This window comes from Rhodococcus sp. 008 (genome assembly GCF_001682295.1).
Classification (GTDB): Bacteria; Actinomycetota; Actinomycetes; order Mycobacteriales; family Mycobacteriaceae; genus Rhodococcus_F; species Rhodococcus_F qingshengii.
In genome coordinates this window covers 1,660,324-1,717,994 of sequence record NZ_CP012749.1, presented here as the reverse complement: position 1 = coordinate 1,717,994, position 57,671 = coordinate 1,660,324, and the positions used below count along the sequence as shown (strand labels likewise).

50 protein-coding genes (2 of these 50 only partly in view) are annotated in these 57,671 nt (G+C 62.2%); 29 read left to right on the top strand and 21 right to left on the bottom strand.

Annotation, left to right across the window (positions count from 1 at the left end):
• The 3 genes from AOT96_RS08150 to AOT96_RS08140 form a co-directional block, all read right to left on the bottom strand.
• Positions 1-1,076, bottom strand: the 5' portion of a protein-coding gene (locus tag AOT96_RS08150; protein WP_231917407.1) for an MFS transporter. Its footprint begins 421 nt before the window's first position; only the first 1,076 of its 1,497 coding nucleotides appear in the window; it begins with the start codon at positions 1,074-1,076; the stop codon falls past the left edge of the window.
• Positions 1,077-1,230: 154 nt separating this feature from the next.
• On the bottom strand, positions 1,231-2,694 hold the full coding sequence (locus tag AOT96_RS08145; protein WP_065352787.1) for a benzaldehyde dehydrogenase: 1,464 nt from the start codon (positions 2,692-2,694) through the stop codon (positions 1,231-1,233).
• Positions 2,695-2,787: 93 nt separating this feature from the next.
• Positions 2,788-3,678, bottom strand: coding sequence for a LysR family transcriptional regulator (locus tag AOT96_RS08140; protein WP_003943104.1), 891 nt, complete (start codon positions 3,676-3,678; stop codon positions 2,788-2,790).
• Positions 3,679-3,802: 124 nt separating this feature from the next.
• Here AOT96_RS08140 and AOT96_RS08135 point away from each other — a divergent pair, with 124 nt between their 5' ends.
• The 4 genes from AOT96_RS08135 to AOT96_RS08120 all read left to right on the top strand — a co-directional run bounded on the left by AOT96_RS08135 (position 3,803) and on the right by AOT96_RS08120 (position 8,452).
• Positions 3,803-5,170, top strand: a complete 1,368-nt coding sequence (locus tag AOT96_RS08135) for an NAD(P)/FAD-dependent oxidoreductase (protein WP_003942969.1) — start codon at positions 3,803-3,805, stop codon at positions 5,168-5,170.
• Positions 5,171-5,219: 49 nt separating this feature from the next.
• A complete protein-coding gene (locus AOT96_RS08130; RefSeq protein ID WP_003943227.1) occupies positions 5,220-5,972 on the top strand; it encodes an IclR family transcriptional regulator in 753 nt (250 codons plus the stop codon).
• A gap of 98 nt (positions 5,973-6,070) precedes the next feature.
• A complete protein-coding gene (locus AOT96_RS08125) occupies positions 6,071-7,261 on the top strand; it encodes a 4-hydroxybenzoate 3-monooxygenase (RefSeq protein WP_007730544.1) in 1,191 nt (396 codons plus the stop codon).
• A gap of 321 nt (positions 7,262-7,582) precedes the next feature.
• Positions 7,583-8,452: a TIGR03619 family F420-dependent LLM class oxidoreductase gene (locus AOT96_RS08120; protein ID WP_065352786.1), complete on the top strand. Its 870-nt coding sequence runs from the start codon at positions 7,583-7,585 to the stop codon at positions 8,450-8,452.
• Between the two features lie 43 nt (positions 8,453-8,495).
• Here AOT96_RS08120 and AOT96_RS08115 read toward each other — a convergent pair whose 3' ends face one another.
• Positions 8,496-9,818, bottom strand: coding sequence for a ClC family H(+)/Cl(-) exchange transporter (locus AOT96_RS08115; protein WP_065352785.1), 1,323 nt, complete (start codon positions 9,816-9,818; stop codon positions 8,496-8,498).
• 114 nt (positions 9,819-9,932) lie between these two features.
• Positions 9,933-10,553, bottom strand: coding sequence for a LysE/ArgO family amino acid transporter (locus AOT96_RS08110; protein WP_042451547.1), 621 nt, complete (start codon positions 10,551-10,553; stop codon positions 9,933-9,935).
• 75 nt (positions 10,554-10,628) lie between these two features.
• On the opposite strand from AOT96_RS08110, the gene AOT96_RS08105 reads away from it, so the two are divergent.
• The 5 genes from AOT96_RS08105 to AOT96_RS08085 all read left to right on the top strand — a co-directional run bounded on the left by AOT96_RS08105 (position 10,629) and on the right by AOT96_RS08085 (position 17,815).
• Positions 10,629-11,522, top strand: coding sequence for a LysR family transcriptional regulator ArgP (locus tag AOT96_RS08105; RefSeq protein WP_065351554.1), 894 nt, complete (start codon positions 10,629-10,631; stop codon positions 11,520-11,522).
• Between the two features lie 132 nt (positions 11,523-11,654).
• Positions 11,655-13,127 (top strand): class I adenylate-forming enzyme family protein, encoded by a 1,473-nt coding sequence (locus AOT96_RS08100; RefSeq protein WP_042451673.1) that lies wholly within the window; start codon positions 11,655-11,657, stop codon positions 13,125-13,127.
• Positions 13,128-13,212: 85 nt separating this feature from the next.
• Positions 13,213-15,060, top strand: a complete 1,848-nt coding sequence (locus AOT96_RS08095; protein WP_065351553.1) for a DUF3556 domain-containing protein — start codon at positions 13,213-13,215, stop codon at positions 15,058-15,060.
• On the top strand, positions 15,057-16,490 hold the full coding sequence (locus AOT96_RS08090; protein WP_065351552.1) for a phytoene desaturase family protein: 1,434 nt from the start codon (positions 15,057-15,059) through the stop codon (positions 16,488-16,490). The genes AOT96_RS08095 and AOT96_RS08090 overlap by 4 nt, the downstream gene beginning before the upstream one ends.
• Entirely contained in the window at positions 16,487-17,815 is a 1,329-nt protein-coding gene (locus tag AOT96_RS08085; protein ID WP_442978602.1) for a PucR family transcriptional regulator, read from the top strand. Before AOT96_RS08090 ends, AOT96_RS08085 begins: the two co-directional genes overlap by 4 nt.
• 97 nt (positions 17,816-17,912) lie before the next feature.
• Here the strand turns inward: AOT96_RS08085 and AOT96_RS08080 are convergent, their stop codons facing one another.
• On the bottom strand, positions 17,913-19,217 hold the full coding sequence (locus AOT96_RS08080) for an HNH endonuclease signature motif containing protein (RefSeq protein ID WP_065351551.1): 1,305 nt from the start codon (positions 19,215-19,217) through the stop codon (positions 17,913-17,915).
• Between the two features lie 116 nt (positions 19,218-19,333).
• Between AOT96_RS08080 and AOT96_RS08075 the strand changes: the two genes are divergently transcribed.
• The 7 genes from AOT96_RS08075 to AOT96_RS08045 all read left to right on the top strand — a co-directional run bounded on the left by AOT96_RS08075 (position 19,334) and on the right by AOT96_RS08045 (position 30,825).
• The gene (locus AOT96_RS08075; RefSeq protein ID WP_039973158.1) at positions 19,334-20,641 is read left to right on the top strand and encodes an SWIM zinc finger family protein; all 1,308 of its coding nucleotides are present in this window, start codon (positions 19,334-19,336) and stop codon (positions 20,639-20,641) included.
• Positions 20,638-22,122, top strand: coding sequence for a DUF5691 domain-containing protein (locus AOT96_RS08070; protein ID WP_065351550.1), 1,485 nt, complete (start codon positions 20,638-20,640; stop codon positions 22,120-22,122). The genes AOT96_RS08075 and AOT96_RS08070 overlap by 4 nt, the downstream gene beginning before the upstream one ends.
• Positions 22,119-23,252, top strand: coding sequence for an ATP-binding protein (locus AOT96_RS08065; RefSeq protein ID WP_065351549.1), 1,134 nt, complete (start codon positions 22,119-22,121; stop codon positions 23,250-23,252). The genes AOT96_RS08070 and AOT96_RS08065 overlap by 4 nt, the downstream gene beginning before the upstream one ends.
• Positions 23,249-25,435, top strand: a complete 2,187-nt coding sequence (locus AOT96_RS08060) for a DUF5682 family protein (RefSeq protein WP_083197594.1) — start codon at positions 23,249-23,251, stop codon at positions 25,433-25,435. Before AOT96_RS08065 ends, AOT96_RS08060 begins: the two co-directional genes overlap by 4 nt.
• On the top strand, positions 25,432-26,595 hold the full coding sequence (locus AOT96_RS08055; RefSeq protein WP_047269390.1) for a VWA domain-containing protein: 1,164 nt from the start codon (positions 25,432-25,434) through the stop codon (positions 26,593-26,595). Before AOT96_RS08060 ends, AOT96_RS08055 begins: the two co-directional genes overlap by 4 nt.
• 42 nt (positions 26,596-26,637) lie before the next feature.
• Positions 26,638-28,260 carry an MFS transporter gene (locus AOT96_RS08050; protein WP_042446444.1) on the top strand — a complete coding sequence of 541 codons (1,623 nt, stop codon included), beginning with the start codon at positions 26,638-26,640 and terminating at the stop codon, positions 28,258-28,260.
• Between the two features lie 237 nt (positions 28,261-28,497).
• Positions 28,498-30,825, top strand: a complete 2,328-nt coding sequence (locus AOT96_RS08045) for a putative bifunctional diguanylate cyclase/phosphodiesterase (RefSeq protein ID WP_065351547.1) — start codon at positions 28,498-28,500, stop codon at positions 30,823-30,825.
• 1 nt (position 30,826) lies between these two features.
• On the opposite strand, the gene AOT96_RS08040 is transcribed toward AOT96_RS08045, so the two are convergent.
• Both AOT96_RS08040 and AOT96_RS08035 read right to left on the bottom strand, forming a co-directional pair.
• The gene (locus AOT96_RS08040) at positions 30,827-31,951 is read right to left on the bottom strand and encodes a GGDEF domain-containing protein (RefSeq protein ID WP_231917406.1); all 1,125 of its coding nucleotides are present in this window, start codon (positions 31,949-31,951) and stop codon (positions 30,827-30,829) included.
• A 121-nt stretch (positions 31,952-32,072) separates the two neighbouring features.
• A complete protein-coding gene (locus AOT96_RS08035; RefSeq protein WP_030536080.1) occupies positions 32,073-33,512 on the bottom strand; it encodes an amino acid permease in 1,440 nt (479 codons plus the stop codon).
• A gap of 178 nt (positions 33,513-33,690) precedes the next feature.
• On the opposite strand from AOT96_RS08035, the gene AOT96_RS08030 reads away from it, so the two are divergent.
• Entirely contained in the window at positions 33,691-35,223 is a 1,533-nt protein-coding gene (locus AOT96_RS08030) for a PucR family transcriptional regulator (RefSeq protein WP_231917405.1), read from the top strand.
• On the opposite strand, the gene AOT96_RS08025 is transcribed toward AOT96_RS08030, so the two are convergent.
• From AOT96_RS08025 to AOT96_RS08015, 3 genes are all read right to left on the bottom strand, one after another.
• Entirely contained in the window at positions 35,199-36,635 is a 1,437-nt protein-coding gene (locus tag AOT96_RS08025) for an aldehyde dehydrogenase family protein (protein WP_065351544.1), read from the bottom strand. The two genes, AOT96_RS08030 and AOT96_RS08025, sit on opposite strands and share 25 nt — an antisense overlap.
• On the bottom strand, positions 36,632-38,005 hold the full coding sequence (gene gabT / locus AOT96_RS08020) for a 4-aminobutyrate--2-oxoglutarate transaminase (RefSeq protein ID WP_065351543.1): 1,374 nt from the start codon (positions 38,003-38,005) through the stop codon (positions 36,632-36,634). The genes AOT96_RS08025 and gabT overlap by 4 nt, the downstream gene beginning before the upstream one ends.
• 118 nt (positions 38,006-38,123) lie before the next feature.
• The gene (locus tag AOT96_RS08015; protein ID WP_065351542.1) at positions 38,124-38,930 is read right to left on the bottom strand and encodes an alpha/beta fold hydrolase; all 807 of its coding nucleotides are present in this window, start codon (positions 38,928-38,930) and stop codon (positions 38,124-38,126) included.
• A gap of 75 nt (positions 38,931-39,005) precedes the next feature.
• On the opposite strand from AOT96_RS08015, the gene AOT96_RS08010 reads away from it, so the two are divergent.
• The gene (locus AOT96_RS08010; RefSeq protein ID WP_003943067.1) at positions 39,006-39,767 is read left to right on the top strand and encodes a DUF2127 domain-containing protein; all 762 of its coding nucleotides are present in this window, start codon (positions 39,006-39,008) and stop codon (positions 39,765-39,767) included.
• Here AOT96_RS08010 and AOT96_RS08005 read toward each other — a convergent pair.
• Positions 39,751-40,890: a cation:proton antiporter gene (locus tag AOT96_RS08005; RefSeq protein WP_065351541.1), complete on the bottom strand. Its 1,140-nt coding sequence runs from the start codon at positions 40,888-40,890 to the stop codon at positions 39,751-39,753. The genes AOT96_RS08010 and AOT96_RS08005 overlap by 17 nt on opposite strands.
• Positions 40,891-40,897: 7 nt before the next feature.
• The gene (locus AOT96_RS08000) at positions 40,898-41,260 is read right to left on the bottom strand and encodes a hypothetical protein (RefSeq protein WP_042446474.1); all 363 of its coding nucleotides are present in this window, start codon (positions 41,258-41,260) and stop codon (positions 40,898-40,900) included.
• Positions 41,261-41,532: 272 nt separating this feature from the next.
• Here AOT96_RS08000 and AOT96_RS07995 point away from each other — a divergent pair, with 272 nt between their 5' ends.
• Complete coding sequence (locus tag AOT96_RS07995; RefSeq protein ID WP_003943263.1) at positions 41,533-41,979, top strand: cupredoxin domain-containing protein; 447 nt, start codon at positions 41,533-41,535, stop codon at positions 41,977-41,979.
• Between the two features lie 81 nt (positions 41,980-42,060).
• Positions 42,061-43,851, top strand: a complete 1,791-nt coding sequence (locus AOT96_RS07990; RefSeq protein WP_065351540.1) for a CocE/NonD family hydrolase — start codon at positions 42,061-42,063, stop codon at positions 43,849-43,851.
• Between the two features lie 33 nt (positions 43,852-43,884).
• On the opposite strand, the gene paaI is transcribed toward AOT96_RS07990, so the two are convergent.
• The 4 genes from paaI to AOT96_RS07970 form a co-directional block, all read right to left on the bottom strand.
• Positions 43,885-44,253: a hydroxyphenylacetyl-CoA thioesterase PaaI gene (gene paaI / locus AOT96_RS07985; protein WP_047269444.1), complete on the bottom strand. Its 369-nt coding sequence runs from the start codon at positions 44,251-44,253 to the stop codon at positions 43,885-43,887.
• Between the two features lie 66 nt (positions 44,254-44,319).
• Positions 44,320-44,631: an EthD family reductase gene (locus AOT96_RS07980; protein ID WP_007730606.1), complete on the bottom strand. Its 312-nt coding sequence runs from the start codon at positions 44,629-44,631 to the stop codon at positions 44,320-44,322.
• 6 nt (positions 44,632-44,637) lie between these two features.
• A complete protein-coding gene (gene paaZ, locus AOT96_RS07975; protein ID WP_065351539.1) occupies positions 44,638-46,680 on the bottom strand; it encodes a phenylacetic acid degradation bifunctional protein PaaZ in 2,043 nt (680 codons plus the stop codon).
• A gap of 88 nt (positions 46,681-46,768) precedes the next feature.
• A complete protein-coding gene (locus AOT96_RS07970; RefSeq protein WP_007730612.1) occupies positions 46,769-47,380 on the bottom strand; it encodes a TetR/AcrR family transcriptional regulator in 612 nt (203 codons plus the stop codon).
• Between the two features lie 107 nt (positions 47,381-47,487).
• On the opposite strand from AOT96_RS07970, the gene AOT96_RS07965 reads away from it, so the two are divergent.
• The 9 genes from AOT96_RS07965 to paaK all read left to right on the top strand — a co-directional run bounded on the left by AOT96_RS07965 (position 47,488) and on the right by paaK (position 55,155).
• Positions 47,488-48,216, top strand: a complete 729-nt coding sequence (locus tag AOT96_RS07965) for an enoyl-CoA hydratase/isomerase family protein (RefSeq protein ID WP_007730615.1) — start codon at positions 47,488-47,490, stop codon at positions 48,214-48,216.
• A complete protein-coding gene (locus AOT96_RS07960; protein WP_065351538.1) occupies positions 48,213-49,070 on the top strand; it encodes a 3-hydroxyacyl-CoA dehydrogenase family protein in 858 nt (285 codons plus the stop codon). The genes AOT96_RS07965 and AOT96_RS07960 overlap by 4 nt, the downstream gene beginning before the upstream one ends.
• 27 nt (positions 49,071-49,097) lie before the next feature.
• Entirely contained in the window at positions 49,098-49,883 is a 786-nt protein-coding gene (locus AOT96_RS07955; protein ID WP_029256503.1) for an enoyl-CoA hydratase-related protein, read from the top strand.
• A gap of 92 nt (positions 49,884-49,975) precedes the next feature.
• Positions 49,976-50,944, top strand: coding sequence for a 1,2-phenylacetyl-CoA epoxidase subunit PaaA (gene paaA / locus AOT96_RS07950; protein WP_042921543.1), 969 nt, complete (start codon positions 49,976-49,978; stop codon positions 50,942-50,944).
• Complete coding sequence (gene paaB, locus AOT96_RS07945; RefSeq protein ID WP_007730622.1) at positions 50,941-51,258, top strand: 1,2-phenylacetyl-CoA epoxidase subunit PaaB; 318 nt, start codon at positions 50,941-50,943, stop codon at positions 51,256-51,258. The genes paaA and paaB overlap by 4 nt, the downstream gene beginning before the upstream one ends.
• A 28-nt stretch (positions 51,259-51,286) precedes the next feature.
• Positions 51,287-52,204, top strand: a complete 918-nt coding sequence (gene paaC, locus AOT96_RS07940) for a 1,2-phenylacetyl-CoA epoxidase subunit PaaC (protein ID WP_065351537.1) — start codon at positions 51,287-51,289, stop codon at positions 52,202-52,204.
• 65 nt (positions 52,205-52,269) lie between these two features.
• Entirely contained in the window at positions 52,270-52,728 is a 459-nt protein-coding gene (paaD, locus tag AOT96_RS07935) for a 1,2-phenylacetyl-CoA epoxidase subunit PaaD (protein ID WP_047269445.1), read from the top strand.
• Between the two features lie 4 nt (positions 52,729-52,732).
• On the top strand, positions 52,733-53,812 hold the full coding sequence (gene paaE / locus AOT96_RS07930) for a 1,2-phenylacetyl-CoA epoxidase subunit PaaE (RefSeq protein ID WP_064687859.1): 1,080 nt from the start codon (positions 52,733-52,735) through the stop codon (positions 53,810-53,812).
• A gap of 41 nt (positions 53,813-53,853) precedes the next feature.
• Positions 53,854-55,155, top strand: a complete 1,302-nt coding sequence (gene paaK, locus AOT96_RS07925) for a phenylacetate--CoA ligase PaaK (RefSeq protein ID WP_007730627.1) — start codon at positions 53,854-53,856, stop codon at positions 55,153-55,155.
• A 2-nt stretch (positions 55,156-55,157) separates the two neighbouring features.
• Here the strand turns inward: paaK and AOT96_RS07920 are convergent, their stop codons facing one another.
• The 4 genes from AOT96_RS07920 to galK form a co-directional block, all read right to left on the bottom strand.
• Positions 55,158-55,781 carry a LysE family translocator gene (locus AOT96_RS07920; RefSeq protein ID WP_042446415.1) on the bottom strand — a complete coding sequence of 208 codons (624 nt, stop codon included), beginning with the start codon at positions 55,779-55,781 and terminating at the stop codon, positions 55,158-55,160.
• A gap of 92 nt (positions 55,782-55,873) precedes the next feature.
• The gene (locus AOT96_RS07915) at positions 55,874-57,067 is read right to left on the bottom strand and encodes a globin domain-containing protein (protein WP_065351536.1); all 1,194 of its coding nucleotides are present in this window, start codon (positions 57,065-57,067) and stop codon (positions 55,874-55,876) included.
• Positions 57,068-57,098: 31 nt separating this feature from the next.
• Positions 57,099-57,548 (bottom strand): RrF2 family transcriptional regulator, encoded by a 450-nt coding sequence (locus tag AOT96_RS07910; protein WP_003943059.1) that lies wholly within the window; start codon positions 57,546-57,548, stop codon positions 57,099-57,101.
• Between the two features lie 119 nt (positions 57,549-57,667).
• Positions 57,668-57,671: the 3' portion of a galactokinase gene (gene galK, locus AOT96_RS07905; RefSeq protein WP_042446406.1), read on the bottom strand. It continues 1,127 nt past the right edge of the window; only the last 4 of its 1,131 coding nucleotides appear in the window; its start codon lies beyond the right edge, outside the window — the gene reads right to left on this strand; it ends in the stop codon at positions 57,668-57,670.

Sequence of the window (57,671 nt, the reverse complement as noted above, 5' to 3'; positions counted from 1 at the left end):
CGTGGCCCACGCACTCTGATGAGCCGCCCACCGATCGGTGCTGCGATCAGCGAGGCAATCGCACCCGGCAGCAGGAATTCCACCGACGCACGCAGAATGCTGGCGTCGAATCCGTATCCCGTGAGGGCGTGGGGAAGCTGCACGAGATAGGAGATGCCCAGGAAGTTGGCGAACATTCCGAAGCCCAGCATGACCCCCGCCAGATTCGCCATCATCACGGGCCGGTGGACGAACATTCGCATGTCGACCAGTGGTTCGTCGACGATCTTCTCGATCCAGACCCAGACTGCGAACATCACGATCGAGCCCAGGAAAACACCGATGGTCACGGGTGAGAACCAACCCCATTGGTGGCCTTGCGAAATCGACAACAGGAGCAGAAGGAGTGCAGCGCCCAGGCTCAGCGCGCCGATGACGTCGACGCGCCCGCCGCTCTTGTGCTTGGTTGCCGGAACCAGCGTGACGACGGCGACGAGGGCAAGCAACGCGAACCCGGTGGCCATCCAGAAGGCGTTGCGGTAGTCGGCATCCGGAGCCGATGTGAGAAGTCCGGTGGCTACGAGGGCGAGCCCGCTGCCGAATGCGAGAGTTCCGCTGACCAATGCCATCGCGCCGGGAAGCTTGTGTGGGCGGACCTCTTCGCGCAGGACCGACAGAGCCAGCGGGAAGATGGCGGTGGCGGTCCCCTGGAGGACGCGTCCGAGGATGAGAAGTGGCAGATTGTGTGCCAGTGCGGCGACGATCGAACCGATGACCATGACGACCAGAACGCCGACCAGCGTGCGCTTCTTGCCGTGCTGATCGCCGTAGCGGCCCAACAGGGGAGTGAAAACGGCGGCCGACAGCAACGTCGCCGTCGTCACCCAACTGATGCCGGCCGCGGATGCGCCCAGATCGGACTGAATACGCCCCAAAATCGGGACGGGCAGTGTCTGCATCATCGAGACGATCATCGCGGCCAGGCTGAGCGCCCCGATGATGACGGCCTCGCGGCGCGGCGATGTTACGACGGATACATCCGGGGTGTCGTGGACCGTTGGCTGCGCAGCGCTGTCGGTCGTCACTGAATTCGTCAAGTGGGTCCTTCTCGGGAATTACAAGAGAAATTGCTTAATGTGCCGAAGTAATTTTCTCTGGATGGTAAGTCCGCGAGATCGATCCCGTCAATGCTGGTCAGTGAGCCCCTGGGGCCAGCTCGGTGTATTCAGGACCAACTCGGCGTGTTCCGGACTAGAAGGGGTAGACCGGGAGTGCGCTCTGCGCAGTCACCCACTGCGTTTCGGTGAAGGCGTCGAGGTTTGCGCCGATACCGCCGACGCGGCCACCGTTACCCGAAGACGCCATACCGCCGAACGGGATGACTGCTTCGTCGCCGACGGTCTGATCGTTGATGTGTACGAGGCCGGTGGGGATTTGTTGGGCGAGCTCGAGCCCGCGCATGGCGTCGGAGGTCAGAATGCCCAGTGACAGTCCGTACTCGGAATCGTTGGCCATGGCGACGGCCTGTTCGACGGTGGCGAAGGAGGTGACCGGTGCGACTGGCCCGAAGACTTCGTCGGCGAATGCCGGCGCGGTGAGTGGGGTGTCGGCCAGCACGGTGGGTCGGTAGAAGAGATCCTCGTAGGTGCCGCCGGCCGCCAGTTTTGCTCCGGCCGCGATACTTCCGGTGACCAGGGAGTGGATGTGGTCGCGTTGTTTGGCGTCGATGATGGGTCCGAGTGCGACCTGACCGGTGAACGGGTCGCCTACCGGAAGCTTGTCGGCGTGTTCGGCAAGGAGTGCGGTGTAGTCGGCGGCGATGCTTTCGTGGACGAGCTGGCGGCCGGTGGTCATGCAGATCTGCCCCTGGTGCATGAAGGATCCGAAAGCGCCTACAGATGCGGCCTTTTCGAGGTCGACGTCGTCCATGACGATCAGTGCGTTGTTTCCCCCGAGTTCGAGGTGTGCTCGTTTGAGATGGCGGCCCGCCAGTTCACCGACAGCGCGTCCTGCCCGGGTCGACCCGGTGAATGCGATGACGCGAACGCTCGGATGAACCACGATTGCCTCACCGGCGTCAGCGCCACCCGGCAGCATGCCGAACACTCCGGCAGGCAAACCGGCTTCTTCGAAGATGCGGGCAAGAACCACACCGCCACAGATCGCCGTGCGCGGATCAGGCTTGAGGATCACCGAATTGCCCAGTGCCAGTGCGGGAGCGACTGCACGGATCGACAGAATGATCGGGAAGTTGAACGGTGCGATGACGCCGACGGTGCCGACGGGGACGCGACGAGAGAAGCTCAGCCGCGGTTGCTCCGAGCGCAGCACCTCGCCGATGGGGTGTGCGGCCAAAGCTGCTGCGTTGTAGCACTCTTCGGCAGCGGTGTGGGTTTCCAGTCCGGCTTTGGCGGGAATGCTGCCGGCCTCGCGGATTACCCATTCGCCGATTTCGTCGGCGTACTGCTCGAACAGTTGACCGGCGCGGCGTAGAACGGCGGCTCGTTCGGTGTACGGCCTTGCTGCCCAATCCTTCTGAGCGGCAGTAGCTTTTGTTGCAGCGGCTGCCACGTCGTCTGGTGTTGCCATGCCGACCGTCGTCAACTGCTTGCCGGTGGCCGGCTCGACGACAATACGATCGTCGGCGCTACCGCGAACCCATTCGCCGTCGAAGATCTTCGATTCCCACACAGGTTCGCTCAGCAAACGCGTCATGGCCGCTCCTCGGTAAAGGGATGCAACCGCGCGCCGCATCACATGGTTGTGCACCACGTTGCTCCGTGAGGGGAGTCGATCGCCATCGCACTTTCACTCAGTGAAAGACGGATTCATGGCGTCCTTGAGCGCTTGGATCAGATCGGCGAACTCGGTCGAGTGGGTGGCGCCGCTGCGGGTCACTCCCGAGACGGGAATTCGCAAGCGGCCGTGCGATTCTCGCATGAAGCTGATGCCGGCGCGCGGAGATTCGCCTGCGGTGATCGAATACAGGAGGGTCCAGGCGCGCGGGTTGGTGATCACGTCCAGCGTGGCTGTGTGATCGCTCGGAATTGCAGGGCCCAGTTGGACGCGTCGATCTATCTCGCGGAACGCGTCCTCGACCACCTTGTGAATGAGCACCTGGCTTTGGCGCGGCGGCAGGAGCAGGGGGTATGCGGCCAGATCATTGAGGTCGACGCTTTGCTGGCCGGCCAGGGGGTGCCGGCTCGACATTACGACCAGCAGATCTTCGACGCCGAGGTCCAAGGGTTCGAGTCCGGGGCGGTCGACGCCGCCGCGAATCAGCGCGATGTCGGCGTCACCGGAGGCCACGGCGTCCATGCGGTGGGCAAAACTCTTGATGACGAACTCGACGTCCAGGTCCGGATGAAGTTCGCGCACGTGTGCGATGGCGTCCAGCGTCTGAGCGGCGAAGCTCATGTTTCCGGTGATCCGGATCCGGGCTCGTGGGTCGCGTGCGACGGAGTAGGCCATCGTTTCGAGGCTGAGGACTTGCTGCGCGATGGGCACGAGTCGCGATCCTGCCGGGGCAAGGCGAACCGCTCGGGTCGAGCGTTCGAAGAGTGTCGCGCCAAGCTCCTTCTCCAGTCGGGCGACCTGATGGCTGATCGCCGACTGCGAGATGAAGCAGCGCTCGGCAGCGCGACTGAAGCTCAGTTCCTCGCTCACGACGAGGAAGTACTTGAGTTGGCGGAAGTCCATGAGGACAGCTTACTTATGAGCAATCGAGATAACAGTCTTGCGAATACTCCAGCTAGCTGGACCCGACCCATGATCAGTCCATACCGTAATAGTCATACTTTCAATTTGGTTGAGGAGATTTGTTGTGGATAGAACAGCTGCGGGTCGCGCTGACATCGACGCGACTGGACACGAGCAGACTCAGGTAGTCATCGTCGGTTCGGGATTCGGAGCCCTCGCCGCGGCCAAGACCCTCGCGAAGTCCAAGACGCCGTTCGTCCTCATCTCCGCCACCACCGAGCACCTCTTCCAGCCGCTGCTCTACCAGGTGGCGACGGGCGTTCTGTCGGCAGGCGAAGTTGCTCCGCCCATCCGCACGATCCTGCAGAAGTACCCCAACGCCGACGTGCGTCTCGGTCGCGTCGTCGAGGTCAACGCCGAAGAGAACACCGTCGTCTACGAGGCTTCGGGCACCCGCCACACTCTCGGATACCGCTCGCTCATCGCAGCCACCGGTGCCACCCAGGCGTACTTCGGTCATGACGAGTTCGAAAAGGTCACCTACAAGCTCAAGACCGTCGAGGATGCCGAGGTCCTGCGTAAGCAGATCCTGCGTTGCTTCGAAGAGGCTCACACCACCAACGACGCGCTGGTTCGCCGCAACCTGCTCAGCTTCGTTGTCGTCGGTGCAGGCGCGACCGGCGTCGAGCTCGCCGGACAGATCAAGGAACTGGCGCGTCGCTACTTCGCCAAGTCCATCAACAACATCAGCGCCGACGAGGTCACGGTCACCATGGTCGAGGGCGCGGGCGTTGCGCTTCCGGCCTTCGGCGGCAAGCTCAGTGAGTACACACAGGCCTCGCTCGAGAAGTCGGGTGTCGAGGTTGTTCTCAACACTATGGTCACCGCCATCGACGAGCACGGTGTCACCGTCTCTTCGGCAAAGACCAAGGAAGAGAAGCGCATCGACGCCGAGACCGTCATCTGGTCGGCCGGTGTTCGCGCCAACGACTTCGCAGCAGTGCTCGGCGAGGCGACCGGTTGTGAGAGTGACCGTGCAGGTCGTCTGCTCATCAATCCGGACTTGACCGTCGGCGGGTTTGCCAACGTCTTTGCCATCGGCGACATGACTTCGCTGAACGGTCTGCCTGGTCAGTCGCCCGTTGCAATGCAGGGTGGACGTCACGCAGCGAAGACTGTGAACGGAAAGGTCAAGGCCGGAACGCCTTTCAAATACTTCGACAAGGGCAGCATGTCGATCATCAGCCGATTCAGCGCTGTGTGTCGCGTCCGCAAGGTCGAGTTCAAGGGCACGATCGCCTGGTTCATGTGGCTGGCCGTGCACGTGATGTATCTGGTGGGCTTCCGCAACCGGTATGTCGCTGTGATGTCGTGGTTCGGTTCGTTCATCGGTCACCGTCGTCCGCACTTCCACTACGCGCAGGAGCCGATGAAGATCGAGGCCACGCCGCCGGTGACCGAACGCGAACCGGAATTGGCGCACTCCGCGTAGCTCCGCACCGCCTGAACACGTTTCGCCTGATGTCAGTCACACTGTGTGAATGGCATCAGGCGAGCGTTCGTTGATCGGCCGGGCATTTATCGTGCTCGGTGCCTTCGACGCGAAATCGCCGCGGTTGACGCAGTCGGAGATCAGTCGTCGCAGCGGTTTGCCTCTGCCCACCGTCCATAGACTGTGTGGGCAGTTGGTGGCTGAGGGCGCACTCGAGCGTCGGAGTGACGGCAAGTACCAGGTCGGAGTCCGGTTGTGGGAGATCGGCGCTCTCGCTCCCGGCGCTCACGGCCTACGGCAGGTGGCGTTGCCGTTCCTCGAGGACCTGTACGAGGTCACCCGAGAGAACGTGCAGTTGGTCGTTCGTGAGGGCACCGAGGCTCTGTACCTCGAGCGCTTGTCCTCGCGTAGCGCCGTCACCGTGGTCGGCCGTGCCGGCGGAAGATTGCCGTTGCACGCGTCCAGCGGTGGATTGATTCTCCTCGCGCACGGCGGAACCGAGCTTCTCGACGACGTCCTTCGCGCCGGCCTCGAGTCGTTCACTCCCAAAACCATTACTTCCGAGCGGATTTTGCGAGCAACTCTCGACGAGATCAGGCGCGCCGGATTCGTGGTCTGTCGCGAGTATCTGAACGTCGGAACCCTTGCCGTCGCCGCTCCTGTCCGCGAAGCCGGGGGCAGTGTCGTGGCAGCGGTCTCGACAGTTGTTCCGGTGGAGCAGGATCCGGCTCCTTTACTGCCGGCGTTGGTCGCGGCCGCCCGTGGAATATCACGCGGGCTTGGTAGCGGTGGGTTTCGATAGCTCGTTTCGGTCTTTCACTGAGTGAAATTGCAGCTGTTCAGAGGAGTGATCGTGGTCGAGGGTGGTCTCAATCGTCACTCACCTCAGGAGCTCTCTGTATGTCTTCTTCACGCACCCAGGTCGGAATCGTCGGTGGTGGTCCCGCCGGGTTGATGCTCTCGCATCTGTTGCATCTGAAGGGAATCGATTCGGTTGTCCTGGAATGCCGCACCCGCGAAGAGGTAGAAGGCACCATTCGTGCCGGCGTGCTCGAACAGAACACGGTTGATCTCATGGTCGAGACCGGACTCGGTGATCGACTGAAGCGGGAGGGCCTCGAACATCACGGAATCGAGTTGCGATTCGGTGGACGAGGGCACCGAATCGCGTTCGACGAACTGACCGACGGGCGAGCAGTCACGGTGTATCCGCAACACGAGGTGCTCAAGGATCTGATCGCGCGGCGTCTCGCTGACGGCGGGGACATTCGATTCGGAGTGTCCGACGCGCAAGTACACGATCACGAATCGGATCGCCCGAGTATCACTTTTGTCGACTCGGACGGAAATGATCAGAAGCTCGAGTGCGCCCTGGTGGCCGGTTGCGACGGTTCACGCACCGGAACGCGAAAGCTGATTCCCGAACCGTCGATCCGAACGGATCATTTCCGCCAGTATCCCTTCGCGTGGTTCGGCATCCTGGCCGAGGCGCCGCCGTCGTCCGAAGAACTGATTTATGCCAACCATGAGCGCGGGTTTGCACTGATCAGCACACGGACGCCCGAGGTACAGCGTCATTACCTTCAGGTCGATCCGGACGACTCCGTGGACAACTGGTCCGACGATCGAATCTGGGACGAGCTGCACATGCGCGTCGACGGTGAGGGGGCGGAGATCAAGGACGGCAGGATCTTTCAGAAGTCGATCCTCCAGTTCCGCAGCTTCGTGTGTGAGCCGATGCAGCACGGCAACCTGTTTCTTGCAGGGGATGCGGCGCACACCGTGCCGCCGACCGGCGCGAAGGGAATGAATCTCGCGATCGCCGACGTCTACGCACTGGCGAAGGCAATGGACGGTTTCTTCACCTCGTCCGACCGAAAGATGCTGGACGGGTACACCGAAACGGTGTTGCCGCGTGTGTGGCGGACGCAGCACTTCTCGTGGTGGATGTCGTCGATGCTCCATCGCTTGCCAGACGACAGCGGTTTCGGGCATCGCCGACAGTTGGCCGAGTTGGACATGGTCACGCGTTCGGTGGCGGGACGAACGCTGATCGCCGAGAACTACGTCGGAACTCCCTTGCATCAGTAGGCCGATTCGCAGGTTGCACGGTGCGAAATCAGGGGGAGTGGGGTGCCAGGTGTCACCAGGACCCCGAAGTTCTTGGTATGTGTCCGCCTGGCGGGAAGCCGCCGAGCCGAAGTAGCGGGAGCTTTGTAACCTCGAACACGTCCTTGTCCAACCGAGGGTGGCTGATGCTTCGACCGCACTGCGGGGGAGTTGTCGTATGACTGAGCGTTGCAAGAAGTGACTGTTCAGGATCCACTGTCTCCCAAGCCGATCGGTGCGAACCGACTTCGAGTCATCGAGGCACTTCAGTCGCTCCGGCCAACTGAACAGAGGGATCTTCCGATGAAGTTCAGCCTCGCCGTGGCTATGATTCCCCTCTCTCAACTCGTTGCACTTGCGAAAGTGGCCGAAGAATGCGGCTTTTCTTCGATCACGATGCCCGACTCACTGTTCTTTCCCGAGCGGGGCGCTACCGGGTATCCGTATACCGCTGACGGTGTGCGGATGTGGGACGCGAAGACACCATTTGTAGACCCCATGATTGCCGCGGCCTTCATGGGACCCGGAACGTCGAAGATTCGCTTTTATCCGCAGGTGCTCGAGCTCAGCTCACGCAATCCTCTGCTGCTGGCAAGCCAGGTGGGGTCGGTCGCGAATCTGACAGGAGGCCGCTTCGGTCTCGGGGTCGGTGTGGGCTGGGCGCCAGAGGAATTCGAGTGGTGCGGCGCTTCCCCCAAGGATCGAGGCCCGCGAGTCGACGAGATGCTCGAGGTACTGCGACTGGTTCTAGGCGGCGGTATGGTCGAACATCACGGCAAGTTCTTCGACTTCGACAGGCTGCAGATGAGCCCGGCGCCGGTCGATCCCGTCCCCATCTACATCGGAGGACATTCCGCGGCCGCATTGCGCCGTGCAGCGCGAGTGGGTGACGGTTGGACCTCGGCTACAGTCTCTTTCGCTGATCTGCAAGCTCTCATCGCGAGGATCGGCGTCCTGCGGGTCGAGTACGGGCGCGCCGAGTCCCCGTTCGAAATTCAGGCCGTCTGCGCCGATCGCTTCGGTCTCGACGGCTCCCTGGAACTGGCCGATAGCGGAGTGACGGAATCGATCGTCATTCCTTGGGCCATGTACGGCCTCGGGTTCGACTGCGACCTGGAAGCGAAGAAAGATTCGGTACGCAGGTTCTCCGAGGAAGTCATCTGCAAATTCTGAATTCACGTAGCGCACCCGTGCTGCAATGACCCGTGTGCGGGGATCAATCCGTATGCGGGCGTTGCGGCTCCAACATCCGTTCGCGCAGACTGTCGTAGATAGGTGCCGACCCTGCCGACGTGGTGACGAATACCGCTGCCGCAGTGGCAGCGAGCATCGGGACCAGCGTCGACGTCACCGCGGTCATTTCGACCACGATCACGATGCCGGTGAACGGTGCGCGTACTACGGCGCCGAAGAAGGCCGCCATACCGACGGTGGCCATAGTGACCGTGAGCCCGGCGTCCACTCCGGGCACGAAGCTCGACAGTCCGGTGAAGATCGACCCCCAGAGCGCGCCGAGAGCGAGTAAGGGAGCGAACAGTCCGCCGGGAGTTCCAGCGGCATACGAGAGCGGGCCGGTGAAGAACCGAACCACCAAGTACAGCAGCAGGATCGGCAGTACGAAGGTCCTTCCGCCGACGATCATCTGTGCAAGAACGTCGCCGCCCCCACTGGCCAACGGGTCGAGGAACAGCGTCAGGCCGATGACGGCGCCGATCGTTGCGCCGATGACAGTCGGTGGGATCTTGTCGAGCCGTGCCACGATGTCGAGTAGTCCTAGAATCAGGCGGTTGTACGCAATACCCAGTAGCCCCGTGAGGATTCCGAAGACGACGAACAGTGGCAAGAATGCGAGTTGCGGTGTCGGGACGGTGCCGACCTCGAAATCGGGTTGATCACCGATGACGATCCGTGCACAGCCCACCGCCACTGAAACACCGAAAAGCGTTGGCAGCACGGTGCGCAGCCGGAACGAGTGCGTCACCTCCTCGCAGACGAACAGTGCCCCCGCGATCGGCGCGTTGAATGCGACAGCGAGACCTGCTCCGGCCGCGGATGTTTGCAGCATGGCGACGTCGGGTTCGGTGAGGCGGGCTCGCCGTCCCGCTTCTGCTCCGATCGCCGCACCCATGTGTACGGTGGGGCCTTCACGGCCGAGAACCAGACCGGAGCCGATCGCCAAGAGGCCGCCGATGAATCTGGCGGGCACGAGATTGATTCCCGGCGGTTTCGCTTCACCGCGGGACACCGCCTCGACGTGCTGGATGCCGCTTCCCTTTGCGAGGGGCACTCGTCTGACGATCAGTACGGCAAGTACGGTGCACAGGGCCACCAGGAGGACCGGCACGAGCCACCCGACGTACGGAACGTGATGCGCCCAGTTCACGATCGCCTGACGAAGTTCGTCGGCCCTGATCAGACACCAACGGAACGCGCCGCCGACAAATCCGACCCCGACGCCGGCGACCGCAGCGAGTAGACACAGCAAACCCAGTCCGCGGTCGGAGTCACGCGGTTCGGTGCCGCCATCGTCCTCGGTCATCGTGATCAGCCCTACCTGATGGTCACAACTCGCGACAGGTGAATTGAGCTTCCTCACCTTGGACGGTAACCCATCGCGCTACCCGCAGGGTCGGATCGAGGTTGTGCAGCCTGGTCACAATTCGACAAGCAGGCTGATTCCGAGAACTGCCATCATCACGGCGATCAGAGCATCGAGAACCCGCCACGCGTTGGGTTTCGCAAAAAGCGGCGTCAGCAGACGTGCGCCGTAACCGAGGGCGCCGAACCAGACCACACTTGCCGTGATGGCACCGGCGGCAAACCACCAACGTCCGATCTCGCCGCGACCGTTGGCGATAGAACCCATGAGCACCACGGTGTCGAGGTACACGTGTGGATTGAGCCAGGTGAGAGCCAATGCCATCGTGACGGCGGCAAGCCTCGACCCGTTGCCATGTCGATCCGGCGCCAACGTCTGGGGGTGAAGTGCCCGCTTGGCGGCGAAGAGCGCATAGCTGAGGAGGAAAACGGCGCCGGCGATACGAACGAACGTGATCATCGACGGTGCGTGTTCGAGGAGGGTCCCGATTCCGCTGACGCCCGCGAGGATGAGAATTGCGTCTGACAACGCGCACACTGCGACGATCGGGAGTACGTGTGATCGCGTCAGGCCTTGACGAAGAACAAACGCGTTCTGGGCGCCGATTGCGACGATCAAAGACAGTCCGACCCCGAAACCGACGAGGGCCGACGCAGGGTCGTTGGTGCTGAGCATGTCGTCGAGCCTGCCGCTCGGATTTCAGTCAGTCCAGCTAATGATTCTTAGGATGCATCAGAGTAGCTTCAGATTATGTTGGATTTCGAGCAACTGAGGGCATTGCACGCCGCGGTCGACGAGGGAACCTTCGAGGCGGCGGCGCGGAAGTTACACATCACGCCTTCGGCGGTCAGCCAACGAATCAAAGGTCTCGAGACCTCGGTTGGCCGGATCCTGGTGCAGCGCACCAAGCCCATCCGGGTCACCGATTCGGGGAGAGAAGTCCTGCGTCTTGCACGTCAGATAGACGCTTTGTCGCGTGACACCGTGCGAGAGCTCGGCCTTGAAAATGGTTCAGGGATGTTTGCACGTGTCTCGATCGCGGTCAATGCCGATTCGCTGTCCACCTGGGTTCTCGGGGCCCTCGCGGAGTTCACGCAAGAAGTCGGTTTCGATTTTCATCTCGACGATCAAGACCACACCACTGAACTACTGCGCGACGGTTCGGTCATGGCTGCCGTCACCTCTGTTGCGTCACCGATTCAAGGGTGTACCTCCAGCCGTTTGGGCATCATGCGGTATCGGCCGATGGCGAGTGCGGAGTTCTGCCGTCGTTGGTTCGCAGACGGTGTCACGGCCGAATCCCTTTCGGAGGCGCCGCTGGTTGTGTTCAATCGCAAGGATCTACTGCAGGATCGCTACCTCGATCAAAAGGTCGGCCACCCCGCCGATCCGCCCCGTCATCTTGTTCCTTCATCGGCAGACTTCGCGGACGCCGTCAGGCGGGGATACGGCTGGGGATTGATACCGGACCTGCAGCGCGGCGACGACGATCGCTCCGGCGTGCTGATCGGATTCGATCCGGACTTCGTGGACGACGTTCCGCTGTACTGGCAGCAGTGGAAACTGTCGTCACCTGTCTTGCGCCGGATCTCCGAGGTGGTGACCAGACGCGCCCTCGAGGTGTTGCATCAGCCGTCGAACTGATGCATACCGTACGTGTGGTGTTGTGCTCAGGGAACAAAGAACCTGGACAAGTTGATCCCCTGGGACCGTTTCTTCGGCCGCAGGACGCCGATAGTGTTTTGAGTCACACACGAATGAAAGGTGCTGACTCTCGTGGCGAACATCGGATATCTGGCTTGGGATCTTGCAGAGAAGTACGGGCAGAAGCCGTGCTTGCGGGACGACCACGTCGAACTCACGTATGAAGAGTTCGCAGATCGCACGGAAGCTGTTGCCGCGCAATTGGCTGGACTCGGAATCGGCCTCGGTGACGTGGTGGCGATCATGCTGCCCAATCGCGTCGAGTTGCTGATCGCGATCATGGCTGCCTGGCGCATCGGTGCTGCCGCTACACCCATCAATCCGATGTTCACCGCGAACGAAGCGGACTACCAGATCGCGGACTCCGGGGCCGAGTTGGTCATCACCGCCACTGCCGACGCACCCTCGGGCGGCCGCGCAGTGTTGGCCGTCGAGGATCTGGCGACAGTGCCGCCGACCGATCCCCGACCCGGAATCGATGTTGCAGCAGACGATCTGGCGTTGCTCATCTACACCAGCGGCTCCACCGGACGGCCCAAGGGAGTGATGCTGACTCATGCCAACCTGCAGTTCATGGCTTCGTCGATGGGCAAGAACATCGGTGTTACCGGCGCGGATCACTGCCTGCTGATTCTGCCGCTGTTCCATGTCAACGCGATCTGCGTCAGCGTCTTGACGCCCTTACTTGTCGGCGGACAGGTGAGTGTCACCGGGAAGTTCTCGGTTTCGAGATTCTTCGACGACGTCGCGCGGCTTCGCCCCACGTATTTCTCGGCGGTGCCGGCAATCTACGCGATGCTGACCTCACAGCCGGAAGACCCTTCGATCGACACGTCGTCCTTGAGGTTTGCCGTGTGCGGTGCGGCGCCGATCAGCAAGGAACTCCTCGAACGCGCTGAGCAGCGTTTCGGTTTCGTGATCGTGGAAGGTTACGGACTCACCGAGGGGACCTGTGCGTCGGCCTGCAATCCTGTGGACGGCGTGCGCAAACTCGGTACGGTCGGCCCGGCGTTGCCCGGCCAGCAGATTGCCATTCTTGCCGAGGACGGAACCTTTGCGCCCGCCGGGACTGCCGGAGAGGTGGTCATCAAGGGTGGCAACGTGATGCGTGGCTATCTGGGGAAGCCGGAGGAGACTGCGAAGACCGTCAAGGATGGTTGGTTGCATACCGGTGACGTCGGAGTCCTCGACGAGGACGGCTACCTGACCCTGGTCGATCGCATCAAGGACATGATCATCCGTGGGGGAGAGAACATCTACCCCAAGGAGATCGAAAACTCGCTCGCTACACACCCTTCCGTGCTCGAGGCAGCCGTCATCGGCGCTCCGCACCAGGTCTACGGAGAGGTGCCAGTTGCCTATGTTGTCGCCTACCCCGATGCGCCCGTCACCGAAGACGAACTGCTCGAACATGTCACGGCCTTGCTCACCCGAGTAAAGGTGCCAGTGGCGATCTACGTCGTCGATGCGCTTCCCCGAAACCCGGTGGGCAAGATCGACAAACCTGGAATGAGACGAGCTCTGAGCGCAACTCCCGCTCACTAGTCACTTCCCCGTAGTACCAGCACAACTCGACGACGTCCGTCGAGTTGATCCGTCATGCCCACATTCCGTATTTCAGGAGCAAATCATGGGATTCAAAGAAGGAAACTTCCCTCCCGTCGATCCGGCAACGTTCATGGACAAGCCGTTTCTCGAGCGTCTGCGTGACATGTCCACGCACTGGGTGGATTACGGCTTCGGTACGCCGAAGATGGTCCACACCGTCTACATCATGAAACTGTTGTTCCTCTACCTGGCAGCTGGAACAGCCGTTGCCACTTTGACTTCCGGCCTCTCGTGGTTCGACATCGGATCGTGGTGGAACCAGCCGATCGTCTACCAGAAACTCATCATCTGGACGATGATGCTCGAGATGCTGGGCTTGGCAGGATCCTGGGGACCGCTCGCCGGCCACTTCAAGCCGATGACCGGTGGAGTTCTCTACTGGCTCCGCCCCGGCACGATTCGTCTGCCACCGTGGCCGGGCAAAGTGCCGCTCACCTCGGGTGACACCCGCACGGTGTTCGACGTCTTCATCTATGCCGCCGCAGTCGCCAATCTCCTTGCTGCCGCTGTTCTCCCCGGTGTTCACACCACAGGAATCGACTCGGCAATCGCTGACAATGCCGGACTGGTGCGTCCGACGGTCTTGTACTCCTTCCTGGTACTCATGGTGATTCTCGGGTTGCGGGACAAGGTGCCCTTCATCGCTGCCCGTAGTGAGCAGTACCTGCCGGCGATCTTCTTCTTCACATTCCTGCCGTTCGTCGACATGATCCTGGCGCTCAAACTGCTGATCGTCATGGTGTGGATCGGTGCCGGTGTCTCGAAGTTCGGTCGCCATTTCTCGCTGGTGGTTCCTCCGATGCTCAGCAATACCCCGTGGATCCCGTCGAAGAAGATCAAGCGCGCCCACTACCGGAATTTCCCGGAGGATCTGCGGCCTTCACACCTGGGCGGCGGCGTCGCACACGTGGCCGGAACGATGGTCGAAATCGTCACCCCGTTGATACTGCTGTTCTCGACGGACAAGACCCTCACGATCCTCGCCGTGATCCTCATGGTCGGATTCCATCTGTTCATCGCGTCGACCTTCCCGCTTGCCGTCCCACTCGAATGGAATCTTCTGTTCGCCTATGCCTCGGTCTTCCTGTTCCTGGGATTCCCGGCATGGGACGGCTACGGACTCGGCGCCATGTCCTCACCGTGGATCACCGCGGGAATTGTTGCAGCCCTTGCCTTCTTCCCCATTCTCGGAAACCTTCGACCGGATCTGGTGTCCTTCCTGCCGTCGATGCGTCAGTACGCCGGCAACTGGGCATCCGCGACGTGGGCATTCGCGCCGGGCGCTGAAGCCAAGATCGACCAGTTCATCAAGCGTCCGTCGCCGGATACGCGCAATCAGTTGATGACGATGTACCCCGAAGATGTGTCCGATGTCGTTCTGCATCAGCTGTTGGGCTGGCGTTCCATGCACAGCCAGGGGCGTGCGCTGTTCTCTCTGATGATCAGGCACCTCGGCGACGACATCAACACGTACTCACTGCGGGAAGCAGAGTTCATGTGCAACTCCATCGTCGCCTTCAACTTCGGTGACGGGCACCTGCACGACGCGAAGTTGATCGCAGCCATTCAGCGTCGCTGCAATTTCGCACCCGGTGAGTTCCTGGTGACCTGGATCGAATCGCAGCCCATCCACAAGGGAACGCAGGAGTACCAGGTGATCGATGCCGCTCTCGGTGTCATCGAACGAGGTACTTTCAAGGTCGCCGACGCAGTCGCCGAACAGCCGTGGTTGCCGAACGGGCCCATTCCGTTCGACGTTCAGTGGACACTGGACGTACGGGCCGACCGCGCGGCAACGGATCCGCAGGTTGTCTCCGAACCGAAGATGCGTACGAGGGTCAGCGGTAGCGAGCAAGAGGTGAGTAAGTGACAAAGGCCGTAGTCGTCGGCAGCGGGCCCAATGGGCTCGCTGCCGCGGTACACCTCGCACGTAGCGGTGTGGACGTGCAGGTGCTCGAGGCTGCCGACCAGATCGGCGGAGGCACCCGCTCCGGTCCGATCGACGTGCCGGGGTTGATCCATGATCACTGCTCGGCGTTTCACCCGATGGGTATCGGCTCGCCGTACCTGTCCAAGCTGGACCTCGAGCGATACGGGCTGATCTGGAGATGGGCAGACGTGGACTGCGCGCATCCGCTCGACAACGGGGACGCCGGGGTTCTGTACCGCTCGCTGGAGCAGACGGCTGCGGGACTCGGCGCTGACGGGCCTCGATGGCAACGCATGTTCGGTGACTTGTCGACTGGGTTCGATGCGCTGGCGTCCGATCTGATGCGCCCGATCGTTAATGTTCCGCACCATCCGCTGCGGCTCGCAGCTTTCGGTCCGCGAGCGCTGCTTCCGGCAACGGTGACCGCCAAACTGTGGAAGACGGACAAGGGGAAGGCGCTGTTCGGCGGGGTTGCCGCACACGCCTTCTATCCACTCAACCGTCCGGCCACCTCGGCGGTGGGATTGATGATCACTGCTGCTGGTCACCGCTACGGTTGGCCGGTTGCAGAGGGAGGTTCGCGGTCGATCACCGACGCGATGGCTGCGATGCTCCTCGATCACGGCGGCAAGATCGACACCGGCGTTCGGGTTCGTACGGCCTCCGAGATTCCGGACGCCGATGTTGTTCTGCTGGATGTCAATCCGGGGGGTGCGCTCGAAATTCTGGGCGATCGACTCCCTGGCCGAGTGGCGAGGGCCTATCGAAAGTTCAAGCAGGCTCCCGGAGCATTCAAGGTCGATTTTGCGATCGAAGGTCATGTGCCGTGGACCAATCCGGACTGTGCTCGGGCCGGAACTGTCCATCTGGCAGGTGGTTTCGACGAAATCGTGGCCGCTGAGCGTGAGACGAATTCAGGCCGTATGCCGGACCGGCCGTTCGTGCTCCTAGGTCAGCAATACCTGGCTGATCCCACCCGATCTGCCGGGAACGTTCATCCGCTGTATGCCTATGCGCACGTGCCTCACGGTTACGCCGGCGACGCTACGGAGGCGATCATCCGTCAGATCGAGAGGTTTGCGCCAGGATTCCGGGAGCAGATTGTCGCGACGTCGAGCAGTGGTACAGCTGACCTGGCAGAGGACAATCCGAATCAGGTAGGCGGCGACATCATCGGAGGTGCCAACACCGAACTGCAGGTTGTCTTGCGTCCGCGCGTCGCAGTCGATCCGTACAGCACGGGGATCGCGGGCACTTACCTGTGCTCGGCCTCGACCCCGCCGGGTGCCGGAGCACATGGAATGTGCGGGTACAACGCAGCCGAATCGGCTCTGAAGTACCTGCGACGAAAGGGTGCGGAAGTTCTGTGAGTAGTCCATCGCACAAGGAGCGAGGCGCCGGTGCGATACGGCGCCTCGCCCGAGTGCCTGCAGCCGCGGAGCCGGAAGTGCTTGCGGTGGTTGCCGAGTTGGCACGACGACTCGACGAGCGCAGCGCCGACATCGCGCGCGAGATGGCCTTCATGATGGCTCACGAAATCGACCAATTGGATGCAGACGCCAAATTGCTCGAAATGCTCGAGGCCAGCGTGCAGGGAAACATCACGACGATCATCCACGTATTGGCCAACGACATTCCGATCGATCATCTCCAACCCACCACTGCTGCAGTGGAATACGCTCTGCGTCTGGCGCAGCGGGATGTCCCGTCCAACTCCCTTGTCCGGGCCTATCACATGGGCCAAGGCGATCTGATGCGGATCTGTCACGACGAGATCAGCACACTGGATATTCCGGCGCGACTCACTTTGGCTGTCCTGAAACACACTTCGGACGTGGTCTACAGCTACATCGACTGGATCACGCTCTACGTCTTCGACGCGTACGAGCGGGAACGCAGTCGATGGATGGCAGCGCAGGGAAACCTCCATTCGGCCGCAATCCACGCCCTCCTGTCCGGCGCCAACGCAGATACCGCTGCTTTCGAAGCGGAGACCGGGTACCGCCTCGGTCAGAACCACGTCGCCCTGGTGGTCTGGTCGACGTGGGATGCCGACGTCATGGGCATCAATACGCTGGACCGACTCGTACGTGATCTCGGCGCAGCGGCGGGAGCGGACAAGCCGCCGATCATCACCGCCATCGATCGGCGCACGGTGTGGGCGTGGCTGCCGTTCGGTCGCCGGGTGCCTGCGCCGGATCCGGAGGTTCTCGCGGCGGCAGTGCCGTTGGACGGCGGGGCGCGGGTGGCAATCGGACTGCCGGGGTCAGGGGTCGACGGTTTCAAACGGTCCCACGAACAGGCAACCGCCGCCTATTCGGTTGCTGCCGTCCCGGATACACCGCAGCGACCTGTGGTGAGCTTCGGAGACCGCGGCGTCGCTGTGGTTTCACTTCTGTCCGAGAACATCGATTCGACGAAGTCATGGGTCTGGGAGGTGCTTGGCCCGTTGGCGGAAGATACGCCCTCTGCTGCATCCTTGCGGACGACGTTGAGTGTGTACTTTGCACATGGTGAAAGTCATCTGCACACTGCCAATCACATGAATCTGCACCGGAATACGGTGAAGTATCGCATCAACAAGGCGCTCGGCGATCCAGTTGCTGCCGGCCGAGACAAGTTGGATCTTGCTCTGGCCCTGCAGGTTTGTGAGTTGTTGGGTAGATCGGTCTTGCGCCCGGCCAAATCGTCGTGAGTTGTGGACGCGCCACGGCCTGTGGGCTCCGTATCGGGTTTTGATGTCCGATGCGGAGCCTGGCCGTGTTCTGTTGTCGCCAAAGAGGTTTGACCCCTCAGGTTTTGAAGGTGGTGTTCGCCGGCCTGGGTTGCTGTCCGGGGTCGATCGAGGGCGGCGGGACGAACCAGGGTTTGTTGTCGGCGCCGATTCGGATTTCCCATTTGCCGACGAACCCGGATTTCCGGTGCATCAGTCGGTGATGTGAACGGCACAGCAGGACCAGGTTGTTCATCACCGTCGGGCCGCCGTTCGCCCAGTGCCGGATATGGTGCGCATCCGTCCAGGCCGGTACACATGTGCAGCCCGGGAACGCGCAGCCCCTGTCTCGGGCGATCAACGCCACTCGCTGTTCGGGGGTGACCAATCGTTTTCCGGGTTTCGCATCGAGCGGTGCGCCGTGATCGTCGAGCAGGACGGTGGAGAGGAAGCAGTCGCAGCCGAGGAGTCTGGTCTGTGACACGGACAGTGGTCCGAGCCAGGGCATGTGCCCGACATCAAGATCCGACAGAGACTCTTCACCATCAGCAGTGGAGGGTGTTGCGGCGCAGTCCCGATGCTCCGCCAGATCCCGAGCATTGATGTGCACATTCACATGCGGACGCTGACCACCATCGGTACCGGTTTTCGCGCAGTCCAGGTAACGCCGGATCAGTTCGGTGAACCCGTCCGCGGTGCGTTTCGCCGCCGACCGGGCATCCGGCGTCCCATCCGGTGCTGGGGTCGGCATCGTCAGATTCGACAACGCCGACAGCAACATTTCACCGGTGAGGGCATCGAAATCACCACGCACCACCACTCGACCGTTCAAGGTCGACGCGATCCGGAGCTCGTTGAGATCGACATCTTCGGCGGGCGGGATCTCATCCGACTCGAACAACCGCTCCAAGGTCGCGATTACGTTCCGCACCTTCGTGGTCGTCGCCTCCACCCCCGATGCCGCAGCCAACAACAAATCGATGCACTTCGGTAATGCCTCCTCCGGCATGCCTTTCGGCGGTGACTCGCAGAACGCCACGATCAACACGGCATGCTCGAACGAGCAGTCCCCGCCATCGAAGCCTGCCGCCACCGCCGGAAATGGCCGCAAAGCTGCACCCAGGGCGGCGATCTTCTTCCCGTCCCGAACCTGCAGCATCGTGTTCGCCGCCAACCACGCACCCACACCGCGGCTGGCAATCACCTGATCATCGGAACGCAACGAAAGTTCGTCGACCACCGCCACTCGAACGGCTTCGAGGCGCAGAATCTCGGCACTCGCTTCGACAGCAGCAGCGCGTAACTCAGCAGCAGTCAACCGCCACAACCGTCCGCGTAACCCCACCGCAGAACCAGACACCACATCCGACAACAAGACAGTCATTGAATCCCCCGATCCCCTCCCCAAATCATATTCGAATATGTGTTCGAGTCAAGGGGTTATTCACCAACGAATCGGCCTGACTCTGTGATGTCAGCGGGTTGTCATACTGTGGTCGAGTGACTTCGCCGTGGACAGCTGGGCAGGTGGCGTCGGTAGCTCCCGACGCCGCATCGCTGGCCGCTGCGCGCAAGTTGGCTGGTTCGTGGAGCCATGCCGGCAACAGGGGTCTCGCGCTCTGGGGGCTGTGTCAGGGCAGCGGCTCGAAGCCGTATCAAGCAGTGGTCGACCTGAGGGGCCCTGCATACAAGTGCTCGTGCCCCAGTCGAAAGTTTCCGTGCAAACATGCTCTGGGGCTGCTGGTGGAATGGTCGGAAGGGCGTGTGCCGTCGGCGGACGAGCCCGCCGACTTCGCGGCAGAGTGGTTGTTGCGCCGCGAGGAGAAGGCCGAGACCCGCGGCGAAAGGGCTGAGACCGGCGACGAGGCTCCCAAGAGGGCTCCCGACCCGGCGACAGCGCAGAAGCGCGCCGACCGCGTTGCGAGCGGTCTCGTCGAATTGGACCTGTGGATCACCGATCAGATTCGCAGTGGTCTGGCAGCGATGGACACATCCTGGGCGGGCTTCGACGCAGTAGCTGCTCGAATGGTGGATGCTCAGGCGCCTGGTGTCGCAGGCACACTTCGAGCCTTGGCGGGCACCGTTGCGTCTACCGAGAACTGGCCCGAGACAGTCCTCGACGAGTTGGCTCGGTTGCACCTGCTGGTTGCTGCGCATCAGAAGCTGTCCGAGTTGCCGGAAGATCTTGCCTATTCGGTGAAAGCACACGTCGGCTATCCGGTCTCAACCGAGAGTGTGATGGAATCGATTCCGGTGAAAGAGAACTGGATGATTCTCGGTTCCGGGATCACCGAGGAGAAGCGACTGTTCACCCGAACGGTGTGGATGCTCGGCAGGAATTCGAAGCGGTGGGCCATGCTGCTCGACTTCTCCCACGGGTCGGCCAATTTTGCCACCGAAACGCCGCCAGTCGGGTTTCTGCTCAACGCCGATGTTCATTTCTATCCTGGTGCCGCGGCATTGCGGGCGCGGATAGGGGTCACGCACGGAGAACCGGAGCCCTTCACAACCATGCCGTTCGGAAGCATCGACACTGCGTTGCAGCAGTTTACCGATGCCCTCGCCGCGGATCCATGGTTGCGCTCGTGGCCGGCAGTGATCAGTTCGGTGGTCCCGTCGTTCGTCGACGGATCATGGTTTGTCGTCGACGAATCGGGCACAGCGCTTCGGGCAGAGGGTGATTCGGATCTTCTGTGGAAGTTGCTCGGCATTTCCGGCGGTTACCCGGTCACAGTCTGCGGAACGTGGAACGCGCTGGCTCTTACTCCGATCTCGGTTTTCACGGGAGGGCAGGTGATCGTGCTGTGAGTACATTGATCTCAGCGGCGCTCCTTGGGACAGCCAGAACAGCAACAACATTCGAGGAGCTGCCGGCTGAAGTGCGTGGCTACGCTCGCGAACTCGACGGCGATCCTGCCGAGATGCTTCTCGCAGGAGCAGCGTTGGAGAGGGCGTACCGCCGTGGCGGTGCGGGCTCCACCACGGCGGCGGTGCCGACACCTGCGCCAGACGATGTTCGATTCACGCTGCCGGAATCCTCATCGGCGCATCTGCTGTCGATGCTCGCGGCCAAGGCGACCTTGCTCGACGAATGGTTCGCAGTCGCGTTGGAGTACAATTACCGTGCGCCTGATCATCTGGTCGCCGAGTTGCTTTCTTTTGCACGTGCAAGTGAAGCTCACCGGGAGAGCATCCTGCAGATTGTCGGCGAGCGTGGTCGATGGCTTGCCGCGCAAAACCCCGAGTGGAGCAAACTCGTCCGAACCAGGGATGCCAACCCGGACGTGTGGCGTCACGGAAGTTCGTCGCAGCGCACACAGTGGCTGATAGACACTCGTCGAACAGATCCCGCGCTGGCGCTGGCCGAACTCCGAAAGTCCTGGGGCACCGAGCGGGGCGAACAGAAGGCTGCCTTCGTCGCGGCGCTGGCAAACGGACTGAGTGCGGATGATCAACCATTGTTGGAGGAAGCCCTCGACGACCGTCGCAAGGACGTGCGACGCGCGGCAGTGGAAGTACTCGGACAACTCCCCGAATCGGAGTTCGGGGAGAGAATGGCTGCTCGGGTTCGGAAATGGGTGCGGGTGGAACGGAAACTCGTTCGGTCCACGCTCGTCATCGTCCCGCCTGAGGAAGTCGATTCAGCGGCGAGGCGAGACGGCATCGAAGACCGGCCGAATCCACACACCGACTATCGTGCGGAGTATGTGCGTCAGGCGATCAGTTCTGCGCCGTTGTCTCTGTGGAACAACATGATCGGTGGACCAGGCAAGGTCTTGGGGATGAGCGTTGACGAAGGCTGGGAGCCGATCCTTCACGACGCGTGGTCCACCGCCGCAGTCGCGCAGAACAATACGGAATGGGCGCTGGAACTCTTTCGTATGCGCGGCACGGCCACCGATCGACGCGTGCTCCCGTTGGTGCCGGCCAAGGCGCTGGCTGATCTGTTGAGGTCCGGAAACGGCGACGCCAATGTTCTGCACCCGGGCCGGGCAGCGATCTACGACGCTCTGCGAGGTCCATGGCCCGAGGACATCACCCGGGCAGTGGTGGCCCAGTGGGAACGAGTTGCGGCTAGACGTGCCGACGGAGGCGCCAAGGCCGGCGAATTCTCACGCTACAAGTACGTCGCATCGCTGCGCCTGGCCGAGACTCGATTTCCTTACAGCGCAGTAACTTTGCTGGAGCGTGCGGCGGAGCGTGCTCGTGACCCCGACTGGCGGCAGACCTTCGCCAGAACTGCCAGCGCCATCACCCACCGCAAGACCCTGCTCGAGGAGCTCACATGACTGACAGCGTAACCGTGCCCACCACGGAACCGGAAAAGCTCGCGCAACCGGCAAAGCTGATGCGGCCCCACGCAGAGCAGGAGTACGCGCTCGAACTCGAAGCACTGGCCGCGCAGGATGCTCGTCCGCGTCCACCGTCGTGGAACTTGTCGCCCTGGGCCGTCGTGACGTATCTGTTGGGTGGCACTCTCGACGACGGAACCGTCATTTCGCCGAAGTACGTCGGTCCACGGCGGTTGATGGAAGTGGCCGTCGCAACTCTTGCCACCGACCGGGCGCTACTGCTGTTGGGGGTTCCCGGTACGGCCAAGACCTGGGTCTCCGAACACCTTTCGGCCGCAATCTCGGGTGCGTCGACGCTCCTGGTTCAAGGCACGTCGGGTACGCCCGAGGAAGCTATCCGCTACGGCTGGAACTACGCACGTCTTCTCTCCGAGGGGCCGACCGCCGGTGCACTGGTGCCTTCTCCCGTGATGACGGCGATGGAAACCGGGAAGATCGCCCGCGTCGAAGAGTTGACGCGTATCCCGGCCGACGTGCAGGACGCTCTCATCACCATTCTCTCCGAGAAGACGTTGCCGGTGCCGGAACTGGGCATCGAGGTGCAGGCAGCCAAGGGCTTCAATCTGATCGCTACCGCCAACGATCGCGATCGCGGTGTCAACGATCTGTCGTCCGCACTGCGTCGACGGTTCAATACCGTAGTCCTCCCTTTGCCGGCCAGCGAGGAAGACGAGGTGGCCATCGTGGCACGTCGAGTCGAACAGCTTGGCGCAGCACTGGAATTGCCGACAACCCCCGCAGCAGCCGAGGAAATTCGCCGGGTCGTCACCGTGTTCCGGGAACTGCGATCAGGCGCGACCACCGACGGCCGCACCAAGTTGAAGTCCCCGTCCGGAACTCTGTCGACGGCGGAGGCGATCTCGGTGGTCACCAACGGTTTGGCGTTGTCTGCGCATTTCGGGGACGGCGTACTGCGGGCATCCGACGTCGCTGCCGGAATCCTGGGTTCGGTGATCAAGGATCCGGTCGCAGACAAGGTGGTGTGGAACGAGTACCTCGAGGCAGTAGTGCGTGAACGCGGCGAGTGGTCCGACTTCTACCGGGCGTGCCGCGAGGTCACCGGGTGACCATCGTGATTCCGGACCTGCGTGTCCGGGTCTTCGGTATCCGTCACCACGGCCCGGGATCTGCTCGTTCGGTTCGGCAGGGTCTGGAAGAGTTCTCGCCTGACGTCGTCCTGATCGAAGGGCCTTCGGACGCAGACCCGTTGGTGATGCTGGCGGCGTCGGAATCGATGAAACCGCCGATTGCGTTGCTCGCGTACGCCACTGGCGAGCCGTCGAAGGCGGCCTTCTGGCCGTTTGCGGTGTTCTCACCCGAATGGCAAGCGCTGCAGTGGGCTGCGAAGAACGGTGTGCAGGCACGGTTCTGCGATCTGCCCGCCTTCAACGTGTTGGCGGATCAGGGGATTCGTACTGTCCGCGAGGGCGATCCTCTGTCGGAACTGGCCGCGGCCGCGGGTTTCGACGACACCGAGCGCTGGTGGGATTCGGTGATCGAATCGAGCTCGGGCGCAGATTCTTTCGATGCGATCACCGAGGCGATGGAGGCGCTGCGTGAGACAGTGCCGATCGACGAGGAGACAGCGCATCGCGAAGCGTACATGCGTCAGGTGCTGCGAAAGACGTTGAAAGATGGCGCTGAGCGGGTAGCGGTCGTCTGCGGAGCCTGGCACGCGCCGGCGTTGGTCGGAGCCTTGGGGCCGGCGGCACCCGATGCTCGCATCCTCAAAGGAATGTCCAAGGTCAAGACCTCGCTGACCTGGGTTCCCTGGACACATTCACGCCTGGCGTCGGCATCGGGTTACGGCGCCGGAATCACCTCGCCGGGCTGGTATCACCACCTGTTCACCGCGAACGACAAGACGATCACGCGGTGGCTCACCAAAGTTGCGCGGGTGCTCAGGGACGAGGACCTTCCGATCTCGAGTGCTCACGTCATCGAAGCTGTCCGGTTGGCAGATACGTTGGCGGCACTGCGTTCTCGACCCTTGGCGGGATTGTCGGAGGTCACCGAGGCAACGAGGTCGGTGATGTGCGACGGGAACGACGTTCTTCTGGATCTGATCACGCGAAGATTGGTTGTGGGCGAAGCGCTGGGCGCGGTGCCCGAGGAAACGCCGACAGTCCCACTCGAAGCAGACCTGCGCGCACGCTCGAAGACCTTGCGGCTCAGACAACAAGCGGGAGCAAAGACTCTCGATCTGGACCTGCGACGCGACATCGACGTCGAGCGTTCCCAGTTCCTGCACCGACTGGGGATCCTCGAGATCGATTGGGGAACCCCGGCCGACAGTGAGGTCCGTTCCACCGGAACGTTCCGGGAGACTTGGGCGCTGCAATGGAAGCCCGAATTCTCGGTCTCGGTGATCGAGGCGTCGCTGTGGGGCACGACGGTGGTTGCAGCGGCAACATCATGTGTCGTCTCGAAGATCAACGAGCCGGACATCTCTCTCGCGTCACTGATCGGACTACTGGAGAACTCGCTCCTGGCGAACCTGCCGGCAGCGTTGTCCGCTGTGCTGGAAAGTGTGAAAACGGTTGCGGCACTGGATCATGACGTGTCGCACCTGATGGCGGCGCTGCCCACGCTGACGCGAACGCTGCGGTACGGCGATGTGCGCGGAACCGACGTGTCGGCATTGGTCGACGTCGCCGACAGCCTGTTGATCCGCATTTGCACTGGCCTCGCAGTCGCCGTCACGGGCCTGGACGATCCCAGTGCCGAGGAGTTTCGCGAACACCTCGACAAGGTTCACTCGGCAGTCATGGTTCGTGACGATCGCGATGCGAGCGCACGGTGGCTGCAGGCCATGGCCGGCGTGATCGACCGTGACGACGTCAACGGATTACTCGTCGGCCGGATGGTGCGGCTACTGCGCGACAGCGGTTCGATCACGGAAACCGCTGCAGCCCAGCGCTTGTCTCGGGCCCTGTCCGTGGGAAGCACGCCGACCGCCAAAGCCGGGTGGGTCGACGGGTTTCTCGGTGGAGGAGGGCTTGTGCTCGTTCACGATCGAGCGTTGCTCACGCTGATCGACACGTGGGTTCGCCAACTTCGTGAGCAGGACTTCATCGACACGCTTCCACTGCTTCGACGTACGTTCGGAGCGTTCGAGGCGGGGGAGCGTCGAGCGATCGGTCAGGCGGTCAGAGGTGGACGACGCGTCGAAACGACAGTGGAGACCGATGCTCGACGCGGCAGAGCGGCAATGGCGGTCGTTGCGGACATCTTGGGGGTGGGCGCATGAGCGACGACGATCAGCGCCTTCGACGCTGGAGACTGATGCTCGGGGAATCCGCCGAAGAATCGACGGGTGGGCTGGGCCAGCCGGGCGAGCGTCGAATGGATGCAGCTCTTGCCGCACTCTACGATTCGTCCGGCCCGACCAAGGGGCGACGCCGCTCAGCCGGATTGGGGGCGTCGGCTCCGTCCGTCGCCAGATGGCTCGGCGATATCCGGACGTACTTTCCCAGCACGGTGGTGCAGGTGATGCAGAAGGACGCGATCGACCGACTGGGTTTGGCGCAGTTGCTGCTCGAACCGGAACTGCTCGATGCCGTCGAGCCCGATGTGCATCTGGTCGGGACGCTGCTGAGCCTCAACCAGGTCATGCCGGAGGCCAGCAAGGCCACTGCTCGAATGGTCGTCGGCAAGGTGGTTCGGGAAGTCGAAGAGCGAATCGCGCAGAAAACGAAGGCCGCGGTGACCGGGGCTCTCAATCGTTCGGCCAGAACGTCGAATCCGAAGTTGCGTGACATCGACTGGGACCGAACCATCCGAGCAAATCTGTCGCACTACCTTCCGGAGTATCGAACCGTCGTCCCCGAGCGGCTCGTCGGATATGGCCGCAAGTCGAAATCCGTGCAGCGCGACGTAGTCCTGGCGATCGACCAATCGGGTTCGATGGCGTCCAGCGTCGTCTACGCATCCGTGTTCGGCGCGGTGTTGGCGTCGATGCAGGCGCTGAAGACTTCGCTCGTGGTTTTCGACACTGCCGTCGTCGACCTGACGGACAAACTGTCCGATCCAGTCGACGTCCTTTTCGGGACCCAACTTGGTGGGGGCACGGACATCAACCGCGCAATCGCGTACAGCCAGTCACTGATCTCGCGTCCTGCCGAGTCGATGTTCGTTCTGATCTCGGACCTCTACGAGGGCGGTATTCGCAACGAGATGTTGCGCCGGATGGCCGCCATGAAGAACTCCGGCGTTCAAGTCGTGGTTCTACTGGCACTCTCGGACGACGGGGCACCGTCGTTCGATCACGACAATGCAGCGTCGCTGAGTGCCCTCGGGATTCCCGCGTTTGCGTGCACGCCGGACAAGTTTCCGGAACTGCTGGCGGTGGCTCTGGAACGCGGGGACGTGTCGGCTTGGGCGGATCAGCTCAGCCTCGAACAGCACTGACCGGTCTGCTTCGAGGACCTGAACACCGGGTACACCCGCACGATGGGTGACGGACAGGTTGCTGGTTCGACGACGCAAGCGGGTTCAGGACTGGTTCTCACGGTGTTGGCATCCAGCCAATTCCTGATGACCTTGGACAGTTCGGTCATGAACGTTTCGATGGCAACCGTCGCCGAGGACGTCGGCACGAGCATCACCGGTATTCAAACCGCGATCACGCTGTACACCCTGGTCATGGCGACGCTGATGATCACGGGCAGCAAGCTGGGGTCGATGATGGGTCGTCGCCGGGCCTTCGCGCTCGGCTTGATCATCTACGGCGCAGGTTCTCTGACAACGGCGCTCGCTCCCAATCTTGCGGTCCTGCTGATCGGATGGTCGTTCCTCGAAGGCGTCGGTGCGGCACTCATCATGCCCGCGATCGTCGCGCTCGTCGCCACCAACTTTCCGGCGCAGAAGCGCCCGGCTGCCTACGGTCTGGTCGCTGCCGCCGGCGCGATGGCCGTGGCGGTCGGGCCGCTGATCGGCGGCGCCGCGACGACATTTGCGTCATGGCGTTACGTGTTCGTCGGCGAAGTCGTGATCGTTGTCCTGATCTTGCTGGTGCTGAGCAAGGTGGTCGACGTCCCACCGTCGAAGTCGCGCCTCGACTACGTCGGATCGATCTTGTCCGTGGTCGGGCTGGGCATGATCGTCTTCGGCGTACTGCGCTCGAGCGAGTGGGGTTGGGTGCAGGCCAAACCCGACGGACCGCAGTTGGTCGGGCTTTCCCCGGTGGTGTGGCTGCTGATCGCCGGGCTCCTGGTCGTGTACGGATTCCTGCGCTGGGAGGGACGCCTGGCCGCTGCGGGGAAGGAGCCGTTGCTTGATCCGGCGATGCTGCGAAACCGCGAGCTCAGTGGCGGGCTGTCGATGTTCTTCGCGCAGTTTCTGGTCCAGGCGGGCGTGTTCTTCGCGGTCCCGTTGTTCTTGTCCGTAGTTCTGGAGCTCAGTGCCCTGGAGACGGGAGTTCGCATCCTGCCGTTGTCGGCGGCGCTCGTCGTGGCGGCGATCGGTATTCCGAAGCTACGGCCTACCGCGAACCCGCGACGCGTGGTCCGAGTCGGATTGTTGGTCATGGTCGTCGGCATTCTGATGCTCGTTGCAGGCATGGACCCCGGCGCCAATGCGGCGATCGTGATGATTCCCATGCTGTTCATGGGTTTCGGCTTGGGGTGCCTGTCTTCGCAGCTCGGAGCCGTCACGGTGTCCTCGGTCCCGGACGAGCGCAGCACCGAGGTCGGCGGGTTGCAGAACACCGCCACCAACCTCGGCGCTTCCTTGGGAACTGCCCTGATCGGATCGGTTCTCATTGCCACTCTCACGACGTCGGCGATCGCCGGAATCGAAGACAATCCGGCGGTTCCGACATCGGTGCAGCAGCAAGCGAGCACCGACATGGCCTCGGGCGTGCCGTTCCTGTCGACGACGCAACTCCGATCCGCTCTCGATGACGCCGGCGTCGCCGAGTCCACGGCGGATGCGATCGTGGACGTGAACGAAGAAGCCAGGCTGGACGCGTTGCGTGTCGCTTTTGCCGTGGCAGCGCTGCTCGCCATCGCCGCGTTGTTCCCGACCGCTCGAATCCCCCGCGTCGCGGTCGGCGACAAACGTGGTTCGAGCTAAGAATCAGCAATCGCGGATCGACCTGGACGATCGACGGAACGACCTCTGGATATAGTGATCTGCGCACAATCGATTCGTCAGATGGCTACCGTTGTGAAGGAAACAAGCAGCGAGTCTGAAACACTGACGTTTCACCGGATAAGGGTTCGGTGGGGAGCCAGGGGAGGTTCGGATGGCCAGGCGAGCGGATTCGACGCCCGCTGATGGCGCCTGCGCAGATGTCGGGATGCCTCGCTGATGAGCCGTCCGAGTCGATTGGGCAGGCAAGATCCTGCTTCGGAGGCCGACTGCAACAGCCTGTTTCGCCGTCAGATAGACGAAGCTGCAGCCGTCGCGCCGTTCGCCAATCTTGCGTACATGGCGAGTTTGGTCGTGATTCTGACCTACACCGTCCCGCCCGGACGTCAGACGCTCAGGTGGTTGGGTGGCGCCCTCATCTTTCTCGTCCTCGCGAATTCGATCCGAGTATGGATTCCCCTTCGCTGGCGGCCGTCGAAGCACACCCCGCGCTACGACTACGTGGGTCTGCTCGTCGAGGTGATCGTTGTCGCGACCCTCGACGTCACACTTTTCGCTCTGCTGTTTCACGACATGGACGTCTTCCGCGACTTGGTTCTGATCGCGACGATGGCCGGAATCATGGGCGCCGGGACCGTGACGTTCTCGGGTCTGAGGTCGGTGAGCCTGACCTGGATCTACATTCACGGCCTCGGCGTCTTCACTGTTCTCGTCGTCCACGCCGAACCCCACTTTCGAATACTTGCGATTCAGTTGTGCATCTACATGTTTGCGCTCTCCGTAGGGGCGGTCTATCTGTCGGCCTCTTTCCAGAGACGTTGTCTCGCAGAGTTTCAGGCGGAATCAGAGCGTCAGACTGTGGCGTTGTTGCTCGACGGTTTCGAGGGCGGTTCCCGCGACTGGCTGTGGGAGTGCGACACCAACGGCCGGTTCTCCCACACCTCGGCACGTCTCGCCGAGGTCGCAGGTATGACGGTGGACGAGTTGCAGCAACTCACCTTCGGACAACTCCTCACCAGACTCCAGATCGCATCGAGTCCGGAGGGGCGTGCGGCCGCGGCCCAGATGATCGACAAACTCGAATCGAGTGCTCCCTTCCGGGACACTGTCGTGCCGGTGCATGTCGACGGTAGGCGACGCTGGTGGTCTCTTTCCGGCAATCCACGGGTCCTCGAATCCGGCGCGATTCTGGGTTGGCGCGGTGTCGGTTCCGACATCACGGAGAGGTATGTCCACGAGCAGGAGATCCTTCGCCTTGCGGCCACCGACTCGTTGACCGGGTTGCCGAACCGTCGTGCGTTCGGAGTGGCGCTCGAGGAAGCGATCGATTCCCGCGTGCCGGAGAAGCAGGTTCTCGTCGGGATTCTCGACCTCGACAACTTCAAATCGGTGAACGACACCCTTGGCCATCCGATCGGGGACCAATTACTTCTCGAAGTCACGAAACGCCTTCGCGACGTGATCGGTTCGGACATGTGCTCGCGGATGGGCGGTGACGAATTCGGGCTGATCGTCTGTACGTCTTCGCGCGACGATCCCGGTGTGATCTTCGATCGGTACCTGGAAGTGCTGCACGAACCATTCTTCGTCGAAGGCAATCGGATCGAAGTGCGGGCTACGATCGGCTACTCGAGCGCGCCCGAGGATTCGACGGACGCCGACGGATTGGTGATGCTGGCGGATCTGGCTCTGTACGAGGCGAAGTCGACGGGACGCAATCGAGTGGGTAAGTTCTCACCGCTGCTGCGGGCGAGGGCATCGGCGCGGGCGACGGCGTTGCACGAGCTGGACAGAGGGATCGAGGAAGGGCAGTTCGATCTCCATTACCAGCCTCAGGTCGACACTCAGACCGGTGAAGTGGTGGCCTTCGAGGCTCTTCTTCGGTGGAACCATCCCAGCCGCGGCCTCATCGGGCCCAGCCAGTTCATCTCGGTGGCGGAGGAAACCGGAATGATCATTCCCCTCGGCGCGCAGGCAATGGCGATGGCGACCGCCGCTGCTGCGGGGTGGCCGACCGGAATTGGCGTCTCGGTCAACGTTTCACCAGTGCAGTTGGTGTCGCGAGAGTTCGGTGCGATGGTGAAGAAAGCGCTGACGGATTCGGGCTTGCCTCCGCAACTGCTGCAGCTCGAAATCACCGAGACAGGTGTTGTGGACGATCGCGCGATCCGGGATCTCTACAAGCTGCGTGAGCTCGGGGTCACCGTCGCACTCGACGATTTCGGCACCGGCTATTCGTCCTTTGCCACGCTCCAGAGACTTCCAATCGACGTTCTCAAGATCGATCGCATGCTGGTCACCGACTCGGACGATCCGAAGATGTCCGTGGTGAAGTCCATTGTCGAATTGGCCGCGGCCCTCGGTATGAAATCGTTGGCCGAGGGCGTGGAGACCATCGAGCAGTTCCGCCGCGTCCAGTGGGTCGGGTGTGACCTGGTCCAGGGTTACCACATCAGCAAGGCTCTGACCGCTGAGCGCGTCGATGTGTATCTTGCCGCGACGGACACGGAAACTGGGCGCAGCGTCCACCCACTTACGTGGCTGTGAATCAGATCTGAGCCGAGCGGATCGTATTACCGCCTGCCGCTTTCGCTTGATACATCATCGAATCCGCGACATTTGTCGCCGCCAGGATTGCGGAAGCACCGCCGCTCCACGCCTTCGATTCGGCGGTCATCATCACCGCTCCGACGCTCACCGTTGTGGGGATCGCGTCGGAACAATCCGACAGCGCCGCGTTTATCCCTTCGATCAACAGGGTTGTCGATTCGGGATCGCCGGCGATGACGGCCAGGTATTCTTCCCCGCCGGTTCGAGCGATGACTCCGCGTTCGCCGAGATGTGTGCTCAATCGGTTCGCGGTTCTCCTGATGACATGATCGCCTTCGGCATGACCGTGAAGATCATTCACTGTTTTGAATTTGTCGATATCGACGACGATGAAGGCGAGAGATGAAGAATCGTCTCGGGCGCTATCGAAGAGATCGCCGACTGCCCCTTCCAGTCCCCGACGGTTGAACAGTCCAGTGAGGGGATCCCGGTCCGAATACTGGGCATCGCGGTAGAGAGTGCGCCAAGTCAGGTGCGCAAAAATGGGAACGAGTGTGACAGCTCCGAAAAGAACGGTGCCGCGGGCCAGAAGCGTCGTGATATCGACGTCGCCTTCCAGATATGCAAGAACGAAAACGGTGGTCGTGACGGTCGTCGACCAAACGACATGAGCGACAAGCCACTTTGCGCTGACAAAAAGCGTCGCAAAGGTTCCGGTGACCGCGAAGACGATGCAACCGAACGTCCCGGACGAGCGATCCGGCACCAGGAGGACGGCAGCCGCGATCCCGAGATCTGCGAATATTCCGAATGCAAGCAACCCCCGGCGTCCGGGAAACGGTTGTGTGAACCAGCATGCGGCGATTCCCACACACGTACAGATCATGAAAATCGAAAGAGCTTTGCCGGGGGTGGTCGGCGGCGTATCCGGACCGATCAATTTGTAGAAAGCGGACAGTCCGAAGATGATCGTCATCATTCCGAGCAAGGTTCGGAAGATCGGAATGATTGCCCGGCCGGATCTCTGGTGCTTTATCCACTCGTAGTCGTGTGGTTCGTTCAACCATTCGTGAAGTGTTCGCCAAGAACTGTGCCCCTCGGAGGTGATGACAGGGCTCGGCATGCTGTCCATTTTGCCTTGAATTTAGGTAAAGAGAAAATCTATGTTCGACCGCTTCCATCGGATCGGCTCTTTTCGGGGAAGAGGTTCAATTATCGAGTCGAGCGCTTACTCGATGCTTGTTTCAAGCCTTCTTCGAACTGCTGTGTGCGTTGTTCGAGGCGGTCGCGAACGATCCGACTTTTCGCGTACGAGACTTTCTCACGCCGTAAGCGGCGAGGATGACCCCCAGCGCGACCAGGCTTTGGACGAATTCCGCGCGCGTGGGTTCGTTGAGACCCATTCCCACCAGGATCACGAGAATCAGACCAGTGACCACTATCGGCAGGCCGGGATACAACCAGACACGGAATTTCAGAATCTCGGGGCTTTCGCGTTCCCATCGGCGTCGGAGGCGTAGTTCGGATACACAGATCAGGATGTAAACGAACAAGCAGATTGCGCCCGACGAATTCACGAGGAACAAGAAAATCGTATCCGGCCAGATGTAGCCGGCCGCGATACAGAAGTACCCGGCCACAGTGCAGGCGAGTACGCCCTTCACCGGCACGCCGCGGCTGTTGGTCCGTGTCATCCAGGCCGGCGCGTCGTTGTAGACGGAGAGTGCGAAGAGCATCCGTGACGCCGTGTACAGGCCGGAATTGAGGCAGGACAGCACCGCGACCAGAACCACGAGATTGAGAATGTCGGCGGCGCCGGGAATTCCGAGCAGGTCGAGTGCGGAGATGAACGGAGAATCGCCGACGACGAACGAATCCCACGGCAGCATCGTCACGAGGAGGAAGGTGGCGACAACGAAGAAGGCGAGAATGCGGAAGACGACCGTGTTCGTGGCCCGCCTGATCGCTCCGGCAGGTTCGGCGGATTCCGCTGCGGCGATCGTGACCAGCTCGGCTCCGGTCATGGAGAAGATCACGGCGACAACGCCCACCAGTACGGGGGTGAAGCCGTTCGGCAGAAATCCTCCGTGGCCGGTCAGATTGCTGAAATCGACTTCACTGCCGGGCCAGATGCCGAAGACGAACAGACTGCCGAGCACGATGAAGCCGATGATGACGGCGACCTTGATACCCGCAAACCAGTATTCAGCCTCGCCGAAGTTGCTGACGGAGAGAAGATTGACCCCGGTCATCACCAACAGGAGTACCGCTGACATGAGCCAGAGCGGGACACCATGGATCCACCGGGAGAGCAAGGTTGCTCCGACGACGGATTCGATGCCGACGACGATCACCCAGAAATACCAGTAGAGCCAGCCAGTGGTGAAACCCGCCCAGTCGCCCAACGCCATGCGGGCGTATTCGGTGAACGATCCCGTACACGGCTTGGCCACGGCCATTTCGCCGAGCATGCGCATCACCAGGAACACGATGATGCCGCAGATCGCGCACGTGATGACTGCGCCGGGGCCGGCCTGGTTGATGATTCCGCTCAGCCCGACGAAGAAACCGGCGCCGATGACGCCGCCCATGGAAAGCATGGTCAGGTGGCGCTTCTTCAAGCCTGTTTTGAGTGTCGAATGAACGCTGGCGGCTTCGGCTGTTTCGGTGCTGCTGTCGGGCATCTGGGCTCAGCTCCTATTGCATGACGCGATCAGTTCTTTCGGAGAGACGCTAAGCTCATCGTGTGATCCAGAACATGGACTTGATGTACAAATCTGAACTGGAAACTGTCAGTTCTGTCCACTGCCCATTTATCCACTGCCTTTCTGTTCAATGTCTTCGGAGGTTCCGGTAATGCCGATGACTGTCCGGCGCCTGGCGGCCACCACCTCGCTCGGCCTCACGATCGTTGCCGGTCACGACGACGTGGATCTGTCGATCAGCTGGGCGCACGCAATCGAATTGCAGGATCCGACCCGTTGGCTCGCCGGTGGAGAGCTTGTCATGACGACGGGGCTGCACCTTCCGCGTTCGGCGACAAAGCAATACGAGTACGTCGAGCGCATCGCGCAGACCGGTGCGGTGGCACTGGCGTTCGACACCGGCACCGTGCACGAGAGGGTGCCGGACGCGATCATCAGGGCCGGCGACGAACTGGGTTTTGCCGTGCTTTCCGTCGCCAAGGAGACGCCGTTCATCGCCATTTCGCGGGCCGTGATCGACGAACTGACCGCCGACCAGATACGAACGGTGCAGGCGGTGGTCGACGCGCAGGAGAAGTTGGCGCGTGCCCTGCTCGACGGGGTGCCGGCTCTGATCACTGCCCTGGGTCGAGCCGTTCACGCAGCAGTCTGTGTTCTCGATCGGGACGGCGCGGTGCTGGCTCTGACGGAAGGTGCGAGTTCGTCTCTGCCCGAACGCATCAGGGAGCGATCAGGTAAGGAGCGCAGCCGGATCGTGGTGGACGACGACGGCCACCTGGCCATTCACCGCCTTGCTGTGAGCGGCACGCTGGCCGTGGCGTCCGAGGCCGCCTTGGATCAGTCCGAGCGATTGTTGGTGGGCCACACGGTGTCGCTGTTGACCATCGAGCTTGCCAAGCCGTTGCGGGTTGTCGATGCCGAACAGCGGCTGAGGTTGGCCGTTACGACGATGGTGCGCCAGGCCGGCGGTGACGTCGACGAAAGTCTGTTGCGGTACTTCGGATTCGAATCCGAAACCACGGTGGTGGCAACCGCCTTGACCGATGTCGGACCTTTGCTTGCGGCCACCGACATCACTTCAGCGGCCCTGGAAGAAGAGTCGGTGCCGTACCTGTTGGCCCCGCTGACTGACGGAACCGGTGTGTGGTTCGTCGTGAAAAGTGAAGTTGCGGAGAAGGTCACGCGCAGTGTGTATGCGAGAGTACGGGAGAATTCACGCCGGAGTATCAACGGTGGAATCGGTGGCGTCCGGCCGATTAGCGGTGTTGCGGCCAGTCTGCGCGAGGCCGTCTCTGCTGCCAAAGTGGGGCAGGTCGAAGGACACACACTCGTTCCGTTCTCGGAACTCGGGACTTTCAGTCTCTTGTTGAGTGTGCAGTCGAGCGAAGTTCTGCAGTCGATCGCGGCCGGCGGTCTCGGTGTGCTGGAAGGCTACGACGCCGAGAACGGTTCCCGTCTGGTGGACTCGATCGAAGCGTTCCTGCACCACAATGGTCAATGGGAATCCGCTGCAGCGCAATTGGGTGTTCACCGGCACACGCTGCGTAACCGCATGGACAAGGCTGCCGAGTTGATCGGGAGAGATCTCGATTCCGCCCACACCCGGTCCGAGTTGTGGATCGCACTCAAAGCTCGTGAACTGCTGCAGGCGGAATCGAATTCAGATCACGCTCGGCCGCCCCTGAGATAGACGGTGGTGGTGTGAGTGAAGAACTCTCGCGCCGCGTCGCCTTGTTCCTTGGGTCCGTATCCACTCCTCTTCGCGCCGCCGAAAGGTACGTGGGGATCAGCGCCCGCCGATTCCGAATTCACGTGCAGGATCCCCACGTCCAGATCGTCGATACCGGCCAGTGCACTGGTCAGGTCTTGCGTGAACAATGCTGCGGACAAACCGAATTCGCCCTCGTTCGCCAAGCGGAATGCGTCTGCGGTTGTTGCTGCCCGCTGCACCGCCAGTACCGGGCCGAAGAGTTCCTCGAACCACAGTTCGGTGCTCGACGGTAGTTCCAGCACTGTCGGTTGGACGTAGTAGCCCGACTGCGGCGCTTCGGCGGTGGCCACAACCCTGGCGCCGCCGTCGACGGCTCGATTGATCCCCTCGATGATCGACTGCTGCGCGTATGCGCTGACCACGGGACCTGTCGTGACGTCGGGATCGAGTGGATCTCCGACTCTCAGTTGCTTGACTTCAACGGTCAGCCTGGCCAGGAATTCCTCGGCGATGGATTCATGGAGCACCAGACGTGAAGTGGCCGTGCATTTCTGGCCGGTTGACCGAAATGCGCCCAGCATCACCTGCTCGACCGCAAGCTCGAGATCTGCGTCGGCAAGTACGACGGCTGCGTTCTTTCCACCCATTTCCGCCTGTACCGGAACTCCGCGCGCCGCAGCAGATCCCGCGATCTTTCGGCCGACGCCGGTGGAACCGGTGAAGGTGACGGCGTCGAGGTCCGGGTGATCGACCAGCGCTTCACCGGCCGCGCTGTCGGCGAGGATCATGTTCAGGACTCCGTCGGGTAGGCCCGCTTCGCTCAGTGCCTGCGCGAGACGGAAGGCCAGAAGGGGCACCGCGGCAGCCGGTTTCCAGACGACGGTGTTTCCGTACACCAAGGCAGGCGCAATCTTCCATGCCGGGATCGCGATCGGGAAGTTGAACGGCGTGACGACGCCTACCACGCCGAGAGGTTTGCGAGTGACGAGAATCTGCTCGCTGCTACGTGGGGAGGAATACACCGTTCCGGTCTCGCGGTCGGCGGCGTTGCCGTAGTAACGCAGAATCTGCGCTGCGCGGCGCACCTCTCCGATACCCTCGGCCAGCGTTTTCCCTTCTTCGCGGGTGAGTTCTTCGCCCCAGGCCTCAGCGTTGGATTCGATGATTTCCGCTGCGCGAGTGAGGTATGCGCCGCGTGCGGACATCGGCAGGCGGGCCCAGTCATTCGCGGCGATGCGGGCGACGCGAACACCGGTCGCCATTTCGGAGGCACCGGCGCGGCCTCCGGTGGCGACAACCTCGTCGGGACGGGCCGGGTTGGTGTCCGTCAGTGTGCCGTCGCTGCCCGTGACCCAAGCTCCGCCGATCAAGCTGCGCACTGCGACGCTCATCGGACTGCGGCCACAGCGTCGCGAAGAATACCGAGTCCTTCGGTCAGCAACTCGTCGGAGATGCTCAGCGGCGGGAGGAAACGGACGACGTTTCCATAGGTGCCGGCGGTGAGCAGAAGGAGACCGTGCGCGTGGGCGTAGCTGACGATCTGGGCGACGGCCTCGCGATTCGGAGCCTTGTCCTCGTCGTGGACGAGTTCGATTGCAATCATGGCGCCGCGTCCACGAATGTCGCCGATTATGTCTGTGTCCGAAGCGATTTCGGACAAACCTGTGGTCAGAATGTCGCCGATGTCCTTGGCGCGGTCGAGGAGCCCTTCCATCTCGATCGTCTCGAAAACTGCCAGGGCGGCCTCGCAGGCAACGGGATTGCCGCTGTACGTACCGCCGATACCACCGGGATGCGCGGCGTCCATGACGTCGGCACGGCCGGTCACGGCGGCGAGTGGCATTCCGCCGGCGAGACCTTTTGCGGTTGTGATGATGTCGGGGACGAAGTCCTCACTCTCGCTGGCGAACCAGGCCCCGGTTCGTGCGATACCGGTCTGGACCTCGTCCGCGACGACGAGAATGCCGCGCTCACGGCAGAATTCCGAGATTCGCTTCAGGAATCCCGGAGCGGGAACGATGAAACCGCCCTCACCCTGAATCGGTTCCACGACCACAGCGGCTACCGATTCGGCGCCGATCTGAGTGTCGATCGCAAGACGGAACTGGGCGAATGCTTCGTCGGCCGCGTTTTCGGGGCCGCTCGGCCAACGGTAGGGGTATGCCATCGGAACCCGGTAGACCTCTGGTGCGAACGGGCCGAATGTGGCCTTGTACGGCTGGTTCTTGGCTGTCATCGTCATGGTCATCAACGTGCGACCGTGGAATGCGTGGTCGAAGACGACAACTGCCGGGCGACCGGTGGCGGCACGTGCGTATTTCACGGCGTTCTCGAGCGCTTCGCTGCCGGTGTTGAACAGCGCTGTTCGCTTCTCGTGATCTCCCGGGGTCAGGCGGTTGAGCGCTTCGCAGACCTCGAGGTACCCCTCGTAGGGGTTTGCGAGGAAACACGTATGGGTGAACTGACCGAGCTGGCGCGTGGTGCGTTCGACCACGCGCGGCGCACTGTTTCCGACGGTGGTCACGGCGATGCCGCTGCCGAAGTCGATGAACGAGTTGTCGTCGACGTCGACGACAACTCCTCCGCCCGCTGCGGCAACGTAAATGCTGGATCCGCTGGTCAGCCCGGCCGGCAGTGCGGCGCTCCGGCGCTTTGCCAAAGCGCGCGAGTTGGGGCCGGGCACTTCGGTGACGAGGCGTCGTATCTGGGGAAGGGTCGGTCCACCGATGCACGTTTCCGTGCCGTGCTCGAGAATGGTCATCGCAGTGCCTCCAGTCGTTTTCCGAACTGTAGGACGGCGATGAATGATCCGGACATGGCCGGATTGTCGAGTGGCTTCTATCTCATAGGACGCCGCGTCCAGCAGGTTGTCCAGCAGGTTACTGTGCGAAACTGCCGAGGAATCGTTGCAACAGTGGGTTGTACACCTCAGGGGCTTCCCAGAACGCTGCATGCCCCACACCGGGAATCACGTGATACGTGCCCTCCCAGAGATTCGCGAAGGTCAACGACGCGACATACGACGTGTTCACGAACGGGTCCTCGGCGCCGTCGATCACCGCGAGAAGCACAGACGCCGTTGCAACCAGAGCCTTCTGATCCGATTCGCGGCCGGCGCCGAATGCGTCGAACATGATCTTGCGAGCGCGTCCGTCCGTGCGTATCGCGGCGTCGAGGGCAGCCTGCTCGAAGGGAACGGCGGTCATTCGTGCGTAGAGTTCGGCTTCTTGCGCGGTGATGACCTCGGTGCCGCCGATGGACAATCCGTCGCCGGCATTGAAGGCGTCGCCGAGCGTCTCGGGATTTGCCGGCGGCGTACCGGTGATGACGATTCCGGTGAGCCCGGGGAATTTCGCGGTCAACTCGAGAGCGATGTGTCCGCCGAGCGACCAGCCGACGACAACGGCTCTTTCGACGCCGAGTTCGGTCAGAACATCGACGATGGCGTCGGCGTAACCGTTCTGCGTGTATGCGGTTTCGGGATCGCTCGCGTCCTCGGAGTCGCCGTGGCCGAGTAGGTCCAGAGTGATCATGCGGTAGTCGCCGGCCCAGTCGGCGTCGACCTGATGACGGAAGATGGAGCGGCTGGCCGAGTTCCCGTGGATGAAGACAACCGGAAATCCGTCGGTGGCACTGTCGTCGACTGCCATGACGCCATGCCGGGTTTCGATCTTGGTGGTTGTCATCGGAATCCTCATCGTTCGAAGTGCACGGTCAGCGGGTATCCACGCTACCGGGCATATGCGGCATAGAGTTCACCCGTGGACTTCGCATTGCGCTCGTGCAGTTGGCACGGTCACGAGACCTACGCTCCGGACGAACCTGAACTGCGGGATCGACTACATGTGGATACTGCGGTGGGTCAGGCGTGGCGGTGCCTACGTTGCGGCAACTTCGTCCCGGGAGCGCCCCGAGCATCGGGACCGGCGGACGCCGCCCCCGAGGTTCCGCGGGGACGGCTGCTTCGCGACCGGTTGATCATGCGACTTCTCGCCACCGAGAGAATGTTCCGCGCTCTGGGGTTGGTTCTTCTGGCGATCGGTGTGTTCGAACTGAGATCGTCGAAGGGTCGCGCCGAGGACGCCTTCGAGAACGAATTGCCGTTGATCAGGCCACTTGCCCGTCAATTGGGCTGGAACATCGACGATTCCAAACTGGTCCATCACATCGAGCAGGCGTTTTCGTTGTCCGCTACGACGCTCACCTGGATCGCAGTCGGGCTGTTGGTCTACGCCGGCCTTCAAGTGATCGAGGCAGTCGGCCTGTGGATGGTCGAACGCTGGGGCGAGTACTTCGCGGTGGTGGCGACCAGCTTGTTCCTGCCCCTCGAAATCTACGAATTGACCGAGAAGATCACGTGGTTGAGGGCCGGGTTGCTGCTGGTGAACATCGCTGCCGTCGTGTGGCTGATCTGGAGCAAGCGACTCTTCGGTGTCCGCGGCGGCGGCGCGGCGTATCACGCCGAACATTCGGAGGAGAGCTTGCTGACGGTGGAGAGGGCCGCGGTCAAGCAGGCTTCGTGAGACCAGCTTTCGACGTGGCAGCACCCGCCAGCGTTGCTGCACCGATCGTGATCATGGCGGCGAGGAGGATGGCTGCGGGTTCACCGTCGCCCATCACCCCCAATTGAGTGCCCACCGTAACTGCGGCAACCGGTACTCCCAGTTGTGCGGCGGACAGCACGCCGAGAGGGAGCGGGAGACCGAGGGCGCGTATCGCGGCGTGAACCACGAGAGTTGCTCCGCCCAAGACCAATCCGAGCCAGATGGCGGACGGATGGGTGACGAGGTCGCGCAGATTGATCGCCGCTCCCAACCAGACGAAGAAGAGGGGAGCGAAGAAGCCGTCGGTGATGGCGAAGAGCTGTTTGGCGAGGCGGCGGGGTTCACCGATCGCGGCAAGAACGAGCCCGAAGGCGAAGCCCGCGAGCATGATCGACACGTGAGTGCTCGACGCCAGCGCTGCCAGAGAAAAGAGGATCACCAGATTGATCCGGAGTTCGAGTGCAAACTTTCGTTTCTCCGAGAATTTGTGGAGCCTTCGCCAATGGCCGGACCGGTGGAAGGCTCGCAGTACGAAGAACAAGGCAACCGCACACGCCGCCACAGCCAGTGCGCCGACACCGGCACGAGGGGCATTGTCCGGATCGATCACCAAAGGCAGCGCAACAATGCAGACGGTGTCCGCGATCGCGACCTGGGCAGTCATCTGCAGAACCGAGGTTCCACCGAGCCCCAGCGAATCGACGATGGGGAGAATCAACGCCGCGGACGACGACGCGATCAGGACCGCGTACAGCGCGGCATGACCGGTGCCGAATGCCGTCGCCGCACCGTAGCCGGCAACAACCGACAGAAGTCCGACGACAACCGAGCGAACGGCACCCTTGCCGATTGCCGCACGGACTGCCGGATCGCGAACCGGGACGTGTGAGCCGGCCACCATCATCGTGAGCGCGAATCCGATATCGGCCAGGAACGTGAAAGTCTGGTCCGAAGAGTCGAGCAGCCCGAAACCGGTGACACCGAAGACGACGCCCGCGGCAAGTTCGCCGACCACCACGGGGACATGCCAGCTGACGCGAGCGCCGAGCAGCGGGCCGAGAATGCCGGCCAGCGCGACGAGGGCAAGGATGCCGAAGGTCATCGACGACCTACGAGTTAACTGTCGAGGGTGCGATCTTCGCGGGGATGGCGGTGTTCTCGTCCACGTGGTAGCTCGCACAGACACGGTGGTAGCCGTCGGCGATCTGCGCCGGTACTCCGGCGCGGAAGTCTCCCTGCACCAGCAGGATCGGCGACAGCGCGATCCCCTTGCGGATCTTCAACAGGTCGGCAGCCACGTGTGGGTTGTCGACCGGAAGCAGAGGGAGCCCAGCAGCCCGCAGGATGTCTTTGGCCTTCTTCGAGACCAGCGTCGCCGTCTTGAGGGCGTACACGAGAGCTTGGACCTGAACCGGCGTCGCGCCCAACTGGAGGTAATCGCGGGCCGCCGGGTAGTCGTGCTCGTCCGGCAGGTCCTTCCAGAGAACGGCGGGAGCCTTCTCGGCTACCTTCGGCTCTGCTGTCTTGGGAGCCTTCGGCTGCGCTGCCTTCGACGCCTTCGGCTGGGCTGCCTTCGACGTTTTGCTCTTGGCCATCTGTGCTGTTTCCTTCAGTGTCGGTCCGCGAGTGGAGCTGGTGCAGAAATCGTGCACTATCAGCGCCGCAGGCACCACATCGGAGCTGTTTGGCCCCTTAGGCGGCGGGTAATCAGCAGACTGCGGGGGAACGAGCAGGAGGCGAAGCAATGAAGCGGATTCTCGCAGTGCTCGCAGCGCTGATCCTGGCGGTGTTCGCACTGACCGCGTGCAGTGACAACAACGATTCGTCGGACAACGATTCGGCCGATCACGACGGCATGGCGATGACCAGTATGCCGATGACCAGCATGCCGACCAGTATGTCGATGCCGAGCATGCCTCTGGGTATGTCGACGCCGGGAGCGTCGTCGATGGGAATCGTGATCAGCGGTTTCGAATACTCGACGCCGGAGTCGGTGATGCCCGGACAGGTACTGACCATTCAGAACAACGACACCGTCGAGCACTCGGTCACGTCCGATACCGCGGGGTTGTTCAACGAGGACATCGAAGCGGGTGAGACGGAAACCATCACGGTGCCGAACGAGCCTGGAACGTACACGTTCCACTGCACCTACCACCCGAGCATGCACGGCACCTTGACGGTCAAGTAGAGGTCGGCCCGGTCTGGCGTGACTTTCGCGAGAAAACGTTGGCGGCACGCGCCGGATTGAGCTGGTGGAGAACAGATCCGGGTGTACGGTTTTCAGGTGCGCCGGAGAATTGCGATCAGTGTCGTCACGCTCGTGGTTTGCGCCCTCGGCTTTTCGCCGCCGGCGCTCGCGGATTCACCGAACGGCTCGTATTCGTCACAGCTGCTGTACTTCTCGGTCGATGTCGGGCCTGAACTCTCGACGCCGTGCACCGTCGTCGGTGAACTCTTTGTTCCCGATGGTGTCGACGCTGACAACCCAGCTCCCGCGATCCTGACCACCAACGGGTTCGGCGGTTCGTACAAGGACCAGATTCCTGCCCTGCAGAACTTCGCCGAGAACGGGTATGTCGGACTGACGTATTCGGGATTGGGTTTCGGCGGCACGAGTTGCAAGATCACACTCGACTCTCCCGCATACGACGGTGTCGCCGCTTCCCAGTTGGTCAGCTTCCTCGGCGGCCAAGAAGGGATTGCCTTCACGGATCAGGCTCTGACGCAGCCCTATCCGGCGCTCACCACGGTCGTTCAGGACTCCGTCGATCACACCGGTGCACCGTCGACGAACGACCCGCGGGTCGGAATGACGGGTGGCTCTTACGGCGGCGGCATTCAATTCGCCGCCGCGAGTGTCGATCCCCGCATCGACACCATCATCCCCATGATCACCTGGAACGATCTCTCGTATTCTCTGGCGCCCAACAGCACCGGGACCATCTCCGGAGTGTCGACTGCGGAGCCGGGAGCAGCGAAGGTGCTCTTTGCATCGCTGCTCTTCGGCGCGGGCATCGCGAATCCCGGTGTGGACGGTTACATCGCAGATCCCGCACGGCTACCCGGCTGCCCGAACTACGTCCCTTACATGTGCAACGCGATCGCCGAGGCAGTGGTGACCGGCGATATCGGACCGCAAGTAGTGAGTGAGCTCCGAGCGTCGTCGGTCTCGTCGTTCGTCGACCGGATCAACATTCCGGTACTGCTTGCTCAGGGGCAACAGGACACCCTGTTCGATCTGAACGAGGCAACCGCGACTTACGACGCGCTGAAGGATCGTGGCGTCGATGCCAAGATGATTTGGCATTCGTGGGGGCACAGCCACTTGGCCGCTGCGCCGGGCGAGTTCAGCTTCTCCGCACCCGACGAGGATACCCAGTACGAGACCGGTCGCTTCATGGACTGGTTCGATCACTACCTCAAGGACGAGAACACGGAGACCGGCCCGGAATTCGCGTATTTCCGCAACTGGATCGACTACGAGGGAAACGCGGCACCGGCCTACGCGACGTCCGACACCGTCGATGTCGGGACCGCTCGCGCCTTCCATCTGTCCGCTGACGGGGGACTGCTACCGGACGGCACGCCGATGATACCGGGTTCGAAGACGATCGTCACCGCACCGGCTGGGCTGCCGACGGGCGTAGAGCCACTCAATATCAATCCGGCCGGAAACATTCCGAATGCACAGATTCCGGGAACCGAGGCGCTCTGGACCACTGCGCCGATGACCGAGGCGATGGACGTGGTGGGAGCCCCCACTGTGACGCTGCGTGTTGCGGCGCCCGGACAGCCGGTGGTGTTCGCGAAACTCTACGACGTGGCTCCGGACGGAACTTCCTCGCTGATCAACGGACTCATCGCACCCATACGCATCAGTGATCCGTCGCAGCCGGTGCCGGTGACGATGCCGGCGATAGTGCATCGATTCGAGCCAGGGCATTCCGTGCGTCTCGCGATCACCGGTGGCGACATCAGTTTCCGTGGGGGACTGCAAGGTGTGCCGGTGACGATCTTTGCCGACGGTTCCGGCCCCCTCGAACTTCCCGTCGTGGGCTGATACACCGTGGGCTGATACACCGTGGGCTGAATTTCAGCGGGTGATGGTTCGACTGTCGCCGCGGAACTCGGCCACGACGGCGTCGCCATTGCGAACGGTCACGTCGTAGATCCCACTTCGGCCGCCTCGAGCCTTCTCGGTGGCGACCGCGGTCAAGGTGTCGCCCAGACGGGTCGGACGCAGAAATCTGATGTCCGCGCGCGCTGCAACGGCTGAATCCTCGTAGCCGTTGCAGGCGAGCGCAAACGCGGTGTCCGCGAGCAGGAAAACATAACCGCCGTGTGTGATTCCGTGACCGTTCACCATGGTTTCGCCCACGGTGACGGTCACGGTTGCGCTACCGGGCGCCAGCTCGGAAATCTCGATACCGAGTGCCTGCGATGCCTGGTCCGCGTCGAACATCTCTCTGGCGGTGATGCTTCCTGTACTCACGAGACAACTCCTGTGTGATCGGGAAATTGCAGGGGTCTAGAGGACCGAGACAACTTCCTGGACATACATGTCGACCGTGCCGGTGGCAAAGTTTGCGACATCTTTTCCAGCGGCGCCCATCTCCGGGGACTTCAGGCCGCTCTGCATAGTCTCGAGATCGGGAAACTCGAGGTTGGCGACGGCATAGAAGACTGGATCGGAGCCGTCCAGCGTCGAGCACTTGCTGAACGTGAAGTCCGAGAGCCCTGGCACTGCGCTGGCGAGCGGGACGTGGATCTCGTTGTAGTACTTGTCGAAAGCCTCCGGATCGGTGGGGCGTCCGTAACACACTGCTACTCGATAGGTCATGTGCTTTCAATTCCCTTCGGGGCGAGTCTTGGCTACCAGAGTCAGGACGTCGTATGTCGCGACCGGATCGTTGTCCTGGTTCGTCACCACGGCGTCCCAACGAACCTCACCGTAGTCTGCGCTGCTGCGAGGTGTGATGGTCTTGGCTGTGAGGGTGACCGTCAGGCTGTCTTCGGCTTTGACCGGAGTCAGGAACCTGAGGCTGTCCACGCCGAAGTTCGCGAGAACCGGGCCGGGAGCCGGGTCGACGAACAGGCCCGCAGCGAGTGAGACAACAAGATAGCCGTGCGCGACGATGCCGCCGAAGAGTGGATTCGCCGCAGCGGCCACCGGATCGGTGTGAGCGTAGAAGGTGTCACCGGTGAACTCTGCAAAATGATCGATGTCTGCGAGTGTGACCTGGCGCGGACCGCCGACAACAGTGTCACCGATCTTCAACTCGGCGAGACTCTTTCGGAATGGATGTTCGGATCCGGTCGTGCGCTGCGATCCGGTGAACCAGCGCTCGCCGACTGCGGTGAGGACGTCGGGTGTGCCCTGTACGGCGGTCCGCTGCATGTGGTGCAGAACTCCGCGGATGCCACCCAGCTCCTCACCGCCGCCGGCACGGCCGGGACCGCCGTGTACGAGGACTGGAAGGGGAGAGCCGTGGCCGGTGGATTCCTTGGCGTCGTCGCGGTTCAGCACGAGCACTCTGCCGTGAAAAGCTGCGAGACCCAGCACCAGTCGACGTGCGATGTCGGTGTCGGCAGTGACCACCGAGGCGACGAGGCTTCCCTCGCCACGGGCCGCGAGTTCGATCGCATGATCGATGCCGTCGTATCCGATGACGGTGCTGACGGGTCCGAAGGCCTCCAGTTCGTGTACCTCGTGCGCATTCTCTTCCGCCCGGAGAAGGACTGGGGAAAGGAAGGCTCCTGACTGGCCGTCGGCACCGACCACGTCCACCTTGTCAGGGTCTCCGAATACGATGGTTGCCGACTTCGTCAGACCGCGAATGGATTTCAAGACCTCGTCACGCTGTTCGATGCTGGCGAGAGCTCCCATAGTGACGCCATCAGCATCGGGGTGTCCCACGACAACTTTGTTCAGTCGCTCGGATGCGGCATCGACAACGGCGTCGACCAGCGAGAGCGGGACCAGGGCGCGCCGGATCGCCGTGCACTTCTGGCCCGCCTTGACCGTCATCTCGGTGACGAGTTGTTTGACGTACAAATCGAATTCGGGCGTTCCTGGTACGGCGTCCTCGCCGAGGATCGACGCGTTGAGTGAATCGGCTTCGGCATTGAAATGGACGCCCTTGCCGACGACGTTCGGGTGAGCACGCAGCGTTGCTGCGGTGTCGGCGGATCCGGTGAATGCCACTGAGTCCTGCCCGCCGAGGTGATCGAGGAGGCCGCGTGCACTACCGGAGAGCAGTTGGACGGAACCCTCTGGGAGCAAGCCTGACTCGATGATGCGCCGGAAGACGAGTTCGGTGAGATATGCCGTGGAACTGGCAGGTTTGACGATGGACGGCACCCCCGCGATGAATGCCGGTGCCAGCTTCTCCAGGAACCCCCACACCGGGAAATTGAAGGCGTTGATCTGCACGGCGACGCCGCGACGTGATGTATAGATGTGTTGCCCGAGGAAGGTTCCGCCCTTGCCGAGAGGCTCGACGTTTCCGTCCAGAAAGACTGTGCTGTCGGGCAATTCGCGCCGAGCCTTGCTCGCGTAGCTCAGCAGGGTCCCGAATCCGCCGTCGATGTCCACCCCGGAATCTCGCGTCGTCGCACCGGTGGCAGTGGAGAGTGTGTAGAACTCGGCTTTTCCTGCCATCAACGTGAGGGCGAGAGCCTTGAGCGCGCCGGCACGTTCGTGGAAGGTCATCGCGGACAGTGCAGGCCCGCCGACCTCGCGGGCGTACGTAACCATCTCGGCGAGGTCGATGCCGGTTGCGGAGATCCGGGCCACCTCCGATCCGTCCACTGCGCTCGGCAACGGGGTACCTGCGTCCGGTGCGGCGTACCACTGACCGGCCACATAGCTTTCCAACAGTCTGCTCACGACAACTCCATCTCACCGTACGTTCGGTCGGTAATTACGATCGCCCGGTAACGCCGCGTTGTCAAGGATTCGGCAGAACTGCCTGGAGTCAGGCCTTGCGAAGTCCGTCGAAAGTGACGGCGACGACCGCGTCGGCGATGTCGGAGACGGACTCACCCGCTCGGGGTTTGTACCACTCGATCAGTGAGTTGACGGTGCCGAACATCAGCTTGCTGGCGAGGGCTGGTTCGATGTCCGGGCGCAAGTCTCCCTCCGCTGCGGCGGACGCGACGAGACCTCCGACGAAGTTGTCGAATTCGCGTCGACGAGCTAGCGCGGCGCGCTCGACCGTCGTGTTGCCGCGGACGCGCAGGAGCAGGGTGACGTATGGAAGCTCTGCGACCAGCACCTCTACGCTGCGCCGGACCAGGTATTCGAGCCGGTCGATGTACGGACCGGTGGTGGCGCCCTCTTCGGTCGTGACCGCAAACAGGGCGTTGAGTGCACGCGAAAGGGCGAGTTCGAGAAGTTCTGACTTTCCGGACACATGGTGGTAGATCGAGGACTTCGTGATGCCGAGTTTCTTGGCGAGCACCTCCATGCTGGCGCCGTCGTAGCCCTTGTCGTTGAACACCTTCACGGCCACGGCCAGGAGCGAATCGAGGTCGTAGCCGGGACGTCCGGGGAGGCCGGTGCGTCGAGTGGGGCGTGCCGTAGTCATGTCCCCATCTTCTCAGTTCGGGCAAAGCTGTGCACCATCCTCGTTCTCGTCCTTGCCAAACGACCGAATGTTCGGTTACTAATGGAGAAGAGCGAGAAGGAGCGAATGTGAACACCCTGCACGTGGACGAGCGCGAGGATCGCGTCGTGGTCACCCTCGACAGGCCCGCGCAACGCAATGCGATCAACGCGGAAATGATCGACGAACTGCATCAGGTTTGTGGACGCCTCGAACGGGATCCGAAGCTGCTCCTGCTTGCGGGGCGCGGCGACCACTTCGCAGGCGGCGCTGACATCGCGGAGCTCCGAGAGCGCGGACGAGAGGAAGCGTTCGCGGGTATCAACCGCACGCTGTTCGACCGAATCGGAAAGCTCCCGCTTCCCACCGTGGCCGCCGTGAGCGGCTACGCGCTCGGCGGTGGGGCAGAGTTGACCTACGCCTGCGACATTCGCATCGCGACAACGACGGCGGTCTTCGGGAATCCGGAGCCCAATCTCGGCATAATGGCAGCCGCCGGCGCCAGCTATCGATTGCCGAAGCTCGTCGGCGTCTCGATCGCGAAGCAGGTGCTCCTCGGTGCCAGGAACCTCGACGCCGAGCAGGCGCTACGAGCGGGCCTGGTTGTCGAGGTAACCGAACCGAACTGCCACGTCGACGCAGCGCATCGGCTGCTCGACCGCATTTCCCGACTGTCCCCGCTGGCACTGCGATTGACCAAGATCATCGTCGATGCGCCGGGATCGCATCCGTTTGCCGACGACATCGCCCAGGCCGTCCTGTTCGAGAGTTCGGACAAGCGCGATCGCATGACGGCCTTCCTGGAGAAGAAATCATGACTGAAGCAGTTGCACCGAAGACCGTCGGAGTCATCGGCGGTGGACGCATGGGTGCGGGTATCGCCCAGGTGTTCGCCAGTCTCGGCGGGGCGGTCACCATCGCGGAGAGTGGCGACACCGCGGCCGCGTTGCAGCGTGTTTCCGCCGGCCTCGACAGAGCTCACGAGCGAGGGAAACTCGACGACCAGGACCCCGCGACGGTGCTGGCGCGCGTGAGCACCGTGGACGCAGTGACCTCGTTGCCACCGTCGCTCGACCTGATCGTCGAGGCGGTCCCGGAAATTGCGGCCCTCAAGGTCGAGGTGCTCGCCGCTGCGGAAACCGTTGCCGGAGAAAGCACCGTGATCGCCAGCAACACCAGTTCCATGTCGATCGCCGAACTCGGCGCAGCGCTGACGGATCCGGGCCGGTTCATCGGTATGCACTTCTTCAATCCAGTCCCGGCGTCGCTGTTGGTCGAGATCGTCCGGGCGCCTCAGACCCGCCCCGAGGTTGTCGACTCGGTACGAGCATGGGTGTCGATGCTCGGCAAAGCCGAGGTGCTCGTCAACGACTCACCTGGTTTTGCAACCAGCCGGCTTGGTGTCGGTCTCGGGCTCGAAGCCATCCGCATGCTCGAAGAGGGTGTGGCGGACGCGGAATCGATCGACCGAGCAATGGAATTGGGGTATCGGCATCCGATGGGCCCGCTGCGTTCGACAGATCTGGTCGGGTTGGATGTGCGCCTGGCGATCGCCGAACACCTCGCGAGCACGCTCGGTGATCGATTTGCACCTCCAGCAATGCTGCGAGAGAAGGTGGCTCGCGGCGAGTTGGGGCGCAAGACGGGACAGGGTTTTCACACATGGAGCTGACCCGAACTGCCTGCGAAAGGAACATCGATGACTGACGTGATTCGCTTGGAGATCGAGCGAGGTTTGGCGACAATCACTCTCGACCGACCCAAGGCCGCCAATGCCGTCAACGGCGAAATGAAGTCTCAGCTGCTCGAAGCGTTGCTGCAGGTCCACGCGGACGCAGAGGTTCGAGCGGTGTTGATTCTCGCCGAAGGCAAGAACTTCTGCGTCGGTCAGGATCTGGGCGAGCACGCCGCAGCGTTGGATGCTGATCCGGCGCACGCGATGGATACCGTCGAGGCGCACTACAACCCCATCGTCACGGCACTGTCGACGCTCTCTGTCCCGGTGGTGGTGGGTATCGGCGGAGCCTGCGTCGGGGCCGGGTTGGGAATCGCGTTGGCCGGAGACATCCGTGTCGTGGGGGCTCGCGCGAGCTTTGCGACGGCATTCACCGGCATCGGTCTGGCCAGTGACTCCGGGCTCAGTCATGCGCTCGTGCACGCGCTCGGACCTAGCCGCGCCAGTGGCCTGATGTTGCTCGGCGACAAGTTCGACGCGCAGAGCGCGCTGGAGTGGGGCTTGGTTCATCGCGTGGTGGCCGACGAGGACGTCGCAGCTGAGGCTCGGGTACTCGCGCGTCGGCTTGCCGACGGACCCACCGCGGCCTTCGCCCACGTGAAATCGCTGATCCGTGCCGTTGCTCCTGGGCTTTCCCAGACGCTGGCGGCCGAGGCGAACGCACAGGTGGAGCTGGGTTCCACGGCAGATCATCGAGGCGCAGTCACGGCTTTCCTGTCGAAGCAGAAGCCGGTTTTCGAGGGCCGCTGATTTCTGGTGCGGCGAAAGATTCTCTTGTGTGCTGGGACACCTCGGTGCATACTAGTTACCAACCGATCATTCGGTAATAAAAGGTAGGTACGATGACCAACGTGGAAGCTCCACAAGACCTGCAGAACCTGTTCGACGAGACGATCGCGGCAGACCAGCGCATCGAGCCTCGCGACTGGATGCCGGACGGCTACCGCAAGACTCTGATCCGTCAGGTTGCCCAGCATGCGCACTCCGAAATCATCGGAATGCAGCCAGAGGGAAACTGGCTCACCCGTGCGCCTTCGTTGCGACGCAAGGCGATCCTGATGGCGAAGGTCCAGGACGAAGCCGGGCACGGTCTGTATCTCTACTCCGCGGCCGAGACGCTCGGTGCCGATCGTGGCGATCTGACCACCAAACTGATCGAGGGAAAGCAGAAGTACTCCTCGATCTTCAACTATCCGACGCTGACATACGCCGACGTGGGTGTGATCGGCTGGCTGGTCGACGGAGCTGCTATCTGCAATCAGGTTCCGCTGTGCCGCAGCTCCTTCGGGCCGTATGCGCGCGCGATGATCCGTGTGTGCAAGGAGGAATCGTTCCATCAGCGGCAAGGCTTCGAGCTGTTGGCGACGATGATGCGCGGCACGGACGCTCAACGGGCAATGGTGCAGGAAGCCGTCGACCGATGGTGGTGGCCCGCTCTGATGATGTTCGGACCGCCGGACGACGAATCGCCGAACACCGAGCAGTCGATGAAGTGGCGCATCAAGCGGCACACGAACGACGAACTGCGGCAACGATTCGTGGACATGTCGATACCGCAGGCCGAGATACTCGGTGTGACCTTCCCTGATCCCGACCTGCGCTGGAACCCCGAGCGTGGCGCACACGATTTCGGCGAGCCGGACTGGAGCGAATTCATGGACGTGGTCCGCGGCAACGGAGCGGCGAGCGTCGAGCGGATCACCAATCGGAAAGCCGCACAAGACAACGGGGCCTGGGTTCGCGACGCCGCGTACGCCTTTGCACAGCGCGAGAGACTCGCGCACGATCGCACGACTGGGGAAACATCATGAGCGAGAACGATCAGGTACAGCGCGATCAGGTGCGGGGCGAATGGCCTTTGTACGAGGTATTTCTGAGGGGAAAGCGCGGACTGAACCACGTGCATGTCGGATCCCTGCGCGCGGCAGACGATCAGATGGCCCTACGCCACGCGCGCGACGTCTACACCAGACGTAACGAAGGCGTGAGCATCTGGGTCGTGCCGTCAGCGAACATCGTGGCTTCGAGTCCGGCAGAAAAGGATCCGTTCTTCGCGCCGAGCGGCGACAAGGTCTACCGGCACCCGACTTTCTACGACATCCCGGACTCCGTTCCGCACATGTGAGAATCACTTCGACTTCGAGGACCAACAGATGAACGATCACGACAGTGCCTACGACGGCCTGGTCGACGGCGACGGCCACGGTCAGTGGGCGTTCGGAACCAGCTTCGACGACCCCCTCGCCGGAGTCGACACCACGGTGCCGGATGACGTCGATCTCGGTGCGCTGGCGCGCTACTGCCTCATGTTCGGCGACGACGCGCTCGTCAGTTCGCAGCGCCTCGCCGAATGGTCGACGCGGGCACCGGAACTCGAAGAAGAGGTAGCTCTCGCCAACGTCGGCCTGGACTTGATCGGGCAGGCCAGGCTGCTGCTGGCTCGCGCGGCAGCAGCCGATTCCACTGTGGTTCCGTTCATCTCCGATACGTCACCGGTGCCGGCCGAAGATGCGCTCGCCTTCTTTCGTGATCAGTTCGGTTTCCGCAACGTGAGACTGGTGGAACTCGCCAACGGCGACTTCGCGCACACGGTCGTTCGGCTACTCGTGTTCTCGACCTGGCGGCTGGCGCTGTTCGATCGGCTGCGCATGTCGCGCGATCCGGTTCTCGCAGCTGTGGCGAACAAAGGTGTCAAGGAACTGACCTATCACCGCGACTACGCGGCAAGATGGGTCGTCACCTTGGGCGCCGGCACGGCAGAATCCAAGCGTCGGACGGCCGACGCCTTGCTCGAGATCTTCCCGTTCGTGGACGAACTCTTTGTTCCCACTCAGGACGAACTCGTCTTGGCAGAAGTTGGCGTCGGAGTGGATCCGCGTACTGTTCTGCCGGAGTTCGACGCTGTTCTTGCCCAGGTACTCCATGCAGCCGAAATGGAAGAGCCCCCTTCGCGTTTCTCCGGTTTCGTCGGCGGCCGCGGCGGGCGTGCCGGACTGCACACCGGGGCACTGGGGCTACTTCTCGCCGAAATGCAGAGCGTTGCACGAGAGCATCCGGAAGGGGTGTGGTGACCGTGACTGCCGCTACCGTCTCTTCCGCTACTGTCTCTTCGGCGCAGGAGATCGTCGCCTCGGTGATGGATCCGGAGATGCCACTGTTGACCTTGGCCGATCTCGGCGTCATCCGATCGGTCGACGTCGAAGCGAACTTGGTCTGTGTGACAATCACTCCCACCTATTCCGGGTGTCCGGCGATGGCGACGATGCGAGACGACATCGAGCACAAGCTGACCGACGCGGGGTACGGCAGCGTCCAGATCAAGACTCAACTGTCGCCGCCTTGGAGTTCGGATTGGATCAGCGAAGAGGGGCTCGCGAAACTTCGGACGGCCGGGTACTCGGTGCCGGGGGCCGCGCCGCGTCGCACCTCCGGCCCGATCGCCTTGACCTTGACGGCCAAGCCGCGCGACATCCTGTGCCCCCAGTGCGGTTCGGCAAACACCAGACTGAGTTCGGAATTCGGTGCGACCCTGTGCAAAGCGCTCTATCGCTGCCTCGACTGCCTCGAGCCGTTCGATCACGTGAAGGAGATCTGAACAGATGAGTACCGCAACGACGAACCGGAACAAACCATTTCACCCGTTGACGGTCGCCGGTGTCGAATCACTGTGCGACGACGCAGTTGCCGTCACCTTCGACGTGCCTGCCGATATCGCCGATCAATTCGACTTCGGCGCCGGGCAGTCACTGACACTGCGGCGGATGATCGACGGCGTCGAACACCGTCGCTCCTACTCGATCTGTGCACCGGTAGGGGCGTCTCCACGGGTGGGGGTTCGCGAAGTGGCAGACGGACTCTTCTCCTCCTGGTTGGTGCGAGACGTCAAGGCCGGGGATCGAATCGACGTCCAGGGCCCATCTGGCAATTTTGTCGCCGATCCGGCATTGGGTGGACGGCACGTTCTGATCGCGGCGGGCTCCGGAATCACGCCCATGTTGTCCATCGCTGCAACACTGCTGGTGAACCCCGAGGCCGATGTCACCCTGCTGTACGGGAACAGGCGCACCCGTTCGGTCATGTTTGCCGAAGAAATCGCCGACCTGAAGGACCGGTACGGTGCACGCCTGGACGTTATTCATGTTCTCTCTCGCGAGCCGCGCGAGGTCGAGTTGTTCTCGGGCCGTCTCGACGCCGACCGGTTGCGTGAGATCTTCACCTCTCTCGTTCCGTGCGACCAGGTCGACGGCTTCTGGTTGTGTGGTCCGTTCGGGATGGTCAACGACGCCCAGGAAGTACTGGCCGGCTTGGGAATTGCCAAGGATCGCATCCATCACGAGCTGTTCTACGTCGACGACGTCGCTCCGCCGGTTGCAGTGCATCGTGAGCGCGGAATTGTCGGACCGAGCAGCGAGGTGACTATTACTCTCGACGGTCGATCGACCACCGCGACACTTCCGCGAGACCAGTCGATTCTCGACGCAGCGGAACAGTACCGATCGGATCTGCCCTTCGCGTGCAAGGGCGGGGTCTGTGGAACGTGTCGCGCCAAGGTCACCTGCGGTGACGTCGAGATGCGCAGGAACTACGCACTCGAAGACTACGAAGTCGACGCGGGTTTCGTACTGACCTGCCAGACCTTCCCTGTCGGTGAACAGATAACAGTCGATTTCGACGCCTGACCGCCCGCACAGCGCCCTCACTGAGCCCACCGGAGACAATCATGACCGAACTCGTCACTGCTACTTCGCAAGAAATCGAATTTGCCAGTCGGGACCGCATTTCGACGCTCCAACTCGAGCGGATGCAATGGTCCCTGATGCACGCGTACACCAATGTTCCGCACTACCGCAAAGCTTTCGACGACGCCGGCGTCCACCCGAGCGACTTGAAGGATCTGAGCGATCTCGCGAAGTTTCCCTTCACCACCAAAGCGGATCTACGTGAGAACTATCCGTTCAAGATGTTTGCGGTGCCCCAGGACCGGGTCTCGCGAATTCACGCGTCTTCGGGGACCACCGGTCGCCCGACGGTGGTGGGGTACACGAGCAACGACCTGAACAACTGGGCCGATCTCATCGCGCGCAGTCTCTCGGCCGGCGGCGTGCGGTCTTCGGACAAGGTTCACGTGGCTTACGGGTACGGTCTGTTCACCGGTGGATTGGGAGCACACTACGGTGCGGAGCGCTTGGGCTGCACGGTCATTCCCATGTCCGGTGGCATGACCGAGCGGCAGATTCAACTGATCGAGGACTTCGAGCCCGACGCCATCATGGTGACTCCGTCGTACATGTTGACCATCGTGGATGCGATGATCAAGAAAGGCATCGATCCCTCGAAGACCTCACTGAGGGTGGGAGTTTTCGGAGCGGAGCCGTGGACCGAACAGATGCGTACCGAGCTGGAACAGCAACTCGACATGCATGCGGTCGACATCTACGGACTCTCCGAGATCATGGGCCCGGGTGTGGCAATGGAATGTGTGGAAACCAAAGACGGGCTCCATATCTGGGAAGACCACTTCTACCCGGAGATCATCGATCCGGTCACGGGCGAAGTGCTGCCGGACGGTGAAGAAGGTGAGCTGGTTTTCACCTCTCTCACCAAGGAAGCGCTGCCCATCATTCGCTACCGAACCAGGGACCTGACCCGTCTGTTGCCCGGTACGGCGCGCTCGATGCGTCGGATGCAGAAGGTCACCGGCCGGACCGACGACATGATCATCCTGCGTGGGGTCAATCTGTTCCCCACACAGATCGAAGAGCTGATCCTGACCGTCCCCGCCCTGGCACCCCAATTCCAGTGTGTGCTGGAGCGTCCGGGCCGGATGGATACTCTGACAGTGCGCGTCGAGGCTCGCCCTGACGCGGCAATTTCCGATCATGCGGCAGCGTCTTCGGCGTTGCAGAAGCTGGTGAAGAACAAGATCGGTGTCACGGTCGAGGTGAGCGTTCTCGAACCCGGCGGACTCGAACGCTCGATCGGCAAAGCGCGTCGTCTGATCGACCAACGTCCGAAGGACTGAAACTACTCCAGGGCCATGCGGGTGGCGAAGATTCCGAGAATGCCACCAGCTAGCCATTTCTGAGCCCGCATCCACACCGGACGCGCCATGAGGAAGGTCGACACGGCTGCCGCACAGCACACGATCAACGCGTTGACGGTGACTGCGACCAGGATCTGCACGCCGCCGAGTACGAGTGCCTGTTGCCAGACCGGACCCGCAGTGGGATCGACGAACTGGGGGATCAGGGCCGCGTACATCAGCGCAATCTTGGGATTGAGCAGATTGGTGGTCAACCCCATCCCGAACAGACGGCCGCTACCGTGGCGGTCGACCTCGCCCACCTCGAAAGCGGACTTCCCACCTGGTCGGAGTGTCGACCAGGCGAGATAGGCCAGGTACAGGGCACCACCGATTTTCACCGCGGTGAACACCGTTGGTACGGCGAAGAGAACCGCCGTCAGCCCTGCACACGTGGCGGCGAGGTAGACCAGGAAACCGGTTGCGACTCCGCCGAGCGAGATCAAACCCGCCCGGCGGCCCTGGCTGATGCTGCGGGACACCAGATAGATCATGTTGGGGCCCGGTGTCAGAACCATCGCCAGGGCGATCAGCGCGACTCCCGTCATCGACGCTGACGTGATCATGTCGGTCTCCCACTACTCGATGCGTATGTTTCGTCGAGTACACAAGGGTTTGCAGTCGCGCGCCAAGGTCCAGTTCGCAGGCAGTGGTCCGCTCAGGTGTTGGCCCAGCTGTCGGGCCCGAAGACCTCGTAGTGGATATTCTGTGCCGGGACGTCCCTTTCGAGCAACGATGCGCGCATCGCCAACATGAACGGCATCGGCCCGCAAAGGAAGGCTTGGGTATCGGGCTCCACTGCAATACCTTGCAAATCCGCCCGTCCTTCGTGAACCGATCCGAACGCAACGTGCGTGCCGAGATCCTCGTACCAACGGTGCAGGGTTGCGGCGGGGATCTGGTCGACGAGTGTGCTGAGTTCTGCGCGGTGCGCGTGATCCGCAATGGATCGATCCGCATGGATGACAGATACCGAACGGTCAGCGCCGGTGTCCACGAGATGATTGAGCATCCCGATCATCGGTGTGCAACCGATTCCGGCCGACGCGAGCAGGAGCGGTGAGTTGTCGTCCGGCATGGTGAGATCGCCGAAAGGTGTGGTGACGGAGAGTTCTTGACCTTCGAATACGTTGTTGTAGAGGAAGTTCGACACTTCGCCATCGGGAGTTCCGGAGATTCGCTTGACGCTGATCCGCCAGTCTGCGCTGCTCGGTATCGAACACAGGCTGTATTGACGGATCTGGCGGGCGCCGTCGGGCAGCGTAACCCCGACCGAAAGGTACTGTCCGGGAGCGAAGGTGGGGAGTGCGCTACCGTCGAGCGACGTGAGTGTCAGTGAGACGGTGTCGGCGGACTGAAGAACTCGTTCACCGATCCTGACTGTGCGCCAGACGTCACCGGCGTCCACGCCGGCGAGTTGGTAGAGGCCACGCTCCATCGTGATGAGGGTTTCCGCCATCAGCCAGTAGACCTCGTCCCAGGCTGCTGCGACGTCGGGAGTGACTGCATCGCCGAGTATTTCGACGATCGCGGCAAAGAGGTGTTCGTGCACGATTGCGTACTGGTCGGGTGTGATTCCCAGCGACGCATGCTTGTGGGCGATACGTGAAAGTATGAGATCGACCTTGGCGCTGTCCGGCTCGAGCTGAAGCGTCGCGAATGCCGCGATGGCGCCGGCGAGAGCCTTCTGCTGTTCGCCCTGCTTCTGATTGCCGCGATTGAACAAATCACGTTCGAGTTCAGGATGTGCGTCGAACATCTTGCGGTAGAACAGGGTTGTGATATCGCCGATGGCAGCGCCGACCACGGGAAGGGTGGCGCGAATGACCTCGGTTGACTGTGGGGAAAGCATGAGCTGCTCCGTTCGGTCGAAATTCGATTGATCAGCCTGCTTCGTCGCTCCGGGTGGTGAGGCGTAGCAGGACAGTTTTGGACGGCTGCCGGATGACGTCTTCGATCGTGACCGCGTCGAGTGAAACGAAAAACGCTTCCTGTGCTTCGCGCAACGCACTTCGAAGGAGGCAACCTCCGCGCAATGGGCACGGTTTGTCGCCTTCGCAGTCGACGACTTCACCCGGGCCTTCGAGGCGTCTGGCCAGCCAGCCGATGGTGGCGGTGCGGCCGAGTTCGGTGATGGAAAGCCCACCGCCGCGGCCGCGCCTGGTTGTCACGATGCCGAGCTCTCCGAGCCGTGTAACCACCTTGGTGGCATGGGAGTACGACACGTTGAGCTGCTGCGCAACATCCCGGGTACTGGGGGAGGCATCCGCGTCGAGTACGGCCAACCGCATGACGACGCGCAATCCCAGATCGGTGAACTGCGTCAGTTGCATGATCTGAACCTACATAATTCGCATCTAAGATGACTATTTATGTGAGGGGGATCTCGAGGTGCCCCAACCAGGGCGAACGGTACGTTCGGCACCTCCAGTGCGCTGAACGTGCCGTTCGCTCAG

Excerpts from the sequence above, each read along its gene's own strand:
- AOT96_RS08145 (WP_065352787.1), bottom strand. The coding sequence starts at position 2,694 with ATGACGCGTTTGCTGAGCGAACCTGTGTGGGAATCGAAGATCTTCGAC.
- AOT96_RS08140 (WP_003943104.1), bottom strand. The coding sequence starts at position 3,678 with ATGGACTTCCGCCAACTCAAGTACTTCCTCGTCGTGAGCGAGGAACTG.
- AOT96_RS08130 (WP_003943227.1), top strand. The coding sequence starts at position 5,220 with ATGGCATCAGGCGAGCGTTCGTTGATCGGCCGGGCATTTATCGTGCTC.
- AOT96_RS08125 (WP_007730544.1), top strand. The coding sequence starts at position 6,071 with ATGTCTTCTTCACGCACCCAGGTCGGAATCGTCGGTGGTGGTCCCGCC.
- AOT96_RS08120 (WP_065352786.1), top strand. The coding sequence starts at position 7,583 with ATGAAGTTCAGCCTCGCCGTGGCTATGATTCCCCTCTCTCAACTCGTT.
- AOT96_RS08115 (WP_065352785.1), bottom strand. The coding sequence starts at position 9,818 with ATGACCGAGGACGATGGCGGCACCGAACCGCGTGACTCCGACCGCGGA.
- AOT96_RS08110 (WP_042451547.1), bottom strand. The coding sequence starts at position 10,553 with ATGCTCAGCACCAACGACCCTGCGTCGGCCCTCGTCGGTTTCGGGGTC.
- AOT96_RS08105 (WP_065351554.1), top strand. The coding sequence starts at position 10,629 with ATGTTGGATTTCGAGCAACTGAGGGCATTGCACGCCGCGGTCGACGAG.
- AOT96_RS08095 (WP_065351553.1), top strand. The coding sequence starts at position 13,213 with ATGGGATTCAAAGAAGGAAACTTCCCTCCCGTCGATCCGGCAACGTTC.
- AOT96_RS08080 (WP_065351551.1), bottom strand. The coding sequence starts at position 19,217 with ATGACTGTCTTGTTGTCGGATGTGGTGTCTGGTTCTGCGGTGGGGTTA.
- AOT96_RS08065 (WP_065351549.1), top strand. The coding sequence starts at position 22,119 with ATGACTGACAGCGTAACCGTGCCCACCACGGAACCGGAAAAGCTCGCG.
- AOT96_RS08055 (WP_047269390.1), top strand. The coding sequence starts at position 25,432 with ATGAGCGACGACGATCAGCGCCTTCGACGCTGGAGACTGATGCTCGGG.
- AOT96_RS08050 (WP_042446444.1), top strand. The coding sequence starts at position 26,638 with ATGGGTGACGGACAGGTTGCTGGTTCGACGACGCAAGCGGGTTCAGGA.
- AOT96_RS08045 (WP_065351547.1), top strand. The coding sequence starts at position 28,498 with ATGAGCCGTCCGAGTCGATTGGGCAGGCAAGATCCTGCTTCGGAGGCC.
- AOT96_RS08040 (WP_231917406.1), bottom strand. The coding sequence starts at position 31,951 with ATGCCGAGCCCTGTCATCACCTCCGAGGGGCACAGTTCTTGGCGAACA.
- AOT96_RS08035 (WP_030536080.1), bottom strand. The coding sequence starts at position 33,512 with ATGCCCGACAGCAGCACCGAAACAGCCGAAGCCGCCAGCGTTCATTCG.
- AOT96_RS08030 (WP_231917405.1), top strand. The coding sequence starts at position 33,691 with ATGACTGTCCGGCGCCTGGCGGCCACCACCTCGCTCGGCCTCACGATC.
- AOT96_RS08025 (WP_065351544.1), bottom strand. The coding sequence starts at position 36,635 with ATGAGCGTCGCAGTGCGCAGCTTGATCGGCGGAGCTTGGGTCACGGGC.
- gabT (WP_065351543.1), bottom strand. The coding sequence starts at position 38,005 with ATGACCATTCTCGAGCACGGCACGGAAACGTGCATCGGTGGACCGACC.
- AOT96_RS08015 (WP_065351542.1), bottom strand. The coding sequence starts at position 38,930 with ATGACAACCACCAAGATCGAAACCCGGCATGGCGTCATGGCAGTCGAC.
- AOT96_RS08005 (WP_065351541.1), bottom strand. The coding sequence starts at position 40,890 with ATGACCTTCGGCATCCTTGCCCTCGTCGCGCTGGCCGGCATTCTCGGC.
- AOT96_RS07995 (WP_003943263.1), top strand. The coding sequence starts at position 41,533 with ATGAAGCGGATTCTCGCAGTGCTCGCAGCGCTGATCCTGGCGGTGTTC.
- paaI (WP_047269444.1), bottom strand. The coding sequence starts at position 44,253 with ATGTTCGACGCGGACCAGGCATCGCAGGCACTCGGTATCGAGATTTCC.
- AOT96_RS07980 (WP_007730606.1), bottom strand. The coding sequence starts at position 44,631 with ATGACCTATCGAGTAGCAGTGTGTTACGGACGCCCCACCGATCCGGAG.
- AOT96_RS07970 (WP_007730612.1), bottom strand. The coding sequence starts at position 47,380 with ATGACTACGGCACGCCCCACTCGACGCACCGGCCTCCCCGGACGTCCC.
- AOT96_RS07960 (WP_065351538.1), top strand. The coding sequence starts at position 48,213 with ATGACTGAAGCAGTTGCACCGAAGACCGTCGGAGTCATCGGCGGTGGA.
- AOT96_RS07955 (WP_029256503.1), top strand. The coding sequence starts at position 49,098 with ATGACTGACGTGATTCGCTTGGAGATCGAGCGAGGTTTGGCGACAATC.
- paaA (WP_042921543.1), top strand. The coding sequence starts at position 49,976 with ATGACCAACGTGGAAGCTCCACAAGACCTGCAGAACCTGTTCGACGAG.
- paaB (WP_007730622.1), top strand. The coding sequence starts at position 50,941 with ATGAGCGAGAACGATCAGGTACAGCGCGATCAGGTGCGGGGCGAATGG.
- paaC (WP_065351537.1), top strand. The coding sequence starts at position 51,287 with ATGAACGATCACGACAGTGCCTACGACGGCCTGGTCGACGGCGACGGC.
- paaD (WP_047269445.1), top strand. The coding sequence starts at position 52,270 with ATGGATCCGGAGATGCCACTGTTGACCTTGGCCGATCTCGGCGTCATC.
- paaE (WP_064687859.1), top strand. The coding sequence starts at position 52,733 with ATGAGTACCGCAACGACGAACCGGAACAAACCATTTCACCCGTTGACG.
- paaK (WP_007730627.1), top strand. The coding sequence starts at position 53,854 with ATGACCGAACTCGTCACTGCTACTTCGCAAGAAATCGAATTTGCCAGT.
- AOT96_RS07920 (WP_042446415.1), bottom strand. The coding sequence starts at position 55,781 with ATGATCACGTCAGCGTCGATGACGGGAGTCGCGCTGATCGCCCTGGCG.
- AOT96_RS07915 (WP_065351536.1), bottom strand. The coding sequence starts at position 57,067 with ATGCTTTCCCCACAGTCAACCGAGGTCATTCGCGCCACCCTTCCCGTG.
- AOT96_RS07910 (WP_003943059.1), bottom strand. The coding sequence starts at position 57,548 with ATGCAACTGACGCAGTTCACCGATCTGGGATTGCGCGTCGTCATGCGG.